Genomic DNA, 57,671 nt, shown 5'->3' with positions numbered 1-57,671 from the left:
GTATTTCTTAAGCGAATCCTCGATCAGTTCGTAATAGGTGCCCTTGGCTGGTTTGAAAAATTCGTTTTGCATATCTACGACCACCAACGCAGTGTGCTGCTTGACGATCTGCATCTCGGGATTGCGATGGGTGAACCTGAACATCCGAACCTCCGGGCGCGTGCATTACGAAGGAATGTCTACGCGCTATGGACATTTTGACGCGTATCGAAAACGAAGGGATTGACATAAAAGAGGCAAATTCTGCCACGCGTTGTAAGCCTTGACGTATGCAAACGTGGTATTCGAGTGTCCGAACATTTCGATCGTTTGTCAATTCTGTCGAACAGTACCTTTTGTCGAAAACCGCAGTGGACATGCAGATTTTAGAGAGGTGATAACGCTCGCGCTGCAGATCCAGCAAAGGTCATTTTATGTAGGGTTCGTGGGATAAAGGCGCACGGCCCTTCATTCAGACATCTACATCGCAACTTTGAGACTTGGCCGCAATATGGGCGTCGAAATAGAACGAAAGCGTGCAATATGTATGTGCCGTGAAATTCTAAGATTTGGGACGATTGTCATGAAGTCGATCCAGGAAGTGGACGCGCTACAAATTTCAAGGGTGCTTGGCGATCCTGTTCGTTTCACAATCTACAGACACATTGTCGAAATGAACGAGATGAGATGCGGCGACATCTGCTTGGATACTCCTGTTCGCGCTTCGACTGTCTCGCATCATCTGAAAGTACTGTCAGATGCCGGCTTGATCGGATCTCGGAGAATAGGTCAGGGTGTGTATTACAGGGTAGTTCTTGAGAGACTGGAGGCCTACTTGAGGTATCTGAGGAGGCTCACACAGGTGGGCCGTGCATCCAGAAGCTACTCACGAGCGACAGGAGCCCACGCTGGTGACTTGCAACGCGCGCGTCCAGCCGATAACACTCGATGATGAGGACGCCGGGACTGTGAGCGCGGATCGATCCACCTCCCTAACCGGCATTCGAAGTGTACGACATTCACACGCCATGCAAAGTGTGCCACTACAAACCTGTGAGTTGCCATTCTCCCCTCCTTATGATTGGGAGGCTATGCTCGTCTTCTTTCGAGCCCACAAGCTTCCATATGTCGAGATGGTGGACGATTCAGGATATGAGCGCGTGATCTCCACGCGACACGGGCTAGGCTGGTTCCGTGTCGAGAGGCACAGTACGTGGCGAGCACTCGCTCTTTCGGTTTGGAATGGAACTGAAGAAGATGCGAATAAGGTGTCGATAGCAGTACGAAAAATGTTTGATCTCGACGCGAATCCAATCGTCCTTCGAAAAGCGATGAAGGGCGACGGTTTTCTTTCGAAGCTTTGGGCACAGTATCCAGGTCTACGACTGGCACGTTCGTGGAGTTCCTTCGAGACGATGTTTGCGGCTGTACTTGGCCAGGTGGTCTCTTTGCAATTTGGGCGTATGCTGACGAAGGAACTGGTGCAAGCAGCGGGGACCGTTGCACTACATCCCAAAACCTCCGAATCGATTTTTCTCTTTCCCTCAGTCAAACAAATCCTCGACGCAGATTTGTCGAGTGTCCGGACCTCCGAGCAGAGGAAATCCACTATTCGGGAGCTCGCTCGCACCATTGACGGAGGCGCTTTAGATCGAACCGCGATGGACTCTCCGAATGAGTTGCGAAGAGTATTGTGTAATATCGCTGGAATTGGAGCATGGACGGCTGAGTATGTGGCTATGCGAGGCTTTGGTGATAACGACGCGTTTCCCACTACGGACTACGCATTAAAGCAGGAACTTAAGCGTCATCCCGAAATAAACATTGATGCCGTTCGACCGTGGCGCGGCTATGCAGCAGTCGCCTTATGGAAAAATTTTGCGGATCTCAAGAAGACTCAGATTGAAAATGTTTCTTAGGTTAGTTGTTTGAATAACGACAAAGGCCTCGAAGCGATTGCTTGCGAGGCCTTTGTTTGAGCATCAAGCATTGTTATGAGCAACGACAACAGCGATAAATTATGCAACTTCCAAGTTCGTGATCGTTCGAGTTGTGTGCGAAACATAGATGCGCCAACTAGCCAATTCGGCGACGCCCAGCGCAACTAATACCAGAACCGCTCCTAAATAGCCCAAATGATGCGCACCCAACACTGAGATGCCGAAGGCTCCAATAACACCGGCAGTTGTGATCCCTAAGTAGGTGAAAGAAGTATTCAGGCCTAGCACGACTGGCGCGGTCTGAGGCGCAACTGCTACCAGGCGGTGTTGCTGAGGTGCAAGAAGCCCCCAACCGACAGCACCCCATATTACGAGTGCAGGAACGGCCGTCCAGAGGCTGCCGCCAGCCCACGAGAGGGAGCCGAGAACCAGAACAAGAACGATGAGCCCTATGACGATCAACTTGCGATTGCCCATCTGGTCCGCCAATCGACCTACGATCAAGTTGCTCACGGTACCGGCGACGCCAAACGCAACCAGCAACACCGCTACCATCGCATTGTTGTGTCCTATCGCTCTGTCGAAAACGACTGTCAAATACGTGTATGCGACGAACTGGCCACTCTGGTAAAGCCATGTGGTCAACAGCGTTAATGCGACGCGCGGATCTCCCGCCGGACCGATCCTTTTTGCGAGTGTTACCTTGGGCGGTAACGGCACATTCGCCAACATCAGACCTACACCCAATGCAGATACAGCTGCGAGCCCTGACACAAAAACCATAGTCCAACGCCAATCGCCTAACACTCCGATGGCGGCACCTATTGGGGTACCAAGCGCGGTGGCAGCGGTTAAGCCAGCAATTACGATCGACAGCGCGTATCCGCGCCGTTCAGCAGGAACTATCATCGCAGCAGCACCCGTGGCTGTCGGGGCAAACATTGCGGCGCCCACGCCGGCCAAGATGCGGCTCGCCATAGCAACGGCGAAACTCGGCGCCTCGGCAGTGACCAGGTTGGCAATCACAAATACGCCGAGACCAGTGAGCAGCATCGTCTTGCGTGGAATATGTGCCGCGACTGCCGCGATGAGAGGCGCAAGTAATGCGTAGGTGATGGCATATGCTGTCGTCATTTGACCCGCAGCACCGATACTTATGTGGAAAAACCGCGATATCTCAGGCAAAACACCGGCCACAACAAAGCTGTCTGTTCCTAGAGCAAACATCCCGAGTGCCAAGACCAATAGTCGACGATCCATCTCAACCTCCGAACGAACCAGGCTTTTGATGCTCTTTGGTTGAGCGTCACGCCGACAAAAAAGAGGCAAATCCTGCCATATCGTCGCGTTTGCCCCATATGTGTTTGACTATCGATGATGCTCCTCATCGATTCGCTGATCGGGCTAATCTATTGCATGAGCGAAGCAGCGAGCCTCAACAACCCTGACGAAACACAACAGGCAGTCTTTCCAAACTTCATCGGCGCGCACTTTCACCCGGACTTGGCCCTTCCAAAACTTTCTGAGGACATGGTCGAGCGACTCCGACCTGTTGCTCCACAGAAGACCTCTTCCGTCAATGCGTGATACGTGTCGGAGACCCTCGCCAGCAGGACTGACGATTCGCAGGTCAATTTGGACTCTGAGTCAAGTATCCGCTTCCCCTCCCGAACAACGAAACATCGCGCCCTTCAAGCCTGAGAAGATGCGCTTTTGCGTCCAGCCCACCTGCGAACCCCGTGAGCTTGCCAGAGAATCCAATCACGCGATGGCAAGGCACAAGGATAGCTAGAGGGTTTCGACCGTTCGCTGCGCCCACGGCCCGTGTGGCTTTTGGGTTTCCAAGAAGGTTTGCAAGTTGACCGTAGGTTCGAGTTTCGCCAAAAGGGATACCGAGTAACGCTTCCCATACTTGCTTTTGAAAATCGGTCCCTCTCATGTCGAGCGGTATTGTGAAGGCATCTCTCGTCCCGGCAAAGTATTCCTTTAGTTCTTTCTCCGCGCTAACCAGAATAGGATGCTCGGGGCATTCGGCAAGCTCTGAGAGCCGCACGCGCCGTGGATCGTCTCTCTCCCACAAGACCGCAACTAGTCCTTCATCGCTTGCGACTAGTTTCAGTATTCCGATGGGTGAAGAAACCAATTTGTACGACAGGCTCATTGATGATCCTCCCGATTCTGATCGATGATGCTTTTCAATCACGAGTTGGATGTACGAGCGACCGGGCAAGAAACGACAATAATGGTGCATTTTCTGCCACGAGCACTTGAGTTGTTCTCATTCGTGATCTACGTGTGTTTTGAACTTACTTAACGTGGAACCAACCAGTTTGGGTGGGAATCAAAACCTTGAGAGTCTTCATGTTGGGAATTCCGCTATCGACCACCCGAACGGGGCGTGTTGTCCTGATCGCAACCGTTCTTGGTTCGGGCATGGTTTTTCTCGATGGGACGGTGGTGAACCTCGCGTTACCATCTCTTCAAAACGCCTTTAGCGCAAATATCACCGTCGTGCAATGGGTCGTAGAGGCTTATGCCCTCACTTTGGCGTCGCTTCTTCTCGTTGGCGGCTCATTAGGAGACCGTTATGGCCGGCGCAAAATCTACGTTTACGGCATCCTTCTTTTCGCGATTTCGTCCCTGGCGTGTGGGTTGGCAACGAACACTGTGTGGCTTATCATGGCACGCGCGATACAGGGTATCGGCGGTGCTTTGCTTGTTCCCGGGAGCCTGGCGCTGATTACAGCGACATTCTCGGAGGATGCTCGAGGGCGAGCAATCGGAACCTGGTCAGGATTCTCCGCAGTGACTACGGCACTCGGACCCATAGCCGGTGGGTGGCTCATTGAGCATTTAAGTTGGCGATGGGTCTTCTTCCTCAATCTACCGCTGGCTCTGGCAGTATTGGTGCTTTGTATAAACGTTCCGGAGGTGCGAGACGAAACAGCGAATGGCCCTCTCGATTTGCCAGGGGCTGCTCTTACAACAATCGGTTTGAGCTGCGTCACCTACGCACTCATTGAGTGGCCTGCGAGAAGCCACCACATCACCTTGGTTAGCGTCGCTCTTTGCGGATGTCTTGCACTCGGGATGCTTGGTGTCGTCGAACATCGCGCGGAGTCACCCATGATTCCGTTTAGCCTCTTTCGATCACGAGAATTCGCTGGTGCCAATTTGCTGACGTTCTTTGTCTATGCTCCGTTGGGCGCTCTACTGTTCTTCACACCTCTCGATCTAATCCAGGTCCAACACTACTCTGCAACCGAAGCGGGTGCGGCGTTTTCTCCATTCGTGGTCATCATGCTTCTTCTGTCGCGTTGGGCAGGACGCTTGGTGGAACGATACGGGGCGCGCCTGCCCCTCACCATAGGTCCGTTCATTACCGTGGCGGGCTACGTCTTCTTCGCCATAGCATCACAGGACGGTGACTATTGGACGTCGTTCTTTCCAGGTGTGATAACGATGTCCCTTGGAATGACTATCACGGTAGCTCCGTTGTCCACAACAGTGATGAATGCGGTTCCACAGTCCCATGCCGGCATCGCTTCCGGAATAAACAATGGCGTATCCAGGCTCGCTTCTCTGGTTGCGATCGCACTGTTTGGAACGCTTCTCGTGTGGACGTTTAGTCGAACGCTTGACTGCCGGCTCGCGATGCTCAACCTGTCGACAGAAGAAGTCCACCAGATTCAGGCGAACCGGTTGCAACTAGCAGCGATCGCGGCTACAAATGCACGAGCAAAACAAGCAATCGCATTATCCTTTATTCACGCGTACCGAGCAGTGCTCTGGATAGCTGCCGGCTCGGCGTTTTTGGGCGCAATGACTGGGACGTTTCTTATCAGGCCAAGATCTCAGCGGTAGGTCAATAGATATTAAATCGGCACCCAACATCTTCTTCAACAGTAGATGACGTGACTAAGATAACCACGCCGAAATACAGTCAAATGTCATGTGTAGTCCTGAAGAGCCAGACCAAGCGCAAGGCCGCAAGCACCTTAATCCAGATAGGCGAAGCGCCCGGGTATTTCAATGGTCACCTTAGTTCCCAACCCCGGGTTGCCGATAATTCGAAAGCTGCCACCGACCGACTCGGCACGTTGTTTCATGCTTTCCAGTCCAAAATGATTTGCTTTACCGGACTCGATGATTAAGCGTGAAATTCCGATTCCATTATCAGCGACGGCCAAAGTAAAGACCTTTCCGTATGTAACTGTGACAGTAAGCGCAGTTGCTTGCGCATGGGAACATGCATTGCGAATCGCCTCTCTGTAGATCAGCAAAAGCTCCTCGTATACTTCGGAATGAAGTTGTTTCACCTTGCCTCCAGTGTTGATATCGACACGTATATCTTTCGTGCCATACTCTCGTTTGGCTATTGCCGGTAAGAGCGTCGCAAACCCTTCACGCATGCTATTGCTGGGGCGTAGCGTCGTCAGTGCTTTGCGGCCCTCTTCAACCGCCTGCTTTAGGTTTAAGGAGAGACGCTCCATCGACAGTCGCATCACAGTCTGATCGTCCGCTTTAGTCAAGGCATGATCGGCGATAGTCTTGCTTCCTTGAATCGTTTGCAGGAACGTATCGTGAAAGTCCGCCGAAATACGCAAGCGCTCGTCCATGCGCGCACTGTATGTACTTGCGACCGCCTCTTCCGCCAGTCGGAGCCGCCACCGATAAAGCAGGAGGACACATGCCAGCAGCACAACGCCGGCTAAAATCTTGGTTACAGCCATCTGGTACCACGTTGGCTTCAAATAAATCGATACCAGTCTGCGATCTTTGCTCCATGGGCCGCCTGCATCTTTTGTCAGAACATGAAAGTCGTAGCGGCCCGGGGCTAGGTTAGTGTAAGCAGCCTCGGGTTGTGTCCCTGCAAGCTGCCACTCGTTGTCCACTCCCGAAAGCTTGTACTTGTAAGAAACATGTTCTGGGTTATCGAAATCGATCGCGCCAAAACGCAGTTTGAAATTCGAAACACCAGGCCCGAGTACCGTTTGTTCTCCCGATTCAACAGGCCTGCCATTCGCCTCGATGCCACGTAGAATCGGCTTGAGAGAGGTAACTCCAGGCACGTCGGTCGTGTCAATGTAGCCATAGCCTTCCTCTGTCAGAAAATAGAGTAGTCCGTTCGATGCGAGCCGTTCATTTGCTACGCCGATGTCAGGTAAACCTTCCTGAAGGCCGTAACTCTCATAAGCTGGCTTGTAGCGATCGATTTGAAGCGCATGCTGCACCTCATCGGATTTCAAGCGAAGGAGACCGTGGCCTGCCGCAAGCCAAAGATCTCCTGCTTCCGTTTCTTCAACACCGTTTATGCCGATGAGCCCGTTGGCTTCTTCGCTGAAGATCGTGACAACCCGTTTCCCGTCGTAATATCCGAGCCCCTTACCCCCGCCAAACCAATAGTGGCTTCCATGGCGAACGATCGAGCGAATGATCCCGATGTTCAGCTGTTGACCCCATGGCAGAATCTCAGCTCTCCCTGCCACCACTCTGTACATCCGTTCCCCGAAGGCGATCCATTCTGACCCGTCAGGAGCATCTATCTGCGCAGTTGGCGTCGATGGTAGTGGAACCGCAGATGAGGGAACCGGTATCCAGGTTTTCCCTTTGTAAAAAAAGTTGCCTTGGCGCTGCGTCACCAACCAAAGTGTATGGTTCTGATCGAGCCACGCGATGTTTTCTATGGCCCCGGTTGGAATCACCGCTGGTCGAGCGATCATTTGCGCCCGGCCATGGTCGAAACAAAGGATGCCCCGGGTCTCGCCCACGCAGAACGTGGGCACGAACGTATAGAGGTAGGGAGCAGCTTCTACCGGAGCAGGCTTTCGCCCACCGGGGCTAACAGTAAGCTTGAGGTCGTGCTCTTCAACGCCATTCGGTGTACTGTAGAGACCTACCAATACATTTTGACTGACATACCAAACGTGACCCGTTGTATCCGCTACCATTGCCCCGAAATTCGTCACTCCAGTTGATTTTGATTTAGAGATAATTCGCGAGCGGGTAAACTTATCTAATCCATGGATTCCTCCGGTCCAAATCGTTCCATTCCGCGCGCAGAAAATCGTACTCATCACATTTGCCGTCAGCCCCTGATGCTCGTCAAAGATCTCACCGTTAGGAGAAAACTCCTTGATGGAACCGAACCGGGTTTCCGGGTGTTCGACCCGGCGCAAGCCGTCTCCCAACGAAGTGACCCACAGCGCACCTCGAGCATCAAACACCGCCCTGACGGAACCAACACGAACTTCCGAATGGAGAACAGGGTCATTCTCCCGAGGCGAGAAGATTGGATGTACAGATTTCCCCAGATCCGCTGCCCATATTCGGCCAGCAGGATCCTCTAAGAACTGAAGAATTTCGATGCAATCGATGTGTCTATCACGAAACTTATCTTGGCCGATCGCACGGGTATAGACCTGAGTACCCGTGCTAATCCAGGTCGTTCTTTCTGAATCCTCAAAGACGGCGACTATCCTGCCTGCAGGCAACCCTGCTCTTGCCCCTACTTCCTGCCAACGTCCAGATAAATATTCGAAAAGGCCGTTTCTCGCAGCGGCCCAAATTCTCCTCTGACGATCTTCCATCAATTGATAGACGATATTGGGGGTCGATTCTCCTTTGGGAATGAGGTGTTGAAAACGGCCCTCATGAACAACGGCGATACCTTCAGGCAGAGAGACCCAAATGTCGCCATTGTGAATCCGAATCATATGATTCGGATTTCCTGGGACGTCTGCCGATGCGGGAATCTTGATTCGTTCAAAAGTGAGACCATCAAACCGAAATAGGCCGCTATCTGCCAGAAGATATAAAAATCCATCATCATCTTCAGTAATATCGGAGATTCGAGCGGGGGCTCCTACTCTTTCATTCCATGCCGTATGAACCCATTGACCATACTTCACCTGGGCCTGACAGCATGGCGACCACATGAGAAAAAAGCACACAAGCATCGCGAGGCGTCGGCACGTGGATAGCACACGTCGCGGGAGTTTGCTCTCGCTGAACAAGCGTAGGCGCCCGCTTGTCACTCTGCGCTCGAAATGTTGATCACATATGGAATGAAAAGATCGGCTCTCGACAGGATGCATTTGAGCTCCCCGGTGATCGACGCAGTCTCAAGAGCACAAACAAAATAGATCGGTCACGAGATAGCGTAGCACCGTGGCGTCCAGTTGCCGACGCATGCCTGAGGCGATCCTTCCCATCTGAAAATAAACCGGCTTTCGTTAAGCTCTGAGACATGCCGCCTCGCCGTTCATCACATCACTTTTCGATGGGGCATTTCGTGCCAAAAATGATTTAAAATCTGCCAGAGCCGACTATCTTTGCATGACGTTTCGCCAATTCGAATCCTGAGCGTTGAAGACCACCCGGCGTTTTGGGAGGGGCTTCGAACGATCATCAATGCCGAATCAGACATGAAGGTCGTGGCAAACGCCAAATGTTATTCCGAAGCGCTTGAGCAGTTTCGCAAGCATAAACCTGATCTAACGCTCATGGATGTTCGATTGGCAGGCGATAACGGAATCGACATTCTTATACGGATTCGAGGAGAATTTCCTCAAGCAAAAGTGATGATGTTGACCACATTCGAAAACGACGCGCAGCGTGCTTTGAAGGCCGGTGCTGTCGGATATGTATTGAAGAGTACATCCAATCATGAGCTGCTCAATATCATTCGCAAGGTCAATGAGGGGAGGAAGTACATATCTCCAGAGGTGGCAGTACTGCTCGCGGAATCTGTAGTAGACGAAGAGCTCACCGCTCGAGAGATCGAAGTTCTCAGCCTCATTCAACACGGCCTACGCACGAAGCAGATTGCCGACAAACTGCGCATCGGCGAAGCAACGGTCAACTTCCACATAAAGAACCTGACAGGCAAGTTGCAGGCGAATGATCGCGCGCATGCCGTCACAATTGCGCTCAAACGCGGACTTATCCAGCTATAGCACGCATTCAGAGTAGTGGAGTGCGCTTGATTCGACCGCGAGTTATCTTATTTAATTTTTCACTGAAACGATTGACAATCGATCGCCACACGTTTCTTGTCACGATGTGACATAACGGTTGCCCACCTGACCGGCTGCGCTACATTCCGTAGCTATTCTTGGCCTCGTGCTTAGGCAGACCAGAGTGCGCCCTTCCTGGAGATCCACATCGTGGCTCGCACCTATCAAAAATCGGGGGCATTTGGCCCCGATTTCTCCGGTTCTTGTAATCACAATGAATATCGCAGAATCGCTCCATAGCATGTGATCGCTGGGAGGAACTTCTTCTCGTGAAGCATTGGATACCAAACCGTCTGCGGGTGGTAGCGTTCATTGTTGATTCGCCGGTTGATCTTCTGAATCTCATTGGGCTGACATCTGTGTTCGCGAGCCCTAGGATTGATGGCAAACCGGTATACTCGACAAGCATTCTTTCGGCAGGCTCCGAGCGAGAGGTACAAGGTGCAGACGGCGTCGCATCAATTCGCAGCATTCCATATACGGAACACGTCGGCCCTATCGACACGATGGTCGTAATTGGTGGTGATAACACCGTTGCCAAGATGTCGACGGATGTCGCTGCATGGATTCATAGAAACCTTGCTCGCGTTCGGCGTGTTGCGTCGGTGGGTTCAGGGACATTCATGCTCGCTTCCACGGGATACCTCGATGGCAAACGAGTCACGACACATTGGCACTACGCGGAGAAGCTCGCAAAGCAATTTCCACGCTTACGAATCGAGAAAGAACCGATCTTTGTGAAGGATGGAAATATCTACTCGACAGCCGGGGTTACGGCTGGCATTGACATGGCATTAGCGCTTGTAGAAGAAGACCTCGGGCATGCTTCTGCGAGCGCCATTGCGCGTGATTTACTGTTGTACATGCGCCGCCCAGGCCACGAAGCCCAACAAAGTTCCCTACTCGTGCAGCAATCAAAAGTCGGTGGCACGCGCATGCGTGATCTTCCTGCTTGGGCGAAGACACATATTTCCCGCCCTTTAGATGTCGGTACTCTAGCGGACGTCGTCGCAATGGCACCGCGCACATTCGCTCGCCAATTTGAGTCGCGATTCAAAACAACACCGGCTCGCTGGGTGCAGTCGCTTCGCGTCGAAGCAGTTTGTGAACATCTCGAAGCTCACGAACTGCCTCTAAAGGCGATTGCACGGCTTACGGGGTTTCGCGACGAACAGGCGTTACGTCGTGCTTTTCGACAACAACGGTCCATGACTCCTAAAGAATACCGAGAGCGCTTGGATTCAATCGCGACGAGCCAACTGAGTTCTAGCGACGTAATTGAGGCGGAGATATACCAGGGTTAGAGTCCTGTGCTCCACGTGTCATTTTGTCAAAGCATACGATCAAGGTGTTGGAGATCAGCTTGCAGAATCAGATGAATAAACTGAGTTGTGGCTGCGGCTTCTCCGTATTGAATCGAGCTTGGTGATAAGAACAAGGTTCATATCAGCGGGCAGGTCACTTCGCGAAGAAGAATGAATGTATCCAGATTGCAGCGACGTTCATACGAGGCAATCATCCCGTCAACGGCCTCATAGGTCAGAATTGAGGTGACAATGTTTCAGCATCATCAGAACAAAATAGCCAACGACATCACCAGCCATTTGCTTGAGAAGGCGCGATCCGGAGATCGGAGCGCCCTTGGCGAGCTCATAGGCCAACACCACAACCAGGTGCAACGGATGGCCTATCGAATACTTCAAAACGCAGCCGACGCTGAGGATGTGACTCAGGAGGTTTCCTTGAAGGTGTTACGCAAACTGCACACCTTCGAAAGTCAGTCTGCGTTTTCCACTTGGCTCACGCGCATTGCCATCAACGAGAGCCTCTTGTTCTTGCGAAAATCGAAACGTATGGCGCTAGTCCATGTAGAGCAAACCCTGGATTCCGATACTCTACCGCGGCCTGAACTCCCAACCAGTGCTCCAAATCCCGAACAACAGTATCTTGCAAAAGACGAGTTGAATCGGTTATATCGTGGGATCGCCCGGCTTCCATCAAAGCTGCGAAAAATTCTGTTAAATCAAGTGTTCCTGGGATTGTCTTTGGTCGAAGTTGCGGAGCTCCAGGGGCTGTCAGTTCCGGCGGCAAAAACACGCTCTCACCGTGCTCGCAAAATGCTTTCTCAGAATCTGAACCTGCGACAACGTGCAATGCGCACGACGGTCTAGGATGTCGATTGAGCAAGCGTGTCAAAGAATTTAACTTTTCACTACCTTCAAGACATCGTTGCGGTCGCACTGCCAGCTGATCGGTTGACATTCGTATATCGAATTCAACGGCAACAGTGTGGAATGCCATAATAGCGGCAATATGAAACGCCAGCCTCCAGTGATCGCATTTTTGGTAGCCTCACCGTTCGAGATCCTCGACCTAACCGGCCCGTCGTCGGTTTTTGAACGTTCAGCAGTCAATGGGGAGCGCTACTATTCAATCCAAGTTTTATCGACCCGATCGGGTGGCACTGTTGAGACCGCTGGCGGAATGACCATTAGCAACGCCCGCAAGTACTCTGACTACGCGGGATCGATTGACACACTCATTGCGATTGGCGGCGATGGAGCCGTAGCTCCGCAGCCACCGGAATTGTCAAAATGGTTGCGAGAACGAGCTCCGTATACTCGGCGTATTACATCCATATGTACCGGGGCGTTTCTCCTCGCAGGTGCTGGGCTTCTCGACGGACACCGTGTTGTTACCCACTGGCAGTGGTGCGATACGCTTCAAAGCCGCTATAAGGATCTCAAGGTGGAGCGTGATCCCATCTTCATTAAAGAAGGCAAGCTCTACACCACCGCTGGTGTCACAGCGGGTATCGATCTGGCTCTCGCGCTTGTGGAGGAAGACATCGGGCATGCCGTTGCCTCTGCAATTGCGCGGACATTAGTTCTATTCCTGAGGCGCCCCGGCGGGCAATCGCAATACAGCACTCTGTTGGCGCAGCAGGAGGGCATAGAGGATGAGCGAATGCGAGATCTTCCTGCTTGGGTCAAGTCACACCTGAATCGCAAGCTAGAAGTAGAACAACTTGCGCGTGCTGCTGCGATGAGTCCGCGGACCTTCATGCGACAATTCAAAGCTCAATTCGACACAACACCCGCTCGTTGGGTGCAGTCGCTTCGTGTAGAAGCCGCTATGCGGCATCTTGAAGACCAAAGTATGTCGGTCAGCAAGATCGCTCGTGTTACGGGGTTTCGGGATGAACAGGCACTACGTCGAGCATTTCTGCAGCAAATTGGAGTGACACCCAAACAGTACCGTGAACGATTTGGCGAATTGGACAATCAGCGCAAATCGCATCCAGGGCAGAGCCACCCCAATGAGCCTAATCTCAGGGCCAACGGGAGCGCCTAGAGTTCACTTTCAAGGCCTCTCAGGAAACCCACAACTTCTCACCCGATGGATCTCAGCCCTACTTCTCTCAATAGTGAACGATCACCCAAACCCTGTACGCGCAATTCGCTCGCGAATTGTTGTATGCGGGCCACTTACCACCTTTCGAGCAAAACCTGATTCACTCAGACTGCTACAAGTTCCCTCCTTTAAGACAAAGAAGCTCGTTGCCCGCTCAACCCGGCACAAACAGTCTTGTGAGACGAGAGTTGGAGCAAACTGGGCCAAGTTTCGATGAAGATCGAAACTATCTTCTCCTTAAATTATTGATTTAAAACGGAATTTGCTCCTCGGGTCGGACGCGAACCTACAACCCTTCCGTTAACAGCTAGATATTTGCACTTTTCAGGCTTGCTAAGCAGTGCTCTACGTTGTGCATTTTCAGCAGCTTGCGATCACAAAAACTCTCGACCACGACTGTGGGGATTACTCACAATTACCCAATATCTTGAAGAAGCATACCCTCAAAATCCCCCACATTTTTCATGGCGATCTTGGAGCACCAACCCGAGCGAATCGAAGATGATGCGATCTTCTGAATACGCAATGAATCGTTCCCGACCAGGCGGGCACAAGTCACCATCGGCGACTACACGGCAATGTGGTTTTGCTGATGTCTGCTGTGACAGCTTTTGGCGCTTACGGGAACCTGAGGAGGCCTTATTGTGTCTTAATATGCCCGCTATCTCTGTCCCATTGACCTCCGCCCGGTGTGTGCTCATCGCGAATGATTCTCACACTCGGTTTCATCACTGCGGCCTTCTCCCGGCGCCACAAGTTCTCCAAGTGGCGGCGGGAGATTTGATCAGAGGTTTCCTTAGGCTAATAAACCACAGGGGCCTGCTTGTCCTCCGGGCTAAGGGCGCCTCACTCAGCGAGCTTTTTCATATTTCGAAGCATCTTCTCGAAAAGCAGATGGTAGGTGTTGATCTGCTTTTGCCGGGCGGCTTCGTCCGGCTGCACCGAGTCATCCCAAACCAGCGTGTAATAGATCGTTGTTCGATTTGGTCCGAGAGAACGCGCCTCTAGCGTGCCGTGGTACATCGGGTAGAGACCACCGATGCGCAGCGGCTGCGTGTAGGTGTAGCTATATCGGGTCTGCCCGACGATGATCGAGTGACCGATCGTTCGAACAGCTTCGATCTCGCCCTCTTTACCTGACAACAAATCGCAGCTTTGGAAGGCCCATTCCCCGATGTCGCAGTACTTGCCGATACGTGCCCAGACCTCTTCGATGGGCGCGTTGACCTCGATAGACATCGGCAGACTGGCATAGTGCGGATTCTCGTTTAGTAGTGGAGTCGTTATTGGCGGACGAAGATTTCCCGCTGGCTTCGGAGGTAGCTTACCGGCCTCGGCTAACACTTTCATGTTCTTCAGCCAGTCAGACACGCGGGCATGTCGGGCGTCTGAATCCCGTTGGCGCGCCGCATCGCCAGGAAGGATGGAGTCATCCCTGAGCATCGTGTATGTCAGGCGAGTCGTGCCGGACATCAACGGTTCTGCCGAGAGTGTGCCGTGAGCCAGATTGTAGAGCGTGTCTTTTCGAGGCGGCTGGGCGTAAGTGTAGCTGTATTGAGTCTGCCCAACCAGCACCTCATTCACGATCGAGCGAACAGTACCAGGACCACCATCACCCTGCAGATACTTGCAATCCGCCCATTCAGGCGAATTCATCCACTCGGTGATGTCGCAGAACCTCCCGACTCGGGCCCAGACCTTGTCCACCGGCGCATCGACCACGATCGACTCTTCGATCGTTGCATAGTGAGGATTCGGTATCTGAAGAGGAGCTTCTGCCGGACCTTGCTGCACGCCCTGTGCAGCAGCCAAAAAAACAATTGTCCTGAGCAAGTCAATCTGGAGAATCGTCATAGTGCCGCTCATTTCACCTAGCCAGGGAATCCCTCATTTCGCGCTGTTATAGTCTTTATCGCTAACGGGCTCCAGCCAAATCGTCTTTCCTTTTTGCGTCGGAGTAACCGCTATGTAGGCAAAGACGCTTCCGGAAGCCGCACCATGCCAATGCTCCACGCCCGGCGCGCACTTGATTACTTCTCCTTTGTGAACCACGCGGACCGGCTTTCCTCGCTCCTGGTAATAGCCCGTGCCTTCAGTGATGAGCAATACCTGACCGCCCGGATGACTATGCCAATTCAGCTTCGCGCCGGGATCGTAAACTGCTTGAGCAATACTGGGGTCGAACCTGCTGTCTCCCGCGTTCAGCACACTAAGCCAGATGTTCCCGGTGTGATGTTGATCGGTGCTAAGTTCACCTTTCGGGAACAGTGGATCTCCCGATTGTGCTCGGGATGGGACAGTGAATACAAGGCTCACCAGGATTGCGATGATTTGAAGTTTCGATCTCATGTTCTTGCCCCCTCGTTCTGTCCTGACCTCTTCTGATCCAAGCCAAGCTGTCCAAAAGCTATTGACTTGCCCGCTTCGAGGCGAGTTCTTCCGTCAGATCCAATCGCTTCTTTCATGGATCTGCCTTTGCCACGGGTCCACTCTCCGTAAAGTCCATCAGCATGTCGCTCGTTGAGCGATAGCCGGCCAGTCAGGCAAACCTGCTCCACTCGGATTTCCTGTCTTGATGAAGTTTGCCCAATAGGTAATCATCTCCTGCGCTACCTTTTCGTCTGCTTCCGTAAGCGGAGCGCCGTAATGCGCTTCGGCCGTATCGAAGACAAACGGAACGTCGGTAGCGTGCGGTGCTCCCGTCAGCTCTTTGCGCATCGAAGTCGGCAACATAACTGAATCGGAACTCCCAGGCCGGCACGCCTTGCGATGACAGCGTCTGGGCCACAAACCTCGCAGGTTCCGCCATCATCGCGTCTGAGGCGACTGTCGTAGCCAAGGCGCGGACATCTTTTGGTGGTTGAAGCGTCATAGGCCTCTTCAGCGGCCTTCTGGTTCGCACCAAAAGGCGCGAATATTTCCTGCTCGGTTGTTGCGCGGGACATGCCCATATCCGCGCTGTTTGCTCCGACGATCATCGGCACATGTTGATATTTGCCCGCTTGATATAGGGTCTGCGGATCGTCGACAACGAGGATCCCGTCGATCATCGGGCCGGAAAAAGTAGCTCGCGCCATAAACATCGTGACCATACTTAGTCCGTCTACAATCGAGTCCGGCGGAAGCGCGCGCAGTTGCTTGAGGGCTTCGGGTCCGTCGCCTGCGATGCGTTTGCTCTTTGCAAACGCAACGCCGACCTCTTCCGCCGAAGGCTGGCCATTCCTCTCTTGCCTCAGGCCTGGGGAGCCGAGCCCAGTTCAACCCCCGCCTGACTGGACGATGGCTCCGCGGAAGAGACCGGTGGTGAACGGCGATGTCACCAATGCATGAACCGCTCCCCCGCCTGCGGACTCGCCGGCGATAGTGACCTTGTGCGGATCGCCGCCAAAGGCCGCGATATTGCGCTGCACCCACTTCAGAGCGGCGAGTTGATCAAAGTAGCCGTAGTTGCCCAATTGCCCAGTCTTGCTCTCTCATGTCAGTTCTGGAAAGGCGAAGAAACCGAATTGGCCGAGCCGATAGTTGATACTGACGAAGACCATCCCTTTGCTCGCCGCCCTCGATTTTCTCAACCGGGACAAGTTTGTCGTCAGCATCGAAAAAGCGCGCTATAAGGAAATTCCGTCCAAGTTCACGAAATTGACGGCGGAGCAAATCGAACGGATCAACAAATCTGCGCGGCATTCAGATCGGATGCCAGCCCAGGAAGATGGCATCAGCCCGTCTTGCGCCCTTCCCTACGAATTCTATGCCGACGGAAACATCGGTGCGGATGGCTCGCACTTCGAGATTCACCTCTGCGCAGGAAATGAGGTCCATGGGGCGAAGTCTGCAGGCGCCCCATTCAATGTCTATCTCCGCAACATTAAGGACAGCCCTGGACAAGGAATGATAAGCGCCACGTGCGCACTAAAACCGGGCGACAGCCTTACGCGGCAATATCCTCTCGCCATCTTTGCCGGCTCCCGATATGCAATCGAAGCGCACGGCCTCAACGGCTTCTACCGGTACTTCACAGGACACCCGGATTCAAGTCCATTAAAGTTACGAACCTGTTACGAACGCCGGGGAAATACATTGACAGGCAATGCACTACTGCATCTGCACAATGTCACCGGCAAGTCCATCGGATTCGAGATCCACGACAATGCATACAAAGCGGAGATTGTGACAGGCCAAATCGAACCTGGGAAGGAAACGTCCGTTGTCCTTCGGCTTGAGCAAAGTCACAGTTGGTATGACTTCTCGGTTAAAGCAAATGGCGTAGACGTCGAATCGCGCTTTGCCGGCAGAGTTGAAACTGGAAAGGTAAGCTTTAGCGACCCGTGGATGGGAGGGATCGCTTAGCCGACAGTCGGCAGCAAACAGATCGCCGCATACGTCCGTGGAGTCAATTTCATTCTCAGTTGTCGCATAATCGCCAATGCACTCATCGAGCCTCGGGGATGAGCAGGAACGTACTTAGACACGAAGCAGGCAATTCCAGGCGGCAATCGTGTACTACGGCTGCCGCCTGTACGTTACCGACGGCTACTTCACGGTGGGCATCTGGAAGTTGAGCGGCAACAGAGAATGCAATGCGCCCTGAGACACAGCGGGGGCGGTTGTGAGCTGATTCCAGTTCGTGACGGCCAGCTTGCAGTCGGCGTGGGCGCCTATTTGTCCTGGCGTGGTTTGCGTGGCTGTTGTCTGGCCGGTTCCAAGATCGACAAGGGACACAGCGATATTGAAGTTCTTCGCTGCGCCATTGTTCGATACCCCGATCTGACCGAGGGCAGTGTCAGTCCACAGGAGCAGTTGTTCGCCTGCCGCTAGCGTGATACCGCTCATGTGGATGACCTGTGCGTGGTGCGTCGACGTCGTTGTTGGAGCTGTGCCCGACTGCACTTCGAAGTGCTGTGCAATCCATGCGTCGAAAGTTTTGTTCGGCTCGTTCGTTGAGATCTGGATCGATTGGTTATCAGGACCAAGAAGCACCGTGTCCTTGGTGGAAGCACCGCACGAGACATTCTGCAGCGTGAATCCTCGCTCGTGCGGGATGACAGTGTTGGCTCCGGCAGGCAACAGGGAACTGAAGCTGCTCGCGGGAATCGACGCGTCCGGCGGCGCGATGCTCACGTACGTGTAAGTGCCATTGCCGGTGCCTTGGATATTGCGCTGTAGCGCAAGTTGCCGCGGAACCAGCATCAGATTGTGTGGCCAGCTCAGAAGCGACGGAACCACTCCCGGAACCTGCCCATACAGCGTGTTGCCGCTTGGCCCGGTAAGCTGGCCGGCAAGATTGTTCAGGCTGAGCTGAGCCGGGCTCAGAATGAAATCAACCACCCAGTCCGCGCCGTAAACCCACGGAAGATCGACGCCGGAGTAGAGCGCCTGATCCATCGTGAGAACGCCCAGCGTAAATCCGTTGCTGGTGCTATATGAGTTGTCCTTGTTGTAGCTGAAGCTCAGCGTGTTGCCCGTCTGCGTGATGTTGAGGTAGCAGTCATCCGCGCCGGGGTTGTTGCAGTCATAGAGATACAGCTTGACATTGTTGTATCCACCAGTCCAACCCAGCGGGCGCACCAGCTTCCATGGCGCCAGGCAATGGCTCGCCTGGATGTTGTTGAACCACTGGCTCGACACCGGCAGCCCCGACGGGATGAAGAACACCAGCGGCATGTTGTTAGCCGTTTGTGCTCCGCTAAACGTCGACTCCACCTGCTGCACTGACGTCATCACCTGGGCAGCACCGTTCATGCACTGGCCGAGAAAATTAGTCAGTAGCTGACCGCTCAACTGACGTGCCCAGCCGATGGAAAACTCCGTCCGCAGATCGTTGGTGAGCGGTTCTGCAAAAGTGTCGGTTTCACCCATCGAAAAGCGCTTCATCGCCGAACCCGCAAAGCCTGTGCAGAGGCCGTGGCATTCAGGGCCAAGCAGGACCGCATACAGCGCATAAAACGCCGACGTAAGCACCGGCAGCGAGAAGAAGCTCAGAGCCACTTCCGTGGTGCCATAGTCAGCCGCAAACGTAGACAGGCTCGGAAGCCCCGGGCACGCCGAGGAATTCGTGAAGCTGAATCCGTTGATGCTCGGACGGAAGTGATTCGTGACGTACGAGAGCTGTGTAAGTTGAAGCGTGTTGCTGCTCTGGCCGTCAGGATTTATCACTCGAACCGCAGCACTCGCCTGCGCCTGCGACGACGGCGAGCCGCTTGTAGGAACAACGAAAGTGACCGCGGTGGCAGTTACGGATTGCGGCACGATTACCGTTTCCGGCTGCGAGGGTGGAGTGAAATGAACGCTGGCATTCGTGAGAAAGCCGCTGCCGTTCAGCGTGATGGTATCGCCCGGAGTAAACCCGCCGCCCGAGTTGCTTCCATTGATGAACGGAAGCACGTCGAAATTCATCGGATCGCTCTCGACATTGTCGGCAGCGCGCTTGAGGCTGATGTGATTTGTGCCACCCGGAAGAGTCCCCGGAAGCGTGAATTTGAACTGCGCAGCCGAAAGCTCCGGAGGCGTAAACGGCTGGGCAACTGCAGTCGCCGTTACCGGCTGTTCGTTGACCAGGACGATATCGCCTGGCGCAACATTGAGACCGTTGGCCGTAACCTGCGTGCCGGCAGCTCCTTGCGTGGGATTAATGGTCGTCAGCCACGGCTTGGTGAGTTCTGCTTCCCATTCCGCAAGCGTGATGATGTTCTCTGTAAGCGTCCCGGCCGGACCGCTTGCGCCGGTCTGCCCGGCAACTCCATTCCCTCCCTGGCGGCCGCTGTTGCCGAGCGGATATTTGTTGCAGCATCCTCCGCCGCCCGGCGTGCCAGGAGCACCACCGGTACCGAACGAGCCGCCCGTTCCAGGCAGGCCAGGAATACCACCGGGGCCGCCGCCCAGGTCGAAGAGCCACTGCGCATTCTGGCTCAACAGCTGGTTCCAGCAGTCTTGCGTCGTGCAGATGTCGATGCTGCCACCCGCGCCGCCTTCACCGCCATTACCGCCGTTTCCGCCATTGCCGCCGTTGCCACCGTTTCCGCCATGGCCCGGCTGCGACGTACACCCACCAAAACCTCCCACACAAATGTCGGATCCGTCTTTGCCGTGGCTACCGTTCCCGCCATTCCCGCCATTCTGGCCGGGATTGCCTGGCGCGCCCTTTTGGCCGGTCAGGTTAATGGCTGGCATGGCGTTGATGTTCAACGCGTAGATCACCACGTTCGGAGCAGCCGGCGGCGTGATTGTTTGCGTAGCACCCGATTGACCAGCGCCTCCATCTCCACCATTCTGTCCGTCGGTACCGTTGCCCGTGTACGCATTGGGGTTGAAGCTGTTCCCGTTCGGCGCCTGAGTCTGCGGCAGAGGCTGCGGATTCCACACGCTGGAATCGTCATAGGTGATCTGCGCACCCGCTCCGCACGTGAGTGTTTCCACAATGATCGTCAGCGTATTCACCGACGGATCGATGACCAGGTTGGTGTGCGTGAGATCAAGCGTGGAAGCAATAATCACCGAGCTATTCGCAGCCAGCACCGAATTTGGTTCAAACCCGGGCGCGGGTGTCCCTCCCAGCCCCGGACTGATCGTGTGATCCAGCACCGTAGCTGCAACGGGGTGAACGGCAGTGGCGTGAATTGGACTCGCGACAACGGGCGCCACATGAACTGGAGCCGCGACAACAGGTTTCAGCTCGATAGGTCTTGCTTCGACAGGTTTTGGTTCAACAGGATTTGCTTCAACCGGAGTTGCATGAACAGGTGTCGAAACAATCGGAAACGGATGAATGGGAATGATGATCCGCCGCGTGCCTAACACGCCGGGCGTCACGCGTATCGAGTTCTGATTCAGGCTATACGCAGGCGCTCGAGTGATGTCCGTGTAGCCAAGCTGGTTCATAAGAGCCTTGGCGTGATCCATCTTCGAGCTGACCACTACGCCAATGGCCCTCAACGCCGCGTCGTTAAGCAGGTTTTCTTTCGCAAGAATGCCGCTGCTGAATAATGAAATGGCTTTGGGTGGATTGTTTGGCTTCGAACCCGCTGCGATCTTGAGCAGGCCGGACTTGAGATTGACCAGGGTCGTGCTTAGAGGCATCGATATGCCCTCCCTGGGGGCCCATTATAAGCCGGTAGCAGATTGTGGATCGTTAGGTTTATCAGAAGGTATGTCGAGACCGATTGCGCAAGCACAGCGATCTTTTTAGACGAATGCTGAGAGAGGTTCTACGATGATTCCGAGGTAGAGTCAGGAGCGACTGGAAGAATCCGCACCCGGCTCTAGTCATGACGCAAACGGGCCGACAACGCGTGGTTCATTGTCTCGCACCATTGGGTTACAAAGCAGTCAGGTGTTGCCAGAGTTTCTTCAACCAGCGCGACCTATACGTGACGTGCTTCCGAGTGGTCGCCCATGCGGAAATCGTGCTTGATGTCCGCAATGAGTGCCAAATCGCCAATGCGCTTTCCGACCGCGAATTGCTACCCGACAGACCTGCGAGAGTTTACACATCCAGTTCACTTGGCTGTAAAACGGCCTAGCCTGACAAGTGTTTCGGTTGCCCGTCGTCGGTAATAGGACAAACCGCTCATTGAAGAGGCTTCTGGGTAGGCTTCAGGATCAGTCCTCACAGGCGAGGCAGCGTCAAAGATCCGTGCGGCCCGAATCCCTCCGAGCACATTGATCCTCAGGCCAGGCCTCCGTGATCTTGCGCCACTGGCTTGTCCTCTACGTCGAGCGGAAGCACCAAGAAGATTTTGACCAGCCCTCTTCGACTGACCCCTTCGTTGAGACAGTTTCTATCACTACACTTGCAGCGTTTGCCATTTGAACCGTTCACCGGACACGGTTACGGGGTTCATGCACGTGCGCTAGGCCTTGCAAGGGAGGTCCATTCTTTGCTTCTCCTAGCGGGCTGGCTTTGCGGCAAGGATGGTGTCCGAGTTCCCTCACCTTTCAGCGTTCTGTATCTATCTGCGAATCAGGCGTGAAAAACCGCAGTGTTGCTGAATACCGTTCCGCCTCCGTTTTGCTGTGCGTTTGAGCTTCGAATTCCTCTGGCGTCTGGTTACCAAGTGCAGAATGCAATCGTTTCTGGTTGTAGTAGCCGTCGATGAACTCCTCGAGGTGACTGTGCAAATCTTCAAGATCGCGGTATTTGCTGGCGTAGATTTCCTCGCGCTTGAGTGTCTTGATGAAACTCTCGCAACTGGCATTGTCGTAGGGGTTCGCTGGCCAACTCATGCTCTGAACCATCCCGTGCAACTTGAGAATCGCGACATACTCCGGCGAAGTGTACTGGAATCCACAGTTGGAGTGGTGCACAACTCCGGGCAAAGGACAACGCAGTTGGATCGCGCGCTTAAGCGCTTCAGCCGCCAGACGAGACGTAAGGGTACGATCTAGCTTCCGGCCCTCGATCTTGCGCGAGTAGCCGTCTAAGATGACCGCCAGATAGACGAATTCGGCCTGCACTCGGATGTAGGTGATGTCCGCCACCCACAGCTGATCGACTGAATTCAGCCGCATGCGCCTCGCTAGATTCAAGTAAACTTCCAGCGCTTCCCTGGAAGTCGTGGGACACACAGGTCTCTTCGGTTGCACCGCGAGGAGGTCGTCCTCCCGCATGACTCGCGCTACACGTTTATGGTTCACCTGCATACCGCGACGCTTCAGTTCTGCAGTGACCCGACGGTAGCCATAGCGACGGAGGTGCAGGAGTGCCACCTCCTGAACGGCCGACCGCATTTCGGTTTCCTCTTCGCGTAACTTCCAGCAACTTCGCAGCAACCCGCGCGGGGTGACGTGTCCCTACTCCAGCCGCTGCGTAGCAGCGTCGTCTTTCTTCTGGGCGGCACAGAGGCCAGACGACAGCCCACAGAAGCAGCAAGGCCGCCCCCAGAGGACGGCCTGCGGTCTGAACAACGCTAACGTCTAGTCATCATCACGTAACATTCCGGTCAGCACCTGTGGGTTGGCCAACGAGGTAAACGGCACAAGACGTTCTGTAGAAGTTCGGATGCCTTTGGCATTCAGCGGAGAGGACGAGTCTTGTAGAACCCATTCCTCTCGCGTCCACGGTCGCTTGCGGTTCGGTCTCACGTCGCTGTGAGTCAGGTGGAAGCGAACGCTCACCCGATCACCGGCAGAGCTACTCCATGAACCTTTCTTCGAGGAGAAGCCACATGCTGAGCAGAGGGAGATCGTTCCGGTTCGCGTATCTTTGTGCATCACTCCGGACACATACGCGTAGGTACCATCGCTGTTGAAGATGAAGATTTCGGCGTCCTCTGCAACCTCAAGCCCCTCGGTAACTGGTGACGCCTTCCACTCTAGGGTTGCTGGTATGAAGATGGACCTTGTGGGACTGGAGGGCTGGGACGCCGATGAGGTCACGACCGCAAGCGATAAGCAGAGTGAGAGCAGCCTCGTCCGCATCATTTCACCTCCACTGGAATACGCGGAACGCTCGCCGGATTCAGATTCCTAATCTCCCGGAGCACGTTCTCGGATCGATTACAGATGCAGCCGTGGGTATAGTCGCCTGGGCGCTCCTTGCCATGCAGGTAATTTCCCTGGAACGCGTCATCTCCATTATTCGCGTGATTGAGCGATATGCGGATGGATCCCCACTCCCATCGGTTATCTAGAAGGTCTCCATTGGCATCTCGGATGCCAGCGGAAATATCTTGGATTCCATAGAACTGTTTCAGTTCTAGGCCATTCGCCTTCATGTCAGCCATCGTGGTCGCGGAGCCCCGTATATCCAAGCGCATCATGTACTCGCCGTTGGGGATGGCTCCGTTTCCGTTTCCGCCACTGAACACCTGGGCGGTAGCGACAGCCTTACCCTGATCGTTCCCGTAGAGCGTAAGGGTTCCGGTAGTCGCACCTTCTTTGTTCGTTCCCGTCTTTTGGAACGTCAGCAAGTACTGGTAGCTGCTCTTGGCAGTGACATCCTTCCCGTCAGCCCCTTTGTATGTGTAGCTGTCCCCCGGATGCCACGACCATTGTCCATTGATGTCGAACCAGTTGTGACCATCAGGATCGGCCTTACTGAGAGGATTGTTGTTGACGTAGGAGTAGAGGTTCCAAGTCTGGGGATCGGTTCGGTCCGCATACTTTGGATTGTCGGGCGACATAAACCGACCCATTGCCGAGCCATAGTACCTTGCCCCGAAGTAGTCATTGCCGGATTCGGCGTCCCGTTCTTTGCCGGTGAAAAGGGTTCGTGAAAACATATGGTGTTCGTACAAACGGCAGCGAGCGTCGTAGATGTGGATTTCAACGCGGACCCTATCGTACGCGCATCTCGGGTTTCAGAACCGAGACTTCGGGCACCGTTCTGACTACTTTGCCGGGATTGCGTACTCACTATGAAGATGCATCTGCCAGTGACCATCGCGGCGAACCCAGACAGTAGAAATATTTGTATCGCCAGACATCGTGCGAGCGCCACAGGTTGCGGCTTCATTGGCGTGATAAATGATGGTAGCGATGTCTGGGGTAAGGAAACTCACATGGGGATCGACTAGAATCACTGGAGCTAACGAACATTGCTTGTGGAACTGTTGGACGAAAGTAAGAACCTGATCGCGGGTCCAGATTTCCTGTTCGACATTGGTGAAGCCTGGCTGCAGAAGCGTACCGAGGTCTGTGATGTTGCCGGCGGTGTACGCTTTCCAGAATGCATTTTCTTGTGCAACAATCACGTCCGCCGTGTCGATGTTTTGAGCAAGTACCGGCAGAGTTGAGAACAGCAGAATCAAGGCGATGAGTGGACAACTGCGTAGCTGATGGATCAGAGATGCTGCAGCTAGAGTGAGCCGTAGGTGCGGCGTACTTTCTATTTTCCCCATTTGCCTGCCTTTCCACTCGCGAAGTCTCTGTCGGTCTTCCTCAGATTTGCGCCATACAGCCATAGGTTGAACGTGGTGGCGGCCGCATACAACCACGGTAAGAATATGCACAGTGAGATTACAGCAAGCGCTCTTCCCAACGTCTCCCACAACCGGTGTAACGCCTGTCCTGGAAAAAAGAGAAACCAAGACCCGACACTTATGACCAGTGCCAGTCCGAGGTAACAGGTGGCGCGCCCCCATTTCTTGACGCGCTCATTGATTTCCCTCTGCATCTGGCGATGCTCTCCATTTTTGTCCTTCATAATCACACTTCCTGCCAGCCCCGTTCTTCTAGGAACAGGGCCGGCCATCCAATGTCTGGCAACCAACAATCGTGCCAGTACCGCCGCCTGGTGGTGATGGTGGTACAGGTGGTGGTGGCGGGGGTGGCGGATTGCCAAAGAGATCAAAGAGTCCGTAAATCCAACTGGCAGCATGCCCAGGAGGCGTTCCCGTAGCCGTACCAACTCCCACCTGAAGTCGATTTGCAAAGGTCTGATTAGTTAGCGATTTGCTTTTTGTAGTTTGCCATACGACGAATAGCCGCCTTGTTGTTATAGGCTTTTGGTTCTGGACCTACTTCAGGGATATGAACCAGGTCTGCAGCCACATGCCCAACTGTTCCACCTGCATATCCGGCGACAGCATCTTCTACGACATCACTTGTTGAAGTATCCTTTCCTTCGATCAGCCGGGTAACTTCCCCTCCAATGGCATTTGCTCCCGCGCCAACTCCTGCATCGGCGAGCAGGCTTAAGCCACCGGTCCCCCCCAGTAATTCCTCCAGTGATCGCACCTGATACGGCGCCACCTGCAGCGTTAGCTCCAACTTCTCTCCAGTCAATGCTGCCGTTTTGGACATATTGTGAAACGGCGCTGAAACCTCCCTCAGCAAGCCCCCCCACGACTCCTCCAACGACTCCACCAATGATCGCACCAGCGCACGGTGGGCATCTCCCATCTGGGTCAGTTCCATACAGTGGTCGGTTGTAGACATAGCTGTAACGATTCCAGGTTTGTGGGTTCTCTAGGATTTCGCTTTCCATAGCCGGATCAGGCGACATCCATCTTCCCATTGAGCTGGCGTAGTACCTGGCTCCGAAGTAGTCGTTGCCAGATTCAGAGTCTCGTTCTTTGCCGGTAAAGTGATGCTCGGTGGCATCAGGCGCAGAGCCGATGGTGGTGAGACCATTGCCGTAGGCGAGGCTGCCCAGCTAGCCAATGCTCAATCTCGAGCGGTTTGATTCCATCCGCAGATCTTTTGCCAAGCTCATTGACGATCAATTCCATGCGGTTCGTAAAGGTGTAAAGATCCCGCTTCTCATGATCCTGATACCATTGATTGCTTTGCGGCCAATCTCTGCGACGGTCACCGGCCGTTTTCGCAAGTTCTCAACAAGCTTTACGCCAGCACGAGTATCTGCTTTGCGCCTCTGATAAAGCGCGATGGCGTCTGAGCGTCGCCCGACCTTTTCTCGCCTCGGCTTTCCATCCACGTGATAACGGATCCACCAAATGCCAGTGCCGGGCTCCTTTTCAAAGACTCCGCGTACTCTGGCTCGGATTTTTTGGGTGTTCATAGACTCTCTCCCATGTCAAGCTAACAAACCCACACCAGTCTTTTCGGGAGAGATTATGGACACTCTAAGTTATGGATTCTATGGTGACCCCGGCAGGATTTGAACCTGCGACCTCCGGTTTAGGAAACCGCTGCTCTATCCAGCTGAGCTACGGGGCCACTCGATACGCATTGCGCTGCCCCTAGTGTAGCGCAATGCAGACTCCGGCACAGTCTCTCTTGCCAGCGCCCATGAAGCCTTTCAACCAACGCAACTTTGGTAAATCATCTTTGCGTGCAGCGAAGTCCTATGTATCGAATCCATGAACTCCGTATAGTTGACTCTTTCGTCATGCTGTTGGCAAATATGCGCCCTTACCATCCGCCGTCACTTACGTACGGCCACACTCCGCGCTATACTCCCCAGTGTTGTTGGTCAACACCCGCAGGCTGGCAGCTCTTGTTTGAGCTCAGCCGGGATGCTGATCTTTCGGTCGGAAAGGAGACTTGAGATGGCGACTCAACCATGCTGCTACGTCGCAATTCAGAATGTGGCCGTAGCTACCGACTTCTCCGATTGCTCGGAACGCGCCGTGCTGCACGCGGTGGGAATCGCACGCAAATTTGGCGCGACCTTGCATTTACTTAATCTTGTCCAGCCATCTAAGTTCGCAGCCGTCCCCGACCTGCTGCCCGATATCGACAGAGCCGCCGGACGCGACTGCGACGACCTGATCGACCGCCTCAGCAATACGCATCTGCTGGAAGGCGTGAAATGCCATCGCTGGGTGGAACAAGGTGAAATCTTCGAAGTCGCCGGGGAATTTGTAAAGCAGCACCATATCGACCTGCTGGTCGTTGGAACCCACGGTCGTGGCGGCCTCACGCGACTCATCTTCGGCTCTGTCTCGCAGGAGATCCTGCAGCACGTTTCATGTCCCGTCGTCACAGTCGGCCCCTGTTCAGGCTGCCCCGACACCCAGGTAAAGCTCAGGAAGATTCTCTTCTCAACGGACCTCTCAGCCGAATCGCGAGCCGCTCTTCCGTGGGTTCTCACCGCCGTTCGCGAATGGAAAACAGAGCTCGATGTTCTGCACGTGTGTTCCGCCAAGGACGCCAACTGCCCAGGCCTGCTCCCGCAGCGCATGGAGGAATTGCGCACGCGCATCGAATCTCTCCAGGAGGGCTATGAGCAGCTCCCGATTCGCTACCACCACATCGCCGGAAAGCCAGCACCAACCATAATCAACTTCGCCAATAACAGCGACATAGATTTGATTATCCTCGGCATCAAGGCACCGCACGGTTTTTACGTCGGCACTCGCTGGTCACAAGCCTACGAAATATTGCGTGAATCACATTGCCCGGTTCTAACCGTGCGATCCGATGCAAGTTAAGAGCCGAGGCGTACCGTCCAGGCGACCATATTCGAAGGGGAGCATAGAGGCATCACGCATAACGATGGAAGTATCAGTCCCCATTAGCTTTAATCCCGCCGCCATTTCCCCAAAATCCGACAACGAGTAAACTAAATACATGGCGGATATTCAGCGCAGAAAGTCAGTTACAGTCAAAATCGGCTCAGGCGACACCAACACGGTGCGCGCCGGCTGGGAAGCACCGGTTGTTGTCCAGTCGATGACCAATACCGATACAGCCGATGCACAGTCAACTATCGATCAGGTTGAAGCCCTGGCGCTTGCCGGCTCCGAGATCGTCCGCGTCACCGTCAATAACGACGATGCCGCTGCGGCTGTTCCGCACATCGTCGAGGGCCTCGCCAAGCGCGGCATTCATGTGCCCATAGTCGGCGACTTCCATTACAACGGTCACCTGCTGCTCAAGAAATTTCCCGCCTGCGCCGCTGCTCTTTCCAAGTACCGCATCAACCCCGGCAACGTCTCCATTGGCCGCAAAGACGATGACAACTTCCGCACCATGGTCGAAGTTGCCGTCGAGCACCAGAAGCCGGTCCGCATCGGCGTCAACTGGGGCTCACTCGATCAGGCCCTGCTCACCCGCATGATGGACGAGAACAATCGCAGCGCCAATCCGCAGCCCGCTCGCGACGTCATGATGGAAGCCATGGTCGTCAGCGCACTCGACAACGCCGCGGCTGCCGAGCGCTACGGCCTGCGCCGCGACCAGATCATTCTCTCGGCTAAAGTCTCCGGCGTGCGCGATCTCATCGATGTCTACACCAATCTGGCCGCGCGCTGCGACTACGCACTGCATCTCGGACTCACCGAAGCAGGCATGGGCTCCAAGGGCATCGTTGCCTCGGCTGCCGGCCTCGCCCCGCTGCTCCTCGCCGGCATCGGTGACACCATCCGCGTCAGCCTAACGCCCGCCCCCGGCGGAGCACGCACCGAAGAGGTCCACGTCGCCCAGCAGATTCTGCAGTCCCTCAGCATACGCAGCTTTATGCCGCAGGTCACAAGCTGCCCCGGCTGCGGACGCACCACCAGCACCTACTTCCAGGAGCTGGCCGAACAGATTCAGAACTACCTGCGCGCCTCCATGCCGGTCTGGCGTCAGCAATACCCCGGCGTCGAAGAACTCAAGCTCGCCGTCATGGGCTGCGTCGTTAACGGCCCCGGCGAATCCAAGCACGCCAACCTCGGCATCAGCCTTCCCGGCACCTTTGAAGACCCCGTTGCGCCAGTCTATGTGGACGGCCACAAATACACCACCCTGCGCGGCGACAACATCGTAGAAGAGTTCAAGCAGATTCTCGATAACTACGTCGTGACGCATTACGGGCAAGGCGCGAAAAGCGAAGAGCTGGTCGAAGTGGTCTAAAAATAGATTCAATCAACCACGTCGAGCGGCCGGAATTACTTCCTGGCCGCTTTACTTATTAGGAACCACTCCGCGTCCTGGTGCCGCGAGTGCTTCCGTGTTTCTTCACCCACTGAACCTTTCCTAAAAACCGCCGATAGCTGTCTACAAAGCTTGCTATGGCATCGATACGGCGCATCACGCATAGCGCAATCAGCGCAGAAGCTCTCGTGTCGCCAGATATGCCGGAATGCCAGGCAATTGAGGCGGCACCGATGAACTTCAACTTTCTCCATTCGATCTGGAAGAGACGCGGCGAGAGTGAACCGCCGCCCGTCACCTGCTTTGAGCCGGACCCCGGACGCATTTCCTCTCTCAATCAGCACAAAGAACCAGACCCCCGCCGCTTCATCGCCCGTCAACCTATCCTCGACCTGCGCCGCGAGGTCTACGGCTACGAACTTCTATTCCGTTCCGGTTGGGAGAACTGTTTTTACGGAGATACCAACGAAGCCACGCGTCTCATGATCGCCGACGGAGCTCTCTACGGCTTCCACGACCTAACCCGCGGCACGCCAACCTTCATCAACTGCACCCGCGAGTCGCTCGTCAACGGACTCGTCACGCTGCTGCCCACATCAACCGTGCTTGAAATCGTAGAAACCATCGAACCCACCGAAGAGGTTTTGTCAGCCTGCGCCAACTACAAGCGCCTCGGATACAAGTTAGCCCTCGATGACTTTCAGATTCGCGATGGCATGGAAAAACTGGTGGCCTTGGCGGACTACCTCAAGGTCGACTTCAATCTCTCCGGCCCGTTGGAACGGCAGCAGATTCTCGCAACACTCAAAGGCAAAAACATAATCCTCCTTGCCGAAAAGATCGAAACGGAAGAAGAATTTGAAGCCGCAAAATCCGAAGGTTTCACCCTCTTTCAGGGATACTTCTTCTGCCATCCAACCGTCTTCTCCAAGAAGCGCTTCCCCATCAACGGAGCAAACTATCTCTATCTCCTCTCGGCTCTTCTAAAGGGCGACTTCCAGGTACACCAACTCGCACTGATGCTTCAGTCCGAGGTCGCGCTCAGCTTTCAGTTGCTGCGTCTCGTCAACTCCGCAGGCTACGCGGTCGATAAAGAGGTAACTTCCCTCGAAGACGCTCTGGTCATCGTCGGCGAAAACAAATTTCGCATCCTGCTGCTCAACGCCATCGCCACCGAGACATGCCGCAGCCGCCCCACCGAGCTGCTGGTCCATGTCCTGCACCGCGCCCGTTTCTTTGAGCTGCTCGCTCCCTACACGCGCCAGAATCCGATGGAGCAATATCTCTTCGGACTTCTTTCCATGATGGACGTAATGCTCGGCGCACCCATCGCCGATCTGATCGAAGCACTGCCACTGCGTAAAGAACTCATCGGTGCGCTTTGCGGCGAGCCCGGCGCAATCAACCAGGCGCTGCGCCTTTTTGAGAGCTATGAAGCCACCGACTGGGAAGACTGCATGAATGCCAGCTTCGCGCTCAACCTCACCGAGCGCGAGCTTACCGGCATCTACACCGACGCACTCATCTGGGCGCAGCGCTCCGTTTACCTCGACCGCCCTCAATCACACAGCAGGCACTGAAACATCCATGTAAACCATGCCTCGCAGGCTATCTGGGCGCCGGAGTCGATGAATCTGCCAGCGCATACGACAGCACAGTCATCAGCGCGGCGTTCTCACTCAGCTCTCGCGGATTCACCTTGTCAAAGGTATCCGCAGGCGTGTGGTGATAGTTGAAATAGAACCGTCCATCCTGTGAGGGCGCAAAGCTCGGCACGCCTTTCTCCGTAAGCACCGCAATATCTTCCCCAGTCTCTGGAGAAGCATGCAGCGTGCTCGCGCCAATCCCATCCAGCACCTGCGTTACCGGACGCAGCCACTCCGCCAGCTCAGGCTTGCCCGCAAAGATCAAGCCATCCGGATGCCCAGCTCCCAGATCCGACTCAATTGCGCCAATGTGGTCTGCAACATCGCCCGCATGATCGTGGATATAAGTCGCAGCTCCTTCTGAGCCTTCTTCCTCGCTCATCCACGCCACAAAGCGCACCGTGCGCTTGGGATGAATCCCCAGCTTCTGCAGCAGGTGTATCGCCTGCATCGACACCACAACGCCTGCACCGTCATCAATCGCGCCGGTAGCTAGATCCCATGAATCCAGGTGCCCCGAAACAACCACCACCTGTTCTGGATGTTCCGTTCCCTTCCAGTCCGCGATCACGTTGTAGCTCGTAGCGTCCGGCAGCGTCTCCGGAGTCAGCGTCAGGTGCATCGTCACAGGCCCCTGCTTCACCAGGTCGGCCAGCATATCGGCATCTTCAGCCGTCACCGCCGCCGCCGGAATCTTCTTCACGTTAGGTGCGTACTCCGTTTCGCCCGTGTGTGGAATACGGTAATCAGCACCACCCACCGACCGCACCAGCACGGCAGAAGCCCCCATCAGCGCTCCCGCCACCGGAGCAGCCCCTCGATACTGAACCGATTCTCCGTAGGAATACAGCCCGCCCTCCTGCGCCGCGAGCTGCTTGTCAAACTTTTCGTTGAGTAACAGAATCTTGCCCGCGCAGCTCGCCGGATCAAGCTTCTTCAGATCCTCCCACGAGTCCGCCACCACCACCTCGGCGGTCAAGCCATCCTTCGGCGTAGCCACACTGCTGCCCAGCGCCGTCAGCACCACCTTCTGCGTCGTTCCGGGGCCCATGCCGGACCAGGACACCAGTTCCGCAGTCTCCGCCCCGCGGACCCAGTGCGGCACCTGCGTCTTCTCCAGCGTCACCTCGGCGCCAAGCTTCCGCATCTCTCCGGCGACATACTCCACCGCCGCCTGCGCCTGAGGCGACCCGCTTAGCCGCGGTCCAATGTTGAACGTCAGGTGACGCAGCTCATCCAGCGCGTACGAGTCCGTCAGCGCCGCATCGCGCAGTTGGGCCATCGTCTTCACCTGCTCCGGAGTCCACGCCCCGGTATCATGCCCCAGCACTCGGTCAAAAAATTGATCGCGCATCTCCGCCTGAGAACCCTTCAGCGTATTGGAATCAGGCGTCTGCGCGTGTCCGAAAACAGGAACCGCAACCATAACCGCTATCAGCAAAGGCCGGAAAGAAAGAGTCGAAAAGTGCTTCAAACAACCTCCGCGAGATAAAAGGGAGCCCCACTGGACCGAAAACATGCCAAATCGTAGCATGCTGGATTCCCGGATACGTTTTGCGCTTTTCTCTCTCCAAATTGCGTCTAACACTCAGATGCCCAAAAGCCCGCGCAACCGGCGCGACAGGGCAACAAAACCACCGCTATACTAGGGGGATTACCGGAAGCCGGGATTGTATGTGTATTGCAGGCCATCGCGGCGCCGGACCCTCCAGCTTTCCTACAACGCGCGGCCACAGGCGGCTGCGGTAAACCTGAGGTTGAACGACTCTATGCCTTCTTCCCGAACGTTTCTCGACCGGCTTCGCAGCCGCCGTCTCGCATCAACCTTTGCCGCGCTGGCTGTGCTTTCCGCGGCCATCCTGATCGGGTCTTACGCTGCGCATGGAGTCCGCGGCCAGGAGAGTCAAGGTGACTCGTCCGACGCTACGCCGCTCAAAGTCCCCGCTACCTCGGTCGCGCCCAATGCCTTCGCCCAGATCGCCAGGCAGGTTGGCCCCGCAGTCGTGAATATCAACACCCGCACCCTTCCCAAGGAAGCAAATAATCACCGTCAGCAGCGGACCAATCCACACGGAAACCGCCCCATTCCGCAGAACCCGGATGATGAAGACGATAACGGCGACGGTGGCGACGGGCAGGATCAGGGACAAGGTCAGGGTCAAGGCCAGAACAATTTCCAGGATTTCTTCAACCGCTTCTTTGGCGGCCAGGCTCCGGGAGATGGTGATGACTCCGGTGCAGAGCGCGATTCCCTCGGCTCAGGATTCATCGTTGATCCCAAGGGCTACATCATCACCAATAATCACGTCATCGAAAACGCCGATCAGATCTATGTCAAGCTCTCGACCGACCCCGAAACCACCGATCTCGGCCGCAAAGCCCGCGTCATTGGCGTCGACAAAGCCACCGATCTCGCCGTCATCAAAATCGAGACCGACAAGCCCCTGCCCACCGTGAAACTCGGCAACAGTGACTCGTCGGAAGTGGGCGACTGGGTCATTGCCATTGGCAGCCCGTTCACGCTATCTCAGACCGTTACGGCAGGCATCATCTCAGCCAAGAACCGCACCATCGATCCCGGCGTAACCGGACAGTTCCAGCACTTCATCCAGACCGACGCCGCCATCAACCCCGGCAACTCCGGCGGACCGCTGCTCAACATGAACAGCGAAGTCATTGGCGTCAACACCGCCATCTACACCCAATCCTCCGGCTATCAGGGCATCGGTTTCGCCATGCCCTCCAACACCGTTGTTCAGGTCTATAACGACCTCATCTCGCCCAACCACAAGGTCACGCGCGGCGCTATCGGTATCACCTTCCGCGAAGGGCTTTCCGCATCCGTCGGCCGCGTCTACGGCTTCAAGAACGGCGTGCTCGTGCAATCCGTCACCACCGGAGGTCCCTCCGACAAGGCGGGACTCAAGCCGCGCGACATCATAACCACCATCGACGGCCGTCCCATCAAGGATGGCAACGACCTCGTCTCCGACATAGCCGGCCGGCGCCCCGGAACCACCGTTCGCCTCGGCTACCTGCGCGACGGCAAGCAGGCCGACGCAACGGTAACCATCGCCGACCGCGACAAAATCTCCACCATCGAGGTCGCGGACGACGATCAACCGCAGAACGGCGGCGAAGATTCCGGCCAGAACAAGCTCGGCATCACCGTGCGCGAAGTCACTCCCGCCACGGTACAGAAGCTGGGTACAGGCGGAGTCGTTATCCTCTCCGTCACTCCTGGCAGCTTCGCCGATCAGCAGGGACTCGAGCCGGGACTGGTAATTACACGCATCAACCGCCAGCCCACCGCGACAAAAGATCAGTTCGACAAGATCGTCAACGGCCTTAAATCCGGCCAGGATGTTGTCTTCGAAGTAGTCAACCCGAAACGAATTCAGGACGGAATCAACTTCCCGGCAGGCACTTTGCCGTAAAATGATACGAAAGGGTGGGTCGCTCCGCAAGCGGCCCACCGCGCATGGTTTTTAAGATATTGAGACCAGCGCACCAAGGCTCTCTTCGGGAAAAGCTCTGGCAAATTCCGAAGATGCCTTACACTGAAGGCCTGAATACCTTCACATCGAAGCCTTGGTCGTAGCCAGATCGCGGAAATTTAGCATTTTGTGCTTTAGATCCGTTTCCTGATGGCGTAGCGCGTCGCTGCGGGAATTATGTACGAATCTGGCGATATCAACCGAGCTTTTTCTTGTCCCGTCGCGGCATCGTGCCATAGACTGGGCAGAGTCAGCCGGAACGTATCATAATGAGGTGCATCTTATCGTGATTCTGCGTTCTTCTACCGCACTCCTGTTAACCGCCGGATTGCTGACACTTCCAGCGATGGCATCGCGAGTCCACCGTGCTCCTACCAGTGGACATGCTCATACCAAACACCACGTCACTCCCAAAACCCACAAACTCCACGGCCAGCAATCCATCGATCCAGACCGTGTCACCCAGATCCAAGCTGCTCTGATTCGTGAGCACTACCTCACCGGAGAGCCCAGCGCCAAATGGGACACAGACACCCAAGCCGCGATGGCCAAATATCAGGCTGACCAGGGTTGGCAGACCAAGCTCACTCCCGACTCCCGTGCTCTCATCAAGCTCGGCCTTGGTCCTGACCATTCAGATGCCATCAACGCAAACAAAGGTGCAAGTTTCAATGTGCTGGCTACTCCTGCCGCTACAGCCGCTTCCTCTACTCCAGGCCTTGTCGCCGCATCGGGAATCAGCCACTAAGTAATCTGAATACGTTCTACCCGGCCCGGACGCCAAACTCGTTCGGGCCATTTTCGTTGGAGCGCGGCATAATAGGCTGAAGACAACGCCGCGCTCGATCATCAGCAACATTCATAACGCTAGGACCAAGCTCATGTGCCGCAATATCAAAATGCTCTTCAACTTCGATCCTCCGGTTACGCCCGAAGAGATTCGCGCAGCATCGCTTCAGTATGTGCGCAAGATCAGCGGTTTCACCCGCCCCTCCAAGGCCAACGAAGCCGCCTTCCTCACCGCCGTCGACGAAGTCACGGCCATCTCCGCGCGTCTGCTCGCCTCGCTTGAAACCACCGGCACTCCGCATACCCGCGAAGAAGAAGCAGCCAAGGCAAAAGCACGCGGGGCGAAGCGCTTTACACGCCCCGCCCCGCAGATACTACCTTCGTGATGTTCAAACGCTACGGCTTCTCCTGCGACTCCCAGAACTCGTACCGTCCCCTGTTCTCATCCGGACGCGACGTAATCGGGTTATCCAGATGCAGCACCGGATCGCCCTCGCCATACTTCGGCCACTCCGGCAGCGGCTTCCCTTCTCCATCCACGCCGTTCGGATCGCCCTTCTTCGCGAAATTCGTCCAGTAGCTCATCATCTGGTCGCTGAGCTTGTAATCTTCAGGCCGCCACACCGCTCCTGGCCGCGTATCGAGCGTGCCAAAGACATACTCGATATCGTCCGAATGGAACGCATATGATCCCGGATGAAACTTGCTCGGCGGCGCTGCAAGATCCAGCTTGTAGCGATAAATATCCTTGTCGCCTGTCTTGCGATCCAGCTCGATCCATTTCCACGTCCCGTAAGCGATAAATTGATCCCCGCCAAAGTCTGTCGCCGAGCGCATCGCCTCGGCATCCGTGTTTCCGGGGAAGAGCTTCAGAAACTCATCCACCTTCTCAGGAAAGCGCTGCGCAGCCATCGCCTTCCACTTCTCCACCGTCATATTCACGCCGAGAAAGAATCCCTCATCACGGTTGAATCCAGCCAGCAGCGGCACCTTTGCCTGCTGGCCAGCCTTGTAGATATCCACCGGCGCCTCAGTCAGGAACTTGCCATCGATCACCGGCCCAAAACCCACCGTACCGCGCTTGCCTGCCGCCTCCAGAATCTTGTCCGTCGGTAGGGCTCGCAGTTCCGCAAGAGACGTGGTCCCAAGATTAGCCTTGGCCCAATCATCCTCCTTGTGCCCAACCACCGATACCGGCTGCATCGCCAGCGGCCCTGAAGCCACCGCACCGCCGCTCTCACCAACCACCTTGGCAAACAATCCCTGCGCCGGCGGAGCCGCCATCAGCGTGCTCGTCGCAAACGATCCCGCGCTCTCGCCAAAGATCGTCACATTGTTCGGATCGCCGCCGAAGTCGCCGATATTTTTCTTCACCCACTGGAGCGCGGCCACCATATCCATCAGCCCATAGTTGCCTGCCGAGCCGCCCTGCTCCGTTGCCAGTTCTGGAGTCGCGAGAAAACCAAATACGCCAAGCCGGTAATTGATCGTCACCAGCACCACGCCCTTGAGCGGCAGAAAATCTCCGTTATGCCGCGGCTCCGAAGCGCTGCCGCCCGAGTACCCGCCACCGTGAATCCAGAACATCACCGGCAGCTTTTCCTTCCCTTTTTCCTTCGCGGCAGGCGTATAGACATTCAGAGACAGGCAATCTTCCGAGCCCTTGTCGCCCGGCCCAGTGCTGTCCTGAAAAATCATGTCTTCAAACACGGCATTCTGCGCACAATGCCGTCCCCACTTCGTTGCGTCAAACTCTCCATCAAACTTCTTTGGCGGCTGCGGAGCCTTCCAGCGCAGATCGCCCACCGGAGGCGCCGCATACGGAATGCCCAAAAATGCCCGCACCTTGCCCGAGTTGATTAGTTTGCCGTGAACCCTGCCCTGCTCTACTTTCACCGATAGCGAATCGCCCCACGCCGATAAGCCCAAGGCAAACGAAACCGCAAGAACCACCGCGGTCCTAAACATAAATTTGTCCCATTGCATCCGGATTGCTCCCGCGCAAAACCATACAAGACGAGGCTTTCCATCGGCCAGTAATGTTTTGTAACAGACATAACGCAAGAAAATCGCTATACCATCTCAGGCCCAAGCAAATCCGCCAAAGTTTCCCGCCGCCGAATCAACTTCGCTTCCCTGCCCACCACCAGCACCTCCGCAGGCCGTGGTCGTGAATTGTAATTCGAGCTCTGCGCCATGCCATAAGCGCCCGCATCCAGCACAGCCACCAGATCACCCGGCTCAATCGGCTTGATCTTGCGATCCCGCGCAAAGAAATCTCCAGTCTCGCAAACCGGCCCCACCACATCGACCGTTACCGCACGTCCAGCCCGCGGCGCCACCGGAACAATCTCGTGATACGCCTGGTACAGCGCAGGACGAATCAGATCATTCATCGCCGCATCCAGCACCACAAACGTTTTCTTTCCATTGCGCTTCACATACAGCACCCGTGCCACCAGCGCTCCGGCCTGCGCCACCAGAAACCGCCCCGGCTCCAGTAGCAGCTGCACATCCAGCCCCTTCAACGCTCCCTCAAGAGCCGCGGCATACTCCGCGACTTTCGCCTTCGGGTCAAACCCCGGAGCAGCGTGATAATCAATGCCCAGCCCACCGCCTGCATCCACCGTCTTGATCGCAATACCATCCTGCGAAAGCTGCTTCACTAATTTGGCCACGCGCATCATCGCCGCGCCAAACGGCTCTGCCGAACGAATCTGCGAACCGATATGCACGCTCACGCCATGCGGCGTTAGCCATCGATTCCCTTTCGCCCCTGCATAGATCCGCCGCGCCTCGCGTATATCGATCCCAAACTTGTGCTCCCGCAGTCCCGTCGAGATATACGGATGCGTCTCTGCAAACACATCCGGATTCACCCGCAGCGCGAACCGCGCCTTGCGCTTCCGCTTCGCCGCCCTCTGCGCCAGCAGCGCAAGCTCAGCCTCGCTCTCTACATTGAAAGCCAGAATCTCCGCATCCAGCGCCCGGTCGATCTCCTCCGCAGTCTTGCCCACTCCCGAGAAAACAACTCGCCCCGCAGCCTCCGGAGCAGCAGCCAGCACCCGCTCCAGTTCACCGCCCGAGACAATATCGAATCCCGCACCCCGCTCCGCGAACAGCTTCAGAATCGCCAGCGTCGAGTTCGCCTTCACCGCATAGCAAACCAGATGCTCGCGATGCGCCAGCGCCGCCTGAAACAGCCCCAGCCGCTCCAGCATCTGATCTCCGCTGTACACATACAGCGGTGTTCCAAACCGCTTTGCAAGCTTTGTAAGTGAATGGGCTCCGCAACTCAGCGGAGCATCATCCGCTGGATACCCAAACGGACGCGAAGAGGAAATTTGAGGGAGTCGAGACAAGGGTCAGCCTGAACCAGATAAGGAATCGTCTGCACTGAGCCTAGCAGAAGAGGCTGCCCGGAAAGGCAGCCTCTCATCTGATCCGTAATCGCGTCCTCAGCCGGCCTGCGATGGTGGTGGCGGCGTCGGATGCACCATCGGCATCTCACCCGCAGGCTCCTCCGGAATCCCGATCCAGCAAGCCGCATACACAATCTCCACCACTGGGAAAAGGAAGATTCCGCCGATCACGGTGAGAATCCTCACCAGTCCCACATCCCAGCCGTAGGTCCGCGCAAATCCAATGCAGACACCCGCCACCTGCCGTCCAAACAGCGGACGCACCAGCCTGGGTGCATAAGGCACATATCCTTGCCCGGGATATCCAGTTGCAGCACTCCCACACACCGAACAAAATCGCGCTCCAAACGGTAATACGCTTCCACAGTTGCTGCAGTAACCGGCCATTTTTAAACCCTCCCGGCTGATCCATTCGCCAGCCTTACTGTTGCATACGTGCGGGCATGTGCATCAGTTCCATTTTCCGCTCATCACCCAAATCACTACTCGTGGTAAGGCGTCTTCAGATACTTCTTCGCCAGCTCACCCTGCGTCGTGTCGGCCCCATTATCCAGGGCCCAGTGGTAATCCTGCACCGCCTTCGCCCGCTGCCCATTCAGATCATGAGCCTTACCAGCATCCACCAGCGACCGCCGTTTCAGCTCTGCGCCCACTCCCTGCGTCCACGCCGTCTGCTCATACGCCTGCGCGGCTTCATCGTAATGCCGCTGCCCCTGCAGCGCCTCTCCCAGCCCGAAATATGCCAGCTCCACATGCGATGACGGAAAATATCCCGGCTTCTTCGCATCCTCGATCAAATCTTCATAAGCCTTCGCCGCCGCCATGCCTTCCCCGGCGTCCTTGCGCAGATTGGCCTCTTCCAGATGAAAGAGAAAATCATGCGGATACTGCATTTCCAGCTTGTGAACCACCGCAATCGCATCCTGATACTTCGACTCCCGTCGCAGGAACAGCGCCATCACCGTCCCAGCCTCAGCCGAAGTCATCGGCCCATGCTCGAAGTCGTCGCGCAACATCTCCAGTCCGCGCGACTTCGAGCCAGTAATTCCGGCAAACCCAAAGAGGAACTTAAAACCCCACGGCAACGCGCCGATCACATACTGATAGGTTCCCACCACCAGCTTCGCGTCTTCATACTGCGGATCGATCTGCAGCACCTTCACCTCATCGCCATGCGCCGCGAGCGCCAGATGAAAGCACCCGCTGAATCCTCGCTCCACCATCGCCAGATACGCGGCCTTCAAACTCCGTGCCCACCCCCGCGCATACAGCGCATCCACATCACGCGGATTCTTACTCAGCCGTGCACCGGCTTCATGCTCTACCCGATCTTCCAGAGCAAAAATTCGATCCCGCACCGTCGGATCTTCCGGCGTCGGATGCTTGCCCGTCAGAAATCCATCGTTGGCATAGAAGGTCGTGTCCAGCAGATCCTGCCGGTAAAGCTCCTCAAAGACCCGCGCCTCCAGCAGAAAGGTAGTCGCATCCGGTGACCCGGGATGCGCTGCCTGCACCTTCTCAAATAGCGCAACGCTTTTCGGGTAATCCAGGTCGTAAAAATAGCGGTAGGCTTCTTTCACATCAGGATCGTTACGCAGCGCATCGCCATGCACCTCAGCCACAGCTCCTGCACAAACACCCAGACCACCCAACAGCATTACCCAGCCCAACTTACCGAATCGCAATCGTCCTCCAGCATTCCTGCCAATTTGCCTTGCAGTTTCTCTACATCCGGGGCGCAAAAAAGCTCCAGTCCCTAGAGCGTGAAATCCAATCCCTCCCGCTCACAAAAGGAGGCGCACCCTACTTTGACGTTAATACCTCTAGGAGGACGGAAGAATTTCGTCCCCTGCAAGTCCCTTTTCCAATAGCATTCGAGCATGAAGAAAAGCGATATCAGCCCCGTCGAGACATCTCGCGGTCAGGCTGATCCCGTAACTGTCTTTGAAACTGCTCTTCCTGTGTTCGATGCATGCCTGGTTGTTGTTCGTCGCTATTTGCCGAAAAGGGGTACGCATGAAACGTCGCAGGAAGGGCTCCATGTCTCGTTCGCAAACACTGCACCTACTTCTCGCCCAGGCGCAATCCAACGGCTTTGACCTTCGCCGCTGGTACCAGAACAACATCAATCTGGAGTGGGCAGGAATGGAAGACGCGGTCGCGTTTCTTGCTACCGGAAATCACTACTTTGCCTTGGTTTTCTCTCATGATTTCGCCCGTGCTTTCTGGCAAAAGGGCGCGCAGATGAATTTCATCGTTCCCGCCAAAACGTATTCACGCGTAAATGGGCGCGGCCAGGTCATCACCATCAACCGCAAGCCCTTCACCCGCCGCACCATCAAAGCCGATGTCTGGAAATATCACCTGCGCCAGATGGCCGTCAGCGACGATCCCCTCCGCTACCTCAAACGTTTCCTGCCAACTCACGAGGATTTGCAACCTGAAGGCGATCCGGACGAGCCTCTCTCAGCCGTCAGCTGAAATTCGTCACAAGAAAAATATTTCGCTTTTCCAACAGGCTCACGTACTAAAATTCGGTGCGTTCGTCTTTTGCTTTCTCTTTGCCACTTGCCTTACCGGAGGTTCTGTGCATACCGTTTTTGTTTAAAAATCAGGCAACACAGAAAGCAACTCTTCTCAAAGGACTTAAGTACCGTAAAGCGGCTGTTGCAATATTGCTATTACCTTTACGGTAACTAGCAATCGCAAATTTTAAGGGCTCTCAGAGGCCCGTTAACACTGTGCAAAACTGCCCATAAATTGCTTCAAATCTTTGACTTGGTACTCCATACCCGATATGATTTTGGAGTTGCCTATGCAGACAAACACAGTATGCACCGCACGAAACCGATATCGCACACTTGCCGCAGCTGCAATTGCTCTGCTGGTAACTGTAGCTGGGGTTTCGGCGCACAGCACTGAGAGTTCGCATGCACGCAGCGGCTCAAACACGACGAAGTCGCGCAAGTGGATTCAGACAGGCCGCGCCAGTTGGTATGGCCGCCGTTTTCAGGGCCATCGCACCGCGAGCGGCGAGGCCTTCGATCTGAATCTCCTTACCTGCGCCCATCCTTCGCTTCCCATCGGCACCCTGGTCCGAGTGACCAACCTCGGTAATCGCCGGTCAGTCATGGTTCGCGTCAATGATCGCGGTCCGGTCCCTACAGGACGCATCGTAGATCTTTCCTACGCGGCAGCTCGTTCGTTAGGCTTTAGTAGAAAGGGCAGCGCGCACGTGCGCCTGGAAAAGGTCGATGGTGCCGAAGCAGCCTTGCTTAACTGGCCTGAACTCGGCCCGCCAGCCGCCTTCGCCGCGTCTCGTTAACTCAATCCAATTGGAGTAGAAGCAATGGCTGAGCAGGTCACCCGCAAGGCTGCGTCCGAGTGCCAGCCTGAGCTTTCTCCCTACGAGTGCGCCAGACAGCGGCTCATTGTGGCCTTGGACTTCTCCGCCGCCGACTCTGCTCTTAGCTTTGCCGACAGGCTCAAAGATCAATGCCAGTGGTTCAAGATCGGACTGGAGCTGTTCATCGCCTCCGGTCCTGCTATCGTCGAGCGCCTCGTCGAGCGCGGCCACTCCGTCTTTCTCGACCTCAAGCTCCACGACATCCCCAACACCGTCGCCTCAGCCGTCCGCTCCGCCGGTTCCCTCGGCGCATCCATGCTGACCATCCACGCCTCGGGCGGCCCCGTAATGCTGGCCGCTGCGCGTGAAGCAGCCGCCAAGCTTCCGTCCCCACCGCAACTGCTCGCCGTCACCGTCCTCACCAGCATGGACGAGCCCCAGCTCGCAGCAACAGGCATTCCCCGTTCACCCGTCGAACAGGTCCGTCTGCTCGCGCAAACCGGCCTCGACTCCGGCATCAATGGTTTTGTCTGTTCTCCTCAGGAAGCGGCAGCCCTGCGCGCACTGGCCGGACCATCCGCAACTCTGGTCACGCCCGGCATCCGCCCTTCCGGCAGCGAAGTCGGCGACCAGAAACGCATCGCCACCCCCACCAGTGCACTCGCCGATGGCGCCAGCTATCTCGTCGTTGGCCGTCCCATCACACAGGCAGCCCAGCCTGAGTTAGCCGCTGAAGCCATCCTGCTCGAGATCGCCGAAGCGCTGGCCATCGCTCCTACTGAATAATCAAGCCCTTCAGTATTCAGCGCAACCGAAGCTACATCGCCCCGCGTCCCCAAAGCACGGCAGGAACAGTCCCGACTAGTATCTTGAGATCCAGCAGCAGCGACCACGAATCGATGTATTCGAGATCCAGGCGAACCCAGTTTTCAAAGTCCGTGTTGTTGCGGCCGCTCATCTGCCAGATGCAGGTAATACCAGGCGTCACGCTGAACCGGCGCAGGTGCGAAGATTTCTCGATACGCAGCACATCGCGCACCGACATCGGCCTCGGCCCCACCAGTGACATGTCGCCCAGCAGCACATTCCACAGCTGCGGCAACTCGTCGATGCTCGTCTTACGCAGGAACGCGCCAATGCACGTGATGCGCGGATCTGCCTTGATCTTGAAGGCCGGTCCAGGAAATTCATTCCGGTGCTCAAGCTGCGCCTGCAACACCTCTGCATTCACCACCATCGTGCGCATCTTGAAGATGCGGAAACGCCGGCGATGCAGTCCGTACCTGTCCTGCGTAAAGAAGATCGGTCCCTTGCTGTCGAGCTTGATCGCAATCGCCGCCGCAAGCATGATCGGAGCAGTCATTACCAGCAGAGTACCCGCCCCGGCAATATCGATTGCCCGCTTGGCATAGCGCGTCCAATCCTCGCGCACCATGCGCAAAATCGAGTGGTTCTTCACCGACTCCCGGTCAAGCTGCGCAATCTTCGTCTGGAACAGGTGCGCAGAGTGCCGCACCTCCACGCCAAACTGCTCGCATACCCCGATCACCTGCTGAATCGGCTCATACATCGATTTCACCGGCAGCGAGCAATACACCACCGACACCGGATGCTCCTTCAGCAACGCGTCAAGCAGATCCAGTCCGCCCAGATAACGTTCGCGCATCTCTCCCGATCCGATAAACGTATCGTCTAGAACGCCAACGACGTTGTACACCGGCGAGTCATGCATCTCCTCAAACGCCGCCTGCCCGCTCGGCCCTGAACCGACAATCAGCACATCGCGCTTCGGAATGATCGTATCGATCGACATCCAGCCGATAAAGCAGGCCAGGGCAAGAATCAGCAGGTTCAGCAAAGAAGCCGCCAGAAAGAATCCGCAATCCACCATCAGCGACTCCTGCCAGTCAAGCCGCGACAGCAGCGCCGGATAAATAATCAGCGTGCAGAGAAAAGCAGCCAGAAACCCGCTGGCCATTTCCTTATGCAGAATTCCGTCGCCGTAGCTGCGGCTGCGTCCAGTCGCGATGCGTGATACCAGCGTCACAGCCCCAAGCATGAACGTTTCCAGCACGCTCACACGCGGCACATACCACCACGACGGGCCTTGAAACATCAGACCCGGGTGGAGAAAGAACCAATAAGCAATCAATACTGCAGCCGGAGAGGCATTGCGCGCAATCCGATAGACCGACGACTGTAATGTGCCTACATGATGCAAATGGCGCTCAAGTCTTGCCCAATCCAGCCTGGGTCTTTCTGTCTTCGACGCAATCGCTCGGGAAGTGGCGTCTATAGTCCAGTTACTCATTTACCCGACCAATCACCGGAGTTCCGGGGGTGTTCCTACTCTTGTTTTATCCGCACACAAACAACGTGATTGCCGTAGCGATCGTTGCTTATGGCTACGTGGGGAGAGAGCGTGCTCTGCAACTCAAGTCTGCGTCTCAGGATAAGAAGTATCGGCAGCAACACCAATACCTCAAAAGCCGTATCATCGTGAACCATTGCTGCCACATAGTGCATACATCCCGTAGCAGCGTTTCATTCGGTCACTGGCTTCATCGGCAACAGAGTGACTGACGTTTATACGCCGTCATCGCTCATATTGCAAAAACATTCATTTCCGTCGCCGTCTCTCTACCGTGCAGGTCTACAACAGCCGCAAAGGATCGACGTCGGCAATCACATTGCGCCGCGGAATTCCCACTTCCTCCGCATGCGCCATGGCGCCTCGCAAAGCCGTATTCAGCGCCCTCCGCGAAGCCGCCTTCAAGATGAGATGAAACCGGTAAATCTCTTTAATACGGGCAATCGGAGCAGTGCAAGGCCCCAGCACGCGCACGCCCTCAGGCTTGATCCGCTCAAACCATTTCCCCAGCTCTGCCGACCATCCCGCAGCCTCTTCCATGCGCTTTGAAACCACCAGTAGATTCGCCAGCACACCAAACGGCGGATAGTGCATCCATCGCCGGTACTTGATTTCGCGCGTAACAAAGCCGTCATAGTCATGCTCCGAAGCAGCCTGCACCGCATAGTGCTCCGGATAGTACGTCTGCAGCACCACCCGCCCCGGCAACTCGCCTCGCCCCGCGCGCCCCGAAACCTGCGTCATCAACTGAAAGACCCGCTCCGCCGCGCGAAAATCCGGCAGCGCCAGTGCATGATCGCAGCCCACCACCCCCACAAAGGTCACTCCATGCACATCATGACCTTTGGCAATCATCTGGGTACCGACGAGCAGATTGATCTCACCCGAATGGAGCCGCGCCAGCACCCGCTCCATGTCGCTGCGCCCCCGCACCGTATCGCGATCCATGCGCCCGATCCGCGCCGCCGGAAAAATCTCCTGTAACCGCTCCTCACCCTGCTGCGATCCCGCACCAAGATAGTAGAGATGCTCGCTCTCACACTTCGGACAAACCTTCGGCACCGAACGCCGATACCCGCAGTAGTGGCACTCCAACCGCTGTCCTGCAACCGCGACATCATCCAGCGAATGCGACGACTTATGATGCGTCAGCGAGATAGCGCAGTTCACGCATTCCAGCTTCTCTCCGCACGAGCGGCACATGCACACAAACGAGTAGCCGCGCCGGTTCAGCAGAATCATCGCCTGCTCCCCGCGATCCAGCGCCGCCTGCGTCTCCTCAATCAGCCGCCGCGAAAAGAGCTGCTCCTTCCCCGTCTGCTGAAACTCCATGCGCATATCCACCAGCTCAACCCGCGGTAGCGGCCGATGGTTCACACGCTCCGTCATCGCCAGCCTGCGATACTTCCCTGCTTGTGCGTTTTGCCACGTCTCCAGCGAAGGCGTCGCCGACCCCAGCACCACCGGCACATCCTCCAGCTTCCCGCGCATCACAGCCACATCGCGCGCGTTATACCGCGGACTCTCTTCCTGCTTGTAGCTGTTGTCGTGCTCCTCATCCACCAGAATCAATCCCAGATTCGGCACCGGCGCAAAAACCGCTGAACGCGTGCCTACCACAATCGGAGCGTCGCCACGACGAATGCGATGCCACTGCTCCGACCGCTCCGCCGGTGTCAGCGCCGAGTGCAACAGTGCCACGCGCTGTCCAAAGGTCGCATCCAGTTGCGCAGCCGCCGCCGGCGTCAACCCAATCTCTGGCACCAGCAGAATCGCTCCCTTACCTTCATCCAAAACCCGCTGCATCGCCGCCAGGTACACCGCTGTCTTGCCCGATCCCGTAACGCCATACAAGAGAAATGGCTCAAAACTCCGCACCGTCGCTATCGAAGCCAGCGCCTCCATCTGCGCTTCGTTCAGCAGATGCCCAATCTTCCCGGCTCCCAGTCCGCTCATCCGGAACGCCGCCTGCCGCTCCTCGATCCGCACCAGTCCACGCCGCACCAGCGTCTGCAGCGAACTCGCCGACATGCCCTTTTCGCGTAGCGCCTGCAACGGCATCTCATTGCCGCACGCAGCCAGCTCCGCCAGAATCGCCTGCTGTTTCGCCGTCAATGCAGGCAGCCGCGCATCCACCACCAGCACCGCGTGCCGCTCGATGCGGCGTGCATCCCGCTCCATGGCCGAGGTCTCGCGCGCAATCCATCGCTTGCGCGCCATGCCCGCCAACAGAGGCAGACTTACCGCCGTCGCCGTACGCAGCGTGCTCAACTTCACCGCCTCACCGTCAGCCAGCCGCTCCAGCACCTTCCACTCGGCGTCTCTGCTATCGTCGTCTGTTTGCTTGCGGCGTCGCGTCGATCCCTCATCGTCGCCATCATGGTTCTTTGCCAGCGCATCCCGTCCCACATCCGTAATCCGGTAATACACCGTGCGGCGAACCTCCGCCGTCAGCGGCAACATCCCCCGCAGCACCTCGCCGATGGGAGCCAGATAATACTGCGCCATCCACTCGCCAAGCTCCATCAGGCGCGCCGATAAAATCGGCTCCTCATCAATGAGCGTCTCCACCGGCTTGGCGTCGAACTCCTCCGGCACGCGCTCATGCGCTTCTATTACCACACCGATCAGCTTTTCATTGCGAAACGGCACAATTACCCGCGCACCCCGCTGCGGAGACACACCATCGCCCACGGCATAGGTAAATGTCCGGTCCAGAGGCACCGGCAGCGCAACTTCGCAGAAACTGGGCATAGTGGCCAGTCTCCAGTTTAGTCAGCCGTATTCAGTGCCTCATTCTGACTCCGGAAATGCGCCATCACCCTCGCCGCTATGCTCCTCTGGACCGAACATTGACTCACCCGTCTTCTACGGCTCGACCATCACTGCGTCAGCGCATATACAATCGGTTGCTGATGACCAAGCGTGCGAAGTCCTCTGCCTCCAAATCCGCTGCGAAATCCAAGTCAACCCCAGTCCGCAAGCCGGCCTCTAGCCCCACGCAGGGTCCTGTCACACTCACCGTCGACATCGGGGGCACCGGCATCAAGATCATGCTCCTCGACGCCTCAGGCCAGCCCTTGACCGAGCGCATTCGCGCGTTGACTCCCACCGATCCCACGCCCGAGCGTGTGATCCACGCCATCGAAGAGTTGCGCCAACTATTGCCTCAACAGCTCGCGAACTTTGACCGTGCCTCGGTCGGCTTTCCAGGAGTCCTCAAGAAAGGCGTCACGTTGGAAGCACACAACCTCCATCCCGCCTGGGCTGGTTTTCCCCTTCAGGAAACGCTCATGGAGCACTGGAAGAAACCGGTACGCGTCGCCAATGACGCCTCCATTCAGGGCTACGGAGCCATCTTCGGCAAAGGCGTCGAACTATGCCTTACCCTCGGCACCGGCCTCGGGTCGTCACTCTTCACCAATGGTCATCTCTGCCCCGGACTCGAACTGGCACACCACCCTTGGCACAAGAAAACCTACGAAGACTACGTGGGCATGCGCGGCCTGAAGAAATACGGCAAGAAGCGCTGGAACAAGTTGCTCCAGGAAGCCTTTGCCCAAACCTCCCAGCTCTTCAACTGGGATTTCCTCCATATAGGCGGAGGCAACGCCAAGCACATCAAGTTCGATCTGCCCCACAACGCCCGCATCGTGAGCAATGAAGAAGGCCTGCTCGGCGGCGTTGCCCTCTGGCGCGATCAGTCGTAGCGCTCCGCATCTCACCCATGAAAAAGTGACCAAATTCGTACGCTTTGACCATTAAGTCAGGTCTGGTAATGCGCCCGCGCGCATCTTAATTCGCGGATTTGCGTCCATACATGGCATGGCTGCCCATTTGCCACCGGAGCTATTCGAAAAGATTCGCTTGTGATTGCATTCATGTTGCGTGGGAGGTTGGTTCTGCGATCGAAGTTCGGCGTTGTTCTCATATCAAGCGTTCTTCTTCTTTTCCGCATTTTACTTTCACAAGCACAGGTAAGCGTCCTCACGCAGCACAATGACAACACTCGCTCCGGCACCAACCTGCAGGAGAAACTTCTCAACATCTCCAACGTCAACCGCAACACCTTCGGCCGCCTTGCCCGTCGCGTCGTTGACGGCAACATTTACGCCCAGCCCCTCATCGTTGCTCAGGCGCAAATCCCCAATCGCAAATCCACCAACGTCGCCATCGTCGCCACGGAAAACAACAGCGTCTACGGCTTCGACGCCGAAGACACCAACCCGCGCTCCACAACAGCCCAGATCTGGCGCACCAATCTCGGCCCCGCCGTTCCTACATCCACGCTCTACGCCGCTCTCAACGCCCCCTACTGCACCGACATGACCCTCCAGGTCGGCATCACCAGCACCCCCGCAATCAAGCTCACACAAGACGCAGCCCCACGCAGCGGAGTAATCTTCACCGCGGCCAAAACCAAACGCGGCAAGACCTACGCCTACACCCTCTACGCCCTCAATCTCTCTAACGGATCCATCCTCGGCTCGATCCCTATCGAGGGCCAGGTCAGCGGTCACGGTTACGGCTCAACCGGCTCCGGAATCGATGCGCACATCTCCTTCAACGCCCTCTATCAACTCAATCGCCCCGCGCTGCTCCTCGCCGGCAACGTTCTTTACGTAGCTTTCGGCAGCCATTGCGACATGGGACCCTATCATGGCTGGCTCTTCGCCTACGACGTCTCCAACGCTTCCACTCCGAAACTCATCGACATCCTCTGCACCACGCCCAACGGTACCGGCTCCAAGCGCGTCAACGGACTTCCCGTAGAAGGCGAAGGCGGCATATGGATGAGCGGCGCAGGCCCATCCGTCGACAGTGACGGCTACATCTATCTCTCCACGGGCAACGGCTCCTACGACGGCATCACCGAATTCTCCGACAGCGTTTTAAAAATCAAGCTCGACCAGAACAAGCTGCGAGTCGTCGACTGGTTTACCGCGTCCAATCAAGATCAGCTCAAGGACGATGACTATGACCTCGGCTCAGGCGGAGTAGCTCTTCTGCCCGGCACACACACAGCCGTCACTGGAAGCAAGGAAGGCCGTCTCTACCTGCTCGATACCGCCGATCTGGGGCACGGTAAACAGCCTCCACTGCAATCCTTCCAGGTCACCCATCCTCATCCCCCGCCGCCTCTCGCCTACAACCTGCACAACGCGCCTGTCATCTGGCCACACAAAGACTTCGCGTACGTCTATGTCATGGGAGAAGAAGATCCGCTCAAACAGTACCAGCTCGTTCACAATCCCCAAACCAAAGGTGATGGCTGGAAATTCGATCCCGACCTCCCCTTCAAAACCAGCCCTAAAACTTCGCCTTATCCCAACTTCCCCAACGGCCTCTTCCTGCCCGACCGTACCGACCCCATCTGGATGCCCGGCGGCTTCCTCTCACTCTCAGCCGACGGCGACCACGACGGAACCGGCATCCTCTGGGCCACAATGCCTTACGCCGCCAACGCCAATCACATGGTCGTCCGCGGTGTCCTCCGCGCCTTCGACGCTTCCAACGTAGCCAAAGGCGAGCTATGGGACAGTGAAAACTCCGGCGACCCCAACGACGGCCTCGGACAATTCGCCAAATTCAACCCACCCACCGTAGCCAATGGCAAAGTCTACGTCGCTACCTTCCAGCAGGAAACCATCCTCGCCAACGGCAACCACGTAAAAGCGCCCAACGGAGACCGGCCAGCCCTGGTCATTTATGGCCTTCGCTCACGCAAACAAACAACCCCACCACCCCATCGTTAACCAAGACCGTCATTGTTCTTCTCTTGTGTCTGTCATCCCCGAAGGGGATCTGCTTCTCCATGAAACGCTCCGCGTTCTCCAACCATCCCTCGCTGCCGCCAGACCACGCAAACGCTAGGACCGTCTTCAATCCAGCATCATTCGCAAACTTGAGCCCAGAAAGAGCATCACTGGTGAAGGCAGGGCAGGTTCAGAAAGTGATTTGCCTGAAGTCTGCAGTGGACGACAGTCCGATTTGCAAGTAGACGCTCAACCGGTTCAAAATTCGCATAGAACGCAGAAAGATCGGCGGCGATATCCTCAAGACAATCGGACGAGGAGAGAGCAATGAATCTGCGAATCGGTGGTGTAACGATTGGAACATTCCTGCTGTGCATTTGTTGTACTGAGCAGGGAGTACGAGCCTCGAACCGTAGTAGTGGAAGCATTGTCGCGACTGGGCCAATGATCGCGGCACGTTTCGATCATGCTGCAGTCCTGTTGCAAACTGGCCGCGTGCTGGTTGTAGGTGGGATCGAACGCAACGGTGTAATGGAGCCCAGTGCGGAACTCTTCGATCCGGTCACTGGGCGATTCAGTCTGACCGGAAAGCCATCGGAACAGCACGGCTGGGGGGTTACGGCAACTCGCCTTCGAAACGGAAAAGTGTTGGTAGCTGGAGGTTCGACAGGTTGTGAGTCACCCTGTTATACGGCGCTCGCTGAACTCTATGATCCTGCCAGCGGGACTTTCACACCTACCGGAAAAATGACGGTTCCACGGGCCGAAGCCCGAGCAGCACTTCTCAGGACCGGAGACGTGCTGCTCATTGGCGGTACACCCATCACAGAGCACAATCCTGTCCTCACGGCAGAACTCTATCACCCATCAACAGGCACGTTCGAATCGACAGGTGCGACACACTTATCAGATGCAACTCAGATCGTACTTCTGAGCGATGGCAGAGTGCTTGTAGCAGGCAGTTCTGGATCCGATTTGTATGATCCGTCTGCAAAGCATTTCACTGCAACCGGCACAATGACGGCACTGCGTTCTAAATTCGGTGGCGCATTGTTGCCGGATGGCCGTGTACTCTTCGCTGGCGGACAGGCTGGTGGCCCGTTCGGAACCCGTGTCACAAGCACACAAATTTATGACCCTCGGACGGGCAGATTCTCACCCGGCCCGGAATTAAACGAGAACCGATTCAAACTATCCAAAGCAGTTGTTTCTCTCAAAGACGGCCGGGTGCTGATTGCCGGCGGTGCAGAGCAACCAGAAGTCTATGATCCGGCCTCACGCGCATTTATTCCAGTGGGAGGCTCCTTGCTGGATGGATTCTGCTTCTCCACGGCCACATTGTTGAACGACGGCCGGGTTTTGCTCGCAGGAGGTTACGCCAAGCCCGGAGGTTCCGGAGTCAATCATGCGTGGCTCTACCAACCATAAACGCACGTTTGATTTCATTCATCAGCACCTCATTCCTACGTACCCCTCGTGAGTGGATTGGCCCGTAGTCGGCCAAATTCGTGCACAAGCACGAATCCTGCCACCGGCGGATAGTGCACCTCTGTCCGGAAACATCTCGTAATGGATGTCATGGATCTGAACACGGCACGCGTACTTACACTTTGCCAGCCATTTTGGCGAACCACCAACGGAGGCCGACGAAGAGAAAACGCCAGTCCTGAAAAAACTCGGGCGGCTTTCCCTCAAAGGCATGGCCGATGAACTGGAAGATCCAGCCGACGACGAAGAGGCCAACGGCGAGTATCCAGAAGCGGGTGTGCCAGAGGATGAGTGGGATCACAAGGAAGCTGAGCGCGATCATGGGGATGCCCACAGTGTGGCAGGCGCGATTGACTGGGTTCTGGTGGCTGGTGGAGTACTGACGGATCCAATCATCCCAGCTTCGGTTTCCGAGCACGATGCGCCTCCAGAATCCAATCTAGCCCATGATGGGCTCGCTTGATAGGGTCAATCGCCGGCGAAGACTCGCGACGCGGAGGTGCGTGTGAAGTGATTTGACTCTCGCAGGATGGCCCATAGCAGTGCAGGAAATCCGACGATGGGCTTCAGAAGAAACTGCTTGCGTTGAGTCACGGTCAAAAGTCCGACGATGTAGCGATGCAGGATGATCTGCTGATACCAGGGGATGCTGGCGACCATGTGATGCGCCAGGTGGCAGGGCTGGCCCCACGGGCCGCCGCCAATCAGCAGCCCCCAAAAGCCCACGCCCAGGCTGCGCGCGCCGCTGTTGTTCTCAAGCGGCATGAGGTTGTGCTCGGTGAACTGCCTCAAACGGTCCACATAAAAGCCAATGTGCGGCATGAGAAGGAATGCGATAACGGTAAACAGCAGGCCGAAGAAACGGTAAAGCATAAAGAGATAGAGTCCGTTATAGATGGCTGCAATGAGGCCGGATGTAGCGCTGGAGCGGGTGTACGCGGATGTGCGATGCACAAAGAAATCTGTGTAGTTAAAAAAGCTGCCGAGGGGAAGGAAGTTGAGCCAGAGGCGGCGCGGGAAGATGAAGTTGAGAAATTCAGTGTCATCCTTGGTGCCGAATTTGGCGTGGTGCGCCATGTGGCACGCGGAGTAGCATTCGGGCTCGGCGGCTGAAAGGCGGCACATGTTGGTTGACAGAAAACTGGCCGCGCGGCTGAACGGGCTCCTGCCGGGAAAGATGAGGTTGTGAGCCGCACCCTCGTGCAGGGAGTAGATGCTGAGCGAGTATGCGAGCCAACTGTGGAAAGTGCCGGTGAAGATGGCGGCGAGGATAAGAGCCCATGAACCGGGAACAGTCGCGACGAACCAGCGGGCAAGCGCAATCCACACAAGCCAGTCAACGGCGAAGATGCTGCCGATGGCCGAGAGGCTGATGGCGGCGTGCAGGTGCGGATGCGCGCGGAACCACTTATGCAACTCACGGCCACGGACCATGACCTGATGAATTTGCTCGGGGTTGAGATGCTCAAAGTCGTGCGAGTTTGCGTATTCGCAGGCCATGGCGAACTCATCGGGGTGGACTTTCATCGCTCCTCCACCTTGACGGGTTTAGACTGCACACGCCGAGGCCGCGTTCCGTGATTTGCGGGCAGTATGCGAACCGGCGGGCCAGCCTGAATTGTTCGCAGGACGCCAGTATAGCTCGGATCACGATCTGGCGGGCGGCCCAGATCCAAACGACAGCCACAGGAGATGTGTGTGCCCCAAGGTCTCGCCGTCCGTGATCGCCGGCGGCAGGTCTTCGTCGCTGGGGCAGCTGAGACCGATGGATGCTATAGTTCTCTCGATCGCTTCAAGAGGATGACGCACACAATGAATCGCAGAACATTTCTCATGGGCAGTGCTGCCGCTTCTACTCTTCTCGCCTCCACGCGTCATCTATCCGCCGATCCGCTCGGTCTGCCTATCGGCTGCCAGACCTACCCTGTGCGCAAGTCGATCAGCACCGACTTCGCCGGCACCATGAAAGGATTAAGCGCCGCTGGCTTCACTCAGATCGAGCTCTGCTCACCCTACGGCTACGACGACTTCGCAAGCCTCCAGAAATACACACCTCAGGAACTCCGCCGCATGCTCAACGACTGGGGACTCGGCTGCATATCCGCGCACTGGTCACCGGACGAGCTCTTCAAAACACCCGACAAGAGCATAGCCTATGCGAAGGACTTCGGCATGACGCAGATGGGCATCGCCGCGCTCGGCCCCTTCAACCCAACAACCACTCAGACAGTCGATGACGTAAAACGCTACGTCGATCCCTTCAACGTCTTCGCCGAAAAAGCGCACGCCGCAGGCATCGTCGCCTTGTTGCACAACGAGGGCTTCGTCTCCGCACACATCGACGGCAAACCGGTCTACGACATGATGATCGCCCAGCTCAATCCCGAAACCACCAAACTCCAGTTCCAGGTCTCCAGCATGCAGGCCGGCTACAACCCAGTGACCTACTTCCATAAATACCCAGGCCGCTTCCTCTCCATGCACTGCCAGGACTGGGTAAAAGATCCCTCCACCAAATCCGGCTTCCGCGAAGTTCCGTTAGGCAAAGGAGTCGTGGACTGGAAAGCAGTCTTTAAAGCCGCAAAGGTAGGCGGCATAAAAAACTACTTCGTCGAACTAGAAGAAGATCCAGCACTGATGCCGCCAAGCATCCCCTACCTCAGATCCCTGCACGTCTGAAGCAAGCGCAACCTCATGCGTCTCTGATCCCAAGCAAAGCATTTTTCACCCTGAACAAAGCATCTGCATCCCGAACAAAGCACTTGTCATCCTGAGCAAAGCGAAGGATCTGCTTTGCCTTTGTCCTTGCTTTTGTTTTTGCCGTTGTTCCTCTGTCTGTCATCCCCGCAGGGGATCTGCTTCTAACAGATAAAGCAGCGTTCGTGCAAAGCGCGAACCCACCCGCCTAACAGTCCTGATAACGCGACCTACGCTGACTATCGGTGAAATCCTCTCCAGGACCCGAGAGAGTGGATGCATCTCTAATCGGGCCTGCTTTGGAACGAGCCAATCAGAATGTGCGCAAACGGAACGAAACCAGCACGCTGAAGCGTCCTGAAGGAAGCCACGTTTTGAGGGCTGCAGCGGGCCCCAGGTACAGCTCCCATCTCATAACATGCGCGTTTCAACTCCTGAACGAGGTATGCGCCGAAGCCGCGTTGACGATGCTTCTCGTCGATTTCCATATAAACGTCTGCGTATGGCCGGTTGTAGTGAAACGCCAGTCCGCCCTTGCCAATCGCAGCGCCATCGACTTCAAGAGTCCAGTCGCTACTGCCGGAGCGTTGCTCCAGGCATTGCAAAGCTTCAGCCTCTGAGGTGTTTCGAATCAGCGTCGCGTTCTTGCTCGGATGAGCCGTCGTTTCCGCATCACGAAAGACGATCTTCTCGCTGACGATGTCATGACCGTAGGTGTGCGCCATGATAAAAGAAAGAACTTCATTGCTTTGTATCTCGAAATGCTGAGCGTTACTGGCAGCAAGCAGGCTCTCGAAAAGAGCAAAGGCCTGTCCGCGATGCTCGGGAAGAACGTAGAACTCCAGGAGTGTTGGCCGGTCTTTCCAGGGGCCCGCGACCGCTACAGAACCGAAACCGGCAACCTTGTGATTAGCCTCCAAACGATATGTGACAGTCCAACCCGGACGGCGATGAATCGAATCATGGACAATCTGGCAATTCATCTCTTCCCGATGGCGTGTTCGCATCGAGAGTACATCTTCAGCGGACACCAACAGTGCTTGCAAGGGCTTGCTCCCCGATTGTCGCTCGCCTCACAGTTTATAGCGGTCAGAAGAATCCGCAACGAGGACATATAGCAGTTTTTTCCTCCATTCGCGTGGTATCTACCTTGTTGACTCCATCCCGAAACCTACCGTTTTTGGGACACTGCCTCACGCTTGCTCCGTCGCCACTCCTCGACGTTTGCGAGGACGACTTTGAGACGGGCAGACTGTTCTTCGGAGAGCGGTGCCTTCTTCACCTTTCTCAAAATGTCCTTGAACATATATCCAGATCGAAAAAAGTAAGGTCGGATTTCGAGGAAGCAGATCGCTGCTTCCATCGCTAGTTGGTCACCGTCAACGATTCGCTGAAGAGCGTTGGAATTTGTGTCGCTCCAATATCCGCCCGGGAAAGCCAGTCGGTCCCAGGTTGCGTGAAATCCCGAGCAGCGTCTTGCCATTCCTGCCATTTCACGAGGCTCTCGTCTCGATGCCGGAAAGTCTGGCGAATCCGGTCGTGAAGCTGTCGAATTGTTTCGGCATTTGTGACAATCGCCTGCGTTACGTCGCGGGTTCTCATTGTCCAATCTCAAAGTTCATGTCTACCCCGATCCCATTCTCAGTAGAAAATCGCATCGTTTTGAAACTTACCCCTTTCGAGACTGACTGCAGCGTTCTTCGATGATCGAGGCGCAAACTGCTACGCATTCATCACAGATATAGGCACGAGGATAGTCAGTGGGCGAAGCGATCAGAAATGCCACGTCGCCGTCCGTCCTATGACACCACGAGCATCGCTGCTCGGAAGTAGAAGGCGGGTTCATGGTGGCAGAATAGCCTAGTGGCTGTGTCCCGTGCGCTCGCTGATATGAAAAACGAGGAAAGGGTAGTGCCTCGATAAGGACCCTTTGCGAGACCGGTTAAGCTGAAGTCATGCCTCCAACAGGATTTCGATTGCCGATGGGCTATGCGATTTGCTGCTCGGACGACGGCAATACCTTGGTTTGCCTCTCGCGCCGCGTGAATTTGTTTGACCTATCTAGCCGGAAACGGATTTGGTCGGTTCTGCCATTCTCCCATGCTAGCGAAGCCGACTTTTCGCCTGATGGCAAAATCCTCGCAGTGAAAAACACGAGCGGTAGGATTCTTGCGCTCGACTCTGCTTCGGGTAATGTGATTCACGATTACAAGAATCAAAAAGAGGGCGAAGGAAGCGAGGTCTTTTTCTCACCTGAGGGTAATAGACTGATCGACGCTTCGTGGAAGGGAGTAATCACCGTCCGCAAGCTGCTTGAGCCCACCATCGTGACGGAGCAATCATTTCCGGGAGAAATGATAGTACGAGTCTCTCACGACACAACGAGGCGCACCTGGTTGTTCGAACATCATCCAGTTGTACGGCCCGGAGAAAACTGGCCCTCGCCTCCCTATCTCACCATAGAAAAATGGCCGATAGGAGAAGGCACAGCCAAGGTCATTGCCTTAGACCTCGACATTAGTGCATCAGCAACTATCTCCCCCGATGCTTCAAGGATTTGTTATGTATGTATTCGTCGAGGCCTAGGGCGCTGGATCAAGGTCGCACAAGCTATCGATGGTGAAACACTCGCGAGTAGCGAGGAAATCAAGACTGGCGGACCAGTAAGAGCATTGGCTTGGTCACCCGACGGCAGATATATAGGCACAGTTCAAAAGCGACGCTTTGTCTTCTACAAAGCGTCGGATCTTTCATTTGTCGGAGAAGTGCCATGCACATATCCCTCCAGCATCTGCTTCTTGCCTGGAAAAAATGACGTGGTGCTCGGTTCTTGGAAAGCTTCCGTGCTTGTCGGGCTCGACGCTATTGCAGCCGGCAAAGTGAAAATGTCGTAGGTATTTTTCGTGAGTTAATCTGGGGAACGCCGGGTGCCTGTAGAAGCTCAAGAGGTTGTTCCATCGGCGAGCGGTATCTCGGAGCGGCTGATGGGCGGGTTGTAGTTGAGGCTACCATGAGGTCTTTCGTGGTTGTAGTAGTGAGTCCATGGCTGCA

At 55.9% G+C, this 57,671-nt stretch carries 48 protein-coding genes, 1 tRNA gene and 1 pseudogene (1 of these 50 running past the window's edge); 22 read left to right on the top strand and 28 right to left on the bottom strand.

Annotated elements, in window-relative coordinates:
• A protein-coding gene (locus OHL22_RS23960) for a cysteine hydrolase (RefSeq protein WP_263342347.1) crosses the window boundary here: on the bottom strand, positions 1-144 show its 5' portion. Its footprint begins 552 nt before the window's first position; only the first 144 of its 696 coding nucleotides appear in the window; its start codon is at positions 142-144; its stop codon lies off the left edge, out of view.
• 346 nt (positions 145-490) lie between these two features.
• Between OHL22_RS23960 and OHL22_RS25180 the strand changes: the two genes are divergently transcribed.
• Positions 491-931, top strand: a complete 441-nt coding sequence (locus tag OHL22_RS25180) for an ArsR/SmtB family transcription factor (RefSeq protein WP_377819987.1) — start codon at positions 491-493, stop codon at positions 929-931.
• Between the two features lie 76 nt (positions 932-1,007).
• Positions 1,008-1,898: a DNA-3-methyladenine glycosylase family protein gene (locus OHL22_RS23955; RefSeq protein ID WP_263342405.1), complete on the top strand. Its 891-nt coding sequence runs from the start codon at positions 1,008-1,010 to the stop codon at positions 1,896-1,898.
• A gap of 99 nt (positions 1,899-1,997) precedes the next feature.
• Here OHL22_RS23955 and OHL22_RS23950 read toward each other — a convergent pair whose 3' ends face one another.
• Both OHL22_RS23950 and OHL22_RS23945 read right to left on the bottom strand, forming a co-directional pair.
• Complete coding sequence (locus tag OHL22_RS23950) at positions 1,998-3,146, bottom strand: MFS transporter (protein ID WP_263342404.1); 1,149 nt, start codon at positions 3,144-3,146, stop codon at positions 1,998-2,000.
• A gap of 403 nt (positions 3,147-3,549) precedes the next feature.
• Positions 3,550-4,080, bottom strand: coding sequence for a methylated-DNA--[protein]-cysteine S-methyltransferase (locus OHL22_RS23945; protein ID WP_263342346.1), 531 nt, complete (start codon positions 4,078-4,080; stop codon positions 3,550-3,552).
• Positions 4,081-4,280: 200 nt separating this feature from the next.
• Here OHL22_RS23945 and OHL22_RS23940 point away from each other — a divergent pair, with 200 nt between their 5' ends.
• On the top strand, positions 4,281-5,783 hold the full coding sequence (locus OHL22_RS23940; protein WP_263342345.1) for an MFS transporter: 1,503 nt from the start codon (positions 4,281-4,283) through the stop codon (positions 5,781-5,783).
• Between the two features lie 134 nt (positions 5,784-5,917).
• On the opposite strand, the gene OHL22_RS23935 is transcribed toward OHL22_RS23940, so the two are convergent.
• Complete coding sequence (locus OHL22_RS23935; protein WP_263342344.1) at positions 5,918-8,830, bottom strand: sensor histidine kinase; 2,913 nt, start codon at positions 8,828-8,830, stop codon at positions 5,918-5,920.
• 423 nt (positions 8,831-9,253) lie between these two features.
• Between OHL22_RS23935 and OHL22_RS23930 the strand changes: the two genes are divergently transcribed.
• From OHL22_RS23930 to OHL22_RS23915, 4 genes are all read left to right on the top strand, one after another.
• Positions 9,254-9,877 (top strand): response regulator, encoded by a 624-nt coding sequence (locus OHL22_RS23930; RefSeq protein WP_263342343.1) that lies wholly within the window; start codon positions 9,254-9,256, stop codon positions 9,875-9,877.
• Between the two features lie 329 nt (positions 9,878-10,206).
• Positions 10,207-11,241, top strand: coding sequence for a GlxA family transcriptional regulator (locus tag OHL22_RS23925; RefSeq protein WP_263342342.1), 1,035 nt, complete (start codon positions 10,207-10,209; stop codon positions 11,239-11,241).
• A 252-nt stretch (positions 11,242-11,493) separates the two neighbouring features.
• On the top strand, positions 11,494-12,108 hold the full coding sequence (locus tag OHL22_RS23920) for an RNA polymerase sigma factor (RefSeq protein ID WP_263342341.1): 615 nt from the start codon (positions 11,494-11,496) through the stop codon (positions 12,106-12,108).
• 142 nt (positions 12,109-12,250) lie between these two features.
• Complete coding sequence (locus OHL22_RS23915) at positions 12,251-13,291, top strand: GlxA family transcriptional regulator (RefSeq protein ID WP_263342340.1); 1,041 nt, start codon at positions 12,251-12,253, stop codon at positions 13,289-13,291.
• Between the two features lie 906 nt (positions 13,292-14,197).
• Here OHL22_RS23915 and OHL22_RS23910 read toward each other — a convergent pair.
• The 4 genes from OHL22_RS23910 to OHL22_RS24950 all read right to left on the bottom strand — a co-directional run bounded on the left by OHL22_RS23910 (position 14,198) and on the right by OHL22_RS24950 (position 16,806).
• Positions 14,198-15,205, bottom strand: a complete 1,008-nt coding sequence (locus OHL22_RS23910) for an SRPBCC family protein (RefSeq protein WP_263342339.1) — start codon at positions 15,203-15,205, stop codon at positions 14,198-14,200.
• Positions 15,206-15,238: 33 nt separating this feature from the next.
• The gene (locus OHL22_RS23905; protein WP_263342338.1) at positions 15,239-15,700 is read right to left on the bottom strand and encodes a cupin domain-containing protein; all 462 of its coding nucleotides are present in this window, start codon (positions 15,698-15,700) and stop codon (positions 15,239-15,241) included.
• 156 nt (positions 15,701-15,856) lie between these two features.
• Positions 15,857-16,084: a carboxylesterase family protein gene (locus OHL22_RS23900; RefSeq protein ID WP_263342337.1), complete on the bottom strand. Its 228-nt coding sequence runs from the start codon at positions 16,082-16,084 to the stop codon at positions 15,857-15,859.
• Between the two features lie 524 nt (positions 16,085-16,608).
• The gene (locus OHL22_RS24950) at positions 16,609-16,806 is read right to left on the bottom strand and encodes a carboxylesterase family protein (RefSeq protein ID WP_317890919.1); all 198 of its coding nucleotides are present in this window, start codon (positions 16,804-16,806) and stop codon (positions 16,609-16,611) included.
• Between the two features lie 67 nt (positions 16,807-16,873).
• Here OHL22_RS24950 and OHL22_RS23890 point away from each other — a divergent pair, with 67 nt between their 5' ends.
• Positions 16,874-17,698, top strand: coding sequence for a phospholipase domain-containing protein (locus OHL22_RS23890; RefSeq protein WP_263342336.1), 825 nt, complete (start codon positions 16,874-16,876; stop codon positions 17,696-17,698).
• A 183-nt stretch (positions 17,699-17,881) separates the two neighbouring features.
• Here the strand turns inward: OHL22_RS23890 and OHL22_RS23885 are convergent, their stop codons facing one another.
• From OHL22_RS23885 to OHL22_RS23855, 8 genes and pseudogenes are all read right to left on the bottom strand, one after another.
• Positions 17,882-21,424, bottom strand: coding sequence for a hypothetical protein (locus tag OHL22_RS23885; protein ID WP_263342335.1), 3,543 nt, complete (start codon positions 21,422-21,424; stop codon positions 17,882-17,884).
• 858 nt (positions 21,425-22,282) lie between these two features.
• On the bottom strand, positions 22,283-23,116 hold the full coding sequence (locus OHL22_RS23880; RefSeq protein ID WP_263342333.1) for an IS3 family transposase: 834 nt from the start codon (positions 23,114-23,116) through the stop codon (positions 22,283-22,285).
• Between the two features lie 144 nt (positions 23,117-23,260).
• Complete coding sequence (locus OHL22_RS23875) at positions 23,261-23,767, bottom strand: hypothetical protein (protein WP_263342332.1); 507 nt, start codon at positions 23,765-23,767, stop codon at positions 23,261-23,263.
• Positions 23,764-24,567, bottom strand: a complete 804-nt coding sequence (locus OHL22_RS23870; protein ID WP_263342331.1) for an RHS repeat-associated core domain-containing protein — start codon at positions 24,565-24,567, stop codon at positions 23,764-23,766. Before OHL22_RS23870 ends, OHL22_RS23875 begins: the two co-directional genes overlap by 4 nt.
• A 108-nt stretch (positions 24,568-24,675) precedes the next feature.
• Positions 24,676-25,248: a nuclear transport factor 2 family protein gene (locus OHL22_RS23865; protein ID WP_263342330.1), complete on the bottom strand. Its 573-nt coding sequence runs from the start codon at positions 25,246-25,248 to the stop codon at positions 24,676-24,678.
• A gap of 478 nt (positions 25,249-25,726) precedes the next feature.
• Positions 25,727-26,224 carry a hypothetical protein gene (locus OHL22_RS23860; protein ID WP_263342329.1) on the bottom strand — a complete coding sequence of 166 codons (498 nt, stop codon included), beginning with the start codon at positions 26,222-26,224 and terminating at the stop codon, positions 25,727-25,729.
• A 19-nt stretch (positions 26,225-26,243) separates the two neighbouring features.
• Positions 26,244-26,405: pseudogene (locus tag OHL22_RS25175) on the bottom strand (RHS repeat-associated core domain-containing protein); the annotation flags it as partial.
• A gap of 483 nt (positions 26,406-26,888) precedes the next feature.
• Positions 26,889-26,965 (bottom strand) — tRNA-Arg (locus OHL22_RS23855).
• A gap of 332 nt (positions 26,966-27,297) precedes the next feature.
• Between OHL22_RS23855 and OHL22_RS23850 the strand changes: the two genes are divergently transcribed.
• From OHL22_RS23850 to OHL22_RS23840, 3 genes are all read left to right on the top strand, one after another.
• Positions 27,298-28,182 (top strand): universal stress protein, encoded by an 885-nt coding sequence (locus tag OHL22_RS23850; protein WP_263342328.1) that lies wholly within the window; start codon positions 27,298-27,300, stop codon positions 28,180-28,182.
• Between the two features lie 139 nt (positions 28,183-28,321).
• Complete coding sequence (gene ispG / locus OHL22_RS23845) at positions 28,322-29,587, top strand: flavodoxin-dependent (E)-4-hydroxy-3-methylbut-2-enyl-diphosphate synthase (protein WP_263342327.1); 1,266 nt, start codon at positions 28,322-28,324, stop codon at positions 29,585-29,587.
• A 158-nt stretch (positions 29,588-29,745) separates the two neighbouring features.
• A complete protein-coding gene (locus OHL22_RS23840; protein WP_263342326.1) occupies positions 29,746-31,188 on the top strand; it encodes an EAL and HDOD domain-containing protein in 1,443 nt (480 codons plus the stop codon).
• Between the two features lie 28 nt (positions 31,189-31,216).
• On the opposite strand, the gene OHL22_RS23835 is transcribed toward OHL22_RS23840, so the two are convergent.
• Entirely contained in the window at positions 31,217-32,728 is a 1,512-nt protein-coding gene (locus tag OHL22_RS23835) for a M20/M25/M40 family metallo-hydrolase (RefSeq protein WP_263342324.1), read from the bottom strand.
• 295 nt (positions 32,729-33,023) lie between these two features.
• Between OHL22_RS23835 and OHL22_RS23830 the strand changes: the two genes are divergently transcribed.
• The 3 genes from OHL22_RS23830 (at position 33,024) to OHL22_RS23820 (ending at position 35,926) form a co-directional block, all read left to right on the top strand.
• Complete coding sequence (locus OHL22_RS23830) at positions 33,024-34,691, top strand: trypsin-like peptidase domain-containing protein (RefSeq protein WP_263342322.1); 1,668 nt, start codon at positions 33,024-33,026, stop codon at positions 34,689-34,691.
• 346 nt (positions 34,692-35,037) lie between these two features.
• Positions 35,038-35,499 carry a peptidoglycan-binding domain-containing protein gene (locus OHL22_RS23825; protein WP_263342320.1) on the top strand — a complete coding sequence of 154 codons (462 nt, stop codon included), beginning with the start codon at positions 35,038-35,040 and terminating at the stop codon, positions 35,497-35,499.
• 133 nt (positions 35,500-35,632) lie between these two features.
• The gene (locus tag OHL22_RS23820) at positions 35,633-35,926 is read left to right on the top strand and encodes a DUF2277 domain-containing protein (RefSeq protein WP_263342319.1); all 294 of its coding nucleotides are present in this window, start codon (positions 35,633-35,635) and stop codon (positions 35,924-35,926) included.
• A 10-nt stretch (positions 35,927-35,936) separates the two neighbouring features.
• Here OHL22_RS23820 and OHL22_RS23815 read toward each other — a convergent pair whose 3' ends face one another.
• From OHL22_RS23815 to OHL22_RS23800, 4 genes are all read right to left on the bottom strand, one after another.
• Complete coding sequence (locus tag OHL22_RS23815) at positions 35,937-37,508, bottom strand: carboxylesterase/lipase family protein (RefSeq protein ID WP_263342318.1); 1,572 nt, start codon at positions 37,506-37,508, stop codon at positions 35,937-35,939.
• A gap of 104 nt (positions 37,509-37,612) precedes the next feature.
• Positions 37,613-38,902: a diaminopimelate decarboxylase gene (lysA, locus tag OHL22_RS23810; protein WP_263342317.1), complete on the bottom strand. Its 1,290-nt coding sequence runs from the start codon at positions 38,900-38,902 to the stop codon at positions 37,613-37,615.
• Between the two features lie 96 nt (positions 38,903-38,998).
• Complete coding sequence (locus tag OHL22_RS23805; protein WP_263342316.1) at positions 38,999-39,247, bottom strand: PspC domain-containing protein; 249 nt, start codon at positions 39,245-39,247, stop codon at positions 38,999-39,001.
• Between the two features lie 197 nt (positions 39,248-39,444).
• Positions 39,445-40,647 (bottom strand): tetratricopeptide repeat protein, encoded by a 1,203-nt coding sequence (locus OHL22_RS23800; RefSeq protein ID WP_263342315.1) that lies wholly within the window; start codon positions 40,645-40,647, stop codon positions 39,445-39,447.
• Between the two features lie 355 nt (positions 40,648-41,002).
• On the opposite strand from OHL22_RS23800, the gene OHL22_RS23795 reads away from it, so the two are divergent.
• The 3 genes from OHL22_RS23795 to pyrF all read left to right on the top strand — a co-directional run bounded on the left by OHL22_RS23795 (position 41,003) and on the right by pyrF (position 43,094).
• Positions 41,003-41,443 (top strand): hypothetical protein, encoded by a 441-nt coding sequence (locus OHL22_RS23795; protein WP_263342314.1) that lies wholly within the window; start codon positions 41,003-41,005, stop codon positions 41,441-41,443.
• Positions 41,444-41,777: 334 nt separating this feature from the next.
• Complete coding sequence (locus tag OHL22_RS23790) at positions 41,778-42,287, top strand: septal ring lytic transglycosylase RlpA family protein (protein WP_263342313.1); 510 nt, start codon at positions 41,778-41,780, stop codon at positions 42,285-42,287.
• A gap of 24 nt (positions 42,288-42,311) precedes the next feature.
• Complete coding sequence (gene pyrF, locus OHL22_RS23785) at positions 42,312-43,094, top strand: orotidine-5'-phosphate decarboxylase (RefSeq protein ID WP_263342312.1); 783 nt, start codon at positions 42,312-42,314, stop codon at positions 43,092-43,094.
• Between the two features lie 31 nt (positions 43,095-43,125).
• Here pyrF and OHL22_RS23780 read toward each other — a convergent pair whose 3' ends face one another.
• Positions 43,126-44,619 carry a sugar transferase gene (locus tag OHL22_RS23780; RefSeq protein WP_263342311.1) on the bottom strand — a complete coding sequence of 498 codons (1,494 nt, stop codon included), beginning with the start codon at positions 44,617-44,619 and terminating at the stop codon, positions 43,126-43,128.
• A gap of 342 nt (positions 44,620-44,961) precedes the next feature.
• Positions 44,962-47,433, bottom strand: a complete 2,472-nt coding sequence (gene priA, locus OHL22_RS23775; protein ID WP_263342310.1) for a replication restart helicase PriA — start codon at positions 47,431-47,433, stop codon at positions 44,962-44,964.
• A 161-nt stretch (positions 47,434-47,594) separates the two neighbouring features.
• Between priA and OHL22_RS23770 the strand changes: the two genes are divergently transcribed.
• The 3 genes from OHL22_RS23770 (at position 47,595) to OHL22_RS23760 (ending at position 51,863) form a co-directional block, all read left to right on the top strand.
• Positions 47,595-48,389, top strand: coding sequence for an ROK family protein (locus OHL22_RS23770; protein ID WP_263342309.1), 795 nt, complete (start codon positions 47,595-47,597; stop codon positions 48,387-48,389).
• A 171-nt stretch (positions 48,390-48,560) separates the two neighbouring features.
• The gene (locus OHL22_RS23765) at positions 48,561-50,435 is read left to right on the top strand and encodes a hypothetical protein (protein WP_263342308.1); all 1,875 of its coding nucleotides are present in this window, start codon (positions 48,561-48,563) and stop codon (positions 50,433-50,435) included.
• Positions 50,436-50,762: 327 nt separating this feature from the next.
• A complete protein-coding gene (locus OHL22_RS23760; RefSeq protein ID WP_263342307.1) occupies positions 50,763-51,863 on the top strand; it encodes a Kelch repeat-containing protein in 1,101 nt (366 codons plus the stop codon).
• A gap of 175 nt (positions 51,864-52,038) precedes the next feature.
• Here OHL22_RS23760 and OHL22_RS23755 read toward each other — a convergent pair whose 3' ends face one another.
• Positions 52,039-52,341 (bottom strand): DUF962 domain-containing protein, encoded by a 303-nt coding sequence (locus tag OHL22_RS23755; RefSeq protein WP_263342306.1) that lies wholly within the window; start codon positions 52,339-52,341, stop codon positions 52,039-52,041.
• A gap of 50 nt (positions 52,342-52,391) precedes the next feature.
• A complete protein-coding gene (locus OHL22_RS23750) occupies positions 52,392-53,450 on the bottom strand; it encodes a fatty acid desaturase (protein ID WP_263342305.1) in 1,059 nt (352 codons plus the stop codon).
• Positions 53,451-53,621: 171 nt separating this feature from the next.
• Between OHL22_RS23750 and OHL22_RS23745 the strand changes: the two genes are divergently transcribed.
• On the top strand, positions 53,622-54,602 hold the full coding sequence (locus tag OHL22_RS23745; RefSeq protein ID WP_263342304.1) for a sugar phosphate isomerase/epimerase family protein: 981 nt from the start codon (positions 53,622-53,624) through the stop codon (positions 54,600-54,602).
• A gap of 302 nt (positions 54,603-54,904) precedes the next feature.
• On the opposite strand, the gene OHL22_RS23740 is transcribed toward OHL22_RS23745, so the two are convergent.
• The 3 genes from OHL22_RS23740 to OHL22_RS23730 all read right to left on the bottom strand — a co-directional run bounded on the left by OHL22_RS23740 (position 54,905) and on the right by OHL22_RS23730 (position 56,466).
• On the bottom strand, positions 54,905-55,666 hold the full coding sequence (locus OHL22_RS23740) for a GNAT family N-acetyltransferase (RefSeq protein ID WP_263342303.1): 762 nt from the start codon (positions 55,664-55,666) through the stop codon (positions 54,905-54,907).
• 319 nt (positions 55,667-55,985) lie between these two features.
• Positions 55,986-56,222, bottom strand: coding sequence for a hypothetical protein (locus tag OHL22_RS23735; protein ID WP_263342302.1), 237 nt, complete (start codon positions 56,220-56,222; stop codon positions 55,986-55,988).
• A 67-nt stretch (positions 56,223-56,289) separates the two neighbouring features.
• A complete protein-coding gene (locus OHL22_RS23730; protein WP_263342301.1) occupies positions 56,290-56,466 on the bottom strand; it encodes a ClpX C4-type zinc finger protein in 177 nt (58 codons plus the stop codon).
• Positions 56,467-56,602: 136 nt separating this feature from the next.
• Here OHL22_RS23730 and OHL22_RS23725 point away from each other — a divergent pair, with 136 nt between their 5' ends.
• The gene (locus tag OHL22_RS23725) at positions 56,603-57,514 is read left to right on the top strand and encodes a WD40 repeat domain-containing protein (RefSeq protein ID WP_263342299.1); all 912 of its coding nucleotides are present in this window, start codon (positions 56,603-56,605) and stop codon (positions 57,512-57,514) included.
• The last annotated feature ends 157 nt before the right edge of the window (positions 57,515-57,671 follow it).

It is taken from the genome of Acidicapsa dinghuensis, assembly GCF_025685685.1.
GTDB lineage: Bacteria > Acidobacteriota > Terriglobia > Terriglobales > Acidobacteriaceae > Acidicapsa > Acidicapsa dinghuensis.
The sequence above is the reverse complement of the archived record's forward strand: the minus strand, read 5'-3'. Positions and strand labels throughout refer to the sequence as shown.

Coding starts and splice junctions, on each gene's coding strand:
- OHL22_RS25180 (WP_377819987.1), top strand. CDS start 491: ATGGGCGTCGAAATAGAACGAAAGCGTGCAATATGTATGTGCCGTGAA.
- OHL22_RS23955 (WP_263342405.1), top strand. CDS start 1,008: ATGCAAAGTGTGCCACTACAAACCTGTGAGTTGCCATTCTCCCCTCCT.
- OHL22_RS23950 (WP_263342404.1), bottom strand. CDS start 3,146: ATGTTTGCTCTAGGAACAGACAGCTTTGTTGTGGCCGGTGTTTTGCCT.
- OHL22_RS23945 (WP_263342346.1), bottom strand. CDS start 4,080: ATGAGCCTGTCGTACAAATTGGTTTCTTCACCCATCGGAATACTGAAA.
- OHL22_RS23940 (WP_263342345.1), top strand. CDS start 4,281: ATGTTGGGAATTCCGCTATCGACCACCCGAACGGGGCGTGTTGTCCTG.
- OHL22_RS23920 (WP_263342341.1), top strand. CDS start 11,494: ATGTTTCAGCATCATCAGAACAAAATAGCCAACGACATCACCAGCCAT.
- OHL22_RS23915 (WP_263342340.1), top strand. CDS start 12,251: ATGAAACGCCAGCCTCCAGTGATCGCATTTTTGGTAGCCTCACCGTTC.
- OHL22_RS23910 (WP_263342339.1), bottom strand. CDS start 15,205: ATGACGATTCTCCAGATTGACTTGCTCAGGACAATTGTTTTTTTGGCT.
- OHL22_RS23905 (WP_263342338.1), bottom strand. CDS start 15,700: ATGAGATCGAAACTTCAAATCATCGCAATCCTGGTGAGCCTTGTATTC.
- OHL22_RS23900 (WP_263342337.1), bottom strand. CDS start 16,084: ATGTTGCCGACTTCGATGCGCAAAGAGCTGACGGGAGCACCGCACGCT.
- OHL22_RS23885 (WP_263342335.1), bottom strand. CDS start 21,424: ATGCCTCTAAGCACGACCCTGGTCAATCTCAAGTCCGGCCTGCTCAAG.
- OHL22_RS23875 (WP_263342332.1), bottom strand. CDS start 23,767: ATGATGCGGACGAGGCTGCTCTCACTCTGCTTATCGCTTGCGGTCGTG.
- OHL22_RS23870 (WP_263342331.1), bottom strand. CDS start 24,567: ATGTTTTCACGAACCCTTTTCACCGGCAAAGAACGGGACGCCGAATCC.
- OHL22_RS23865 (WP_263342330.1), bottom strand. CDS start 25,248: ATGGCTGTATGGCGCAAATCTGAGGAAGACCGACAGAGACTTCGCGAG.
- OHL22_RS23860 (WP_263342329.1), bottom strand. CDS start 26,224: ATGTCTACAACCGACCACTGTATGGAACTGACCCAGATGGGAGATGCC.
- OHL22_RS23850 (WP_263342328.1), top strand. CDS start 27,298: ATGGCGACTCAACCATGCTGCTACGTCGCAATTCAGAATGTGGCCGTA.
- ispG (WP_263342327.1), top strand. CDS start 28,322: ATGGCGGATATTCAGCGCAGAAAGTCAGTTACAGTCAAAATCGGCTCA.
- OHL22_RS23840 (WP_263342326.1), top strand. CDS start 29,746: ATGGCATCGATACGGCGCATCACGCATAGCGCAATCAGCGCAGAAGCT.
- OHL22_RS23830 (WP_263342322.1), top strand. CDS start 33,024: ATGCCTTCTTCCCGAACGTTTCTCGACCGGCTTCGCAGCCGCCGTCTC.
- OHL22_RS23820 (WP_263342319.1), top strand. CDS start 35,633: ATGTGCCGCAATATCAAAATGCTCTTCAACTTCGATCCTCCGGTTACG.
- OHL22_RS23815 (WP_263342318.1), bottom strand. CDS start 37,508: ATGTTTAGGACCGCGGTGGTTCTTGCGGTTTCGTTTGCCTTGGGCTTA.
- OHL22_RS23795 (WP_263342314.1), top strand. CDS start 41,003: ATGTCTCGTTCGCAAACACTGCACCTACTTCTCGCCCAGGCGCAATCC.
- OHL22_RS23790 (WP_263342313.1), top strand. CDS start 41,778: ATGCAGACAAACACAGTATGCACCGCACGAAACCGATATCGCACACTT.
- pyrF (WP_263342312.1), top strand. CDS start 42,312: ATGGCTGAGCAGGTCACCCGCAAGGCTGCGTCCGAGTGCCAGCCTGAG.
- OHL22_RS23780 (WP_263342311.1), bottom strand. CDS start 44,619: ATGAGTAACTGGACTATAGACGCCACTTCCCGAGCGATTGCGTCGAAG.
- priA (WP_263342310.1), bottom strand. CDS start 47,433: ATGCCCAGTTTCTGCGAAGTTGCGCTGCCGGTGCCTCTGGACCGGACA.
- OHL22_RS23770 (WP_263342309.1), top strand. CDS start 47,595: ATGACCAAGCGTGCGAAGTCCTCTGCCTCCAAATCCGCTGCGAAATCC.
- OHL22_RS23765 (WP_263342308.1), top strand. CDS start 48,561: ATGTTGCGTGGGAGGTTGGTTCTGCGATCGAAGTTCGGCGTTGTTCTC.
- OHL22_RS23760 (WP_263342307.1), top strand. CDS start 50,763: ATGAATCTGCGAATCGGTGGTGTAACGATTGGAACATTCCTGCTGTGC.
- OHL22_RS23750 (WP_263342305.1), bottom strand. CDS start 53,450: ATGAAAGTCCACCCCGATGAGTTCGCCATGGCCTGCGAATACGCAAAC.
- OHL22_RS23735 (WP_263342302.1), bottom strand. CDS start 56,222: ATGAGAACCCGCGACGTAACGCAGGCGATTGTCACAAATGCCGAAACA.
- OHL22_RS23730 (WP_263342301.1), bottom strand. CDS start 56,466: ATGAACCCGCCTTCTACTTCCGAGCAGCGATGCTCGTGGTGTCATAGG.
- OHL22_RS23725 (WP_263342299.1), top strand. CDS start 56,603: ATGGGCTATGCGATTTGCTGCTCGGACGACGGCAATACCTTGGTTTGC.